This is a genomic window from Vibrio sp. 10N.261.55.A10 (assembly GCF_041470825.1).
In the GTDB taxonomy this organism is placed as follows: Bacteria; Pseudomonadota; Gammaproteobacteria; order Enterobacterales; family Vibrionaceae; genus Vibrio; species Vibrio crassostreae_C.
Window position 1 is genome coordinate 1 of record NZ_JBFRNC010000038.1, and the last position, 50072, is coordinate 50072.

The 50072-nt window shown below is 44.9% G+C and carries 40 protein-coding genes and 2 pseudogenes; 17 read left to right on the plus strand and 25 right to left on the minus strand.

Annotated elements, in window-relative coordinates; genetic code table 11:
- Positions 1-60 precede the first annotated feature (60 nt).
- Positions 61-600 (minus strand): disulfide bond formation protein B, encoded by a 540-nt coding sequence (locus tag AB4274_RS12650; RefSeq protein ID WP_372112179.1) that lies wholly within the window; start codon positions 598-600, stop codon positions 61-63.
- 9 nt (positions 601-609) lie between these two features.
- A complete protein-coding gene (locus tag AB4274_RS12655) occupies positions 610-765 on the minus strand; it encodes a DUF5993 family protein (protein WP_017072479.1) in 156 nt (51 codons plus the stop codon).
- Between the two features lie 331 nt (positions 766-1096).
- Between AB4274_RS12655 and AB4274_RS12660 the strand changes: the two genes are divergently transcribed.
- The gene (locus tag AB4274_RS12660) at positions 1097-3334 is read left to right on the plus strand and encodes a hypothetical protein (protein WP_372112181.1); all 2238 of its coding nucleotides are present in this window, start codon (positions 1097-1099) and stop codon (positions 3332-3334) included.
- 90 nt (positions 3335-3424) lie between these two features.
- On the opposite strand, the gene AB4274_RS12665 is transcribed toward AB4274_RS12660, so the two are convergent.
- On the minus strand, positions 3425-3685 hold the full coding sequence (locus AB4274_RS12665) for a DUF5062 family protein (protein ID WP_372112183.1): 261 nt from the start codon (positions 3683-3685) through the stop codon (positions 3425-3427).
- Between the two features lie 447 nt (positions 3686-4132).
- Between AB4274_RS12665 and AB4274_RS12670 the strand changes: the two genes are divergently transcribed.
- Positions 4133-4348 carry a hypothetical protein gene (locus tag AB4274_RS12670; protein WP_017072476.1) on the plus strand — a complete coding sequence of 72 codons (216 nt, stop codon included), beginning with the start codon at positions 4133-4135 and terminating at the stop codon, positions 4346-4348.
- Positions 4349-4503: 155 nt separating this feature from the next.
- Here the strand turns inward: AB4274_RS12670 and AB4274_RS12675 are convergent, their stop codons facing one another.
- Positions 4504-5160, minus strand: coding sequence for a Qnr family pentapeptide repeat protein (locus tag AB4274_RS12675; protein ID WP_372112184.1), 657 nt, complete (start codon positions 5158-5160; stop codon positions 4504-4506).
- A 317-nt stretch (positions 5161-5477) separates the two neighbouring features.
- On the opposite strand from AB4274_RS12675, the gene AB4274_RS12680 reads away from it, so the two are divergent.
- Positions 5478-6068 carry a TetR/AcrR family transcriptional regulator gene (locus tag AB4274_RS12680; RefSeq protein ID WP_102556057.1) on the plus strand — a complete coding sequence of 197 codons (591 nt, stop codon included), beginning with the start codon at positions 5478-5480 and terminating at the stop codon, positions 6066-6068.
- A 129-nt stretch (positions 6069-6197) separates the two neighbouring features.
- Here the strand turns inward: AB4274_RS12680 and AB4274_RS12685 are convergent, their stop codons facing one another.
- From AB4274_RS12685 to AB4274_RS12750, 14 genes are all read right to left on the minus strand, one after another.
- Positions 6198-7445 (minus strand): anaerobic sulfatase maturase, encoded by a 1248-nt coding sequence (locus AB4274_RS12685; protein WP_372112186.1) that lies wholly within the window; start codon positions 7443-7445, stop codon positions 6198-6200.
- A gap of 118 nt (positions 7446-7563) precedes the next feature.
- Positions 7564-9309 carry an arylsulfatase gene (locus AB4274_RS12690; protein WP_372112188.1) on the minus strand — a complete coding sequence of 582 codons (1746 nt, stop codon included), beginning with the start codon at positions 9307-9309 and terminating at the stop codon, positions 7564-7566.
- Between the two features lie 138 nt (positions 9310-9447).
- Positions 9448-9879, minus strand: coding sequence for a tetratricopeptide repeat protein (locus AB4274_RS12695; protein WP_054542582.1), 432 nt, complete (start codon positions 9877-9879; stop codon positions 9448-9450).
- 207 nt (positions 9880-10086) lie between these two features.
- Complete coding sequence (locus tag AB4274_RS12700) at positions 10087-11292, minus strand: iron-containing alcohol dehydrogenase (RefSeq protein WP_372112190.1); 1206 nt, start codon at positions 11290-11292, stop codon at positions 10087-10089.
- Between the two features lie 216 nt (positions 11293-11508).
- On the minus strand, positions 11509-11952 hold the full coding sequence (locus tag AB4274_RS12705; protein ID WP_372110413.1) for a hypothetical protein: 444 nt from the start codon (positions 11950-11952) through the stop codon (positions 11509-11511).
- Positions 11953-12024: 72 nt separating this feature from the next.
- Positions 12025-13440: a coniferyl aldehyde dehydrogenase gene (locus AB4274_RS12710; RefSeq protein WP_372112192.1), complete on the minus strand. Its 1416-nt coding sequence runs from the start codon at positions 13438-13440 to the stop codon at positions 12025-12027.
- 276 nt (positions 13441-13716) lie between these two features.
- On the minus strand, positions 13717-14199 hold the full coding sequence (locus AB4274_RS12715; RefSeq protein WP_372112194.1) for a MarR family winged helix-turn-helix transcriptional regulator: 483 nt from the start codon (positions 14197-14199) through the stop codon (positions 13717-13719).
- Between the two features lie 362 nt (positions 14200-14561).
- On the minus strand, positions 14562-15776 hold the full coding sequence (gene choV / locus AB4274_RS12720) for a choline ABC transporter ATP-binding protein (protein WP_249633514.1): 1215 nt from the start codon (positions 15774-15776) through the stop codon (positions 14562-14564).
- 2 nt (positions 15777-15778) lie between these two features.
- A complete protein-coding gene (gene choW / locus AB4274_RS12725; RefSeq protein WP_372112196.1) occupies positions 15779-16621 on the minus strand; it encodes a choline ABC transporter permease subunit in 843 nt (280 codons plus the stop codon).
- A 107-nt stretch (positions 16622-16728) separates the two neighbouring features.
- Positions 16729-17700 carry a choline ABC transporter substrate-binding protein gene (locus AB4274_RS12730; protein WP_017070132.1) on the minus strand — a complete coding sequence of 324 codons (972 nt, stop codon included), beginning with the start codon at positions 17698-17700 and terminating at the stop codon, positions 16729-16731.
- Between the two features lie 119 nt (positions 17701-17819).
- Positions 17820-19532 carry a choline dehydrogenase gene (betA, locus tag AB4274_RS12735; protein WP_048610268.1) on the minus strand — a complete coding sequence of 571 codons (1713 nt, stop codon included), beginning with the start codon at positions 19530-19532 and terminating at the stop codon, positions 17820-17822.
- 72 nt (positions 19533-19604) lie between these two features.
- Positions 19605-21065, minus strand: coding sequence for a betaine-aldehyde dehydrogenase (betB, locus tag AB4274_RS12740; protein WP_372112198.1), 1461 nt, complete (start codon positions 21063-21065; stop codon positions 19605-19607).
- Positions 21066-21196: 131 nt separating this feature from the next.
- Positions 21197-21799 (minus strand): transcriptional regulator BetI, encoded by a 603-nt coding sequence (betI, locus tag AB4274_RS12745; RefSeq protein WP_004732441.1) that lies wholly within the window; start codon positions 21797-21799, stop codon positions 21197-21199.
- 430 nt (positions 21800-22229) lie between these two features.
- Entirely contained in the window at positions 22230-23327 is a 1098-nt protein-coding gene (locus tag AB4274_RS12750) for an alpha/beta hydrolase (RefSeq protein WP_102393797.1), read from the minus strand.
- A gap of 288 nt (positions 23328-23615) precedes the next feature.
- On the opposite strand from AB4274_RS12750, the gene AB4274_RS12755 reads away from it, so the two are divergent.
- The 5 genes from AB4274_RS12755 (at position 23616) to AB4274_RS12775 (ending at position 30737) form a co-directional block, all read left to right on the plus strand.
- Complete coding sequence (locus tag AB4274_RS12755; RefSeq protein WP_029235682.1) at positions 23616-24320, plus strand: response regulator; 705 nt, start codon at positions 23616-23618, stop codon at positions 24318-24320.
- 36 nt (positions 24321-24356) lie between these two features.
- Entirely contained in the window at positions 24357-25676 is a 1320-nt protein-coding gene (locus AB4274_RS12760) for a sensor histidine kinase (protein WP_372112200.1), read from the plus strand.
- A 135-nt stretch (positions 25677-25811) separates the two neighbouring features.
- The gene (locus tag AB4274_RS12765) at positions 25812-26087 is read left to right on the plus strand and encodes a hypothetical protein (RefSeq protein ID WP_372112202.1); all 276 of its coding nucleotides are present in this window, start codon (positions 25812-25814) and stop codon (positions 26085-26087) included.
- Between the two features lie 572 nt (positions 26088-26659).
- Positions 26660-29029: a M4 family metallopeptidase gene (locus AB4274_RS12770; protein ID WP_372112204.1), complete on the plus strand. Its 2370-nt coding sequence runs from the start codon at positions 26660-26662 to the stop codon at positions 29027-29029.
- A 151-nt stretch (positions 29030-29180) separates the two neighbouring features.
- Entirely contained in the window at positions 29181-30737 is a 1557-nt protein-coding gene (locus tag AB4274_RS12775; protein WP_372112205.1) for a M28 family metallopeptidase, read from the plus strand.
- 141 nt (positions 30738-30878) lie between these two features.
- On the opposite strand, the gene lhgO is transcribed toward AB4274_RS12775, so the two are convergent.
- From lhgO to AB4274_RS12795, 4 genes are all read right to left on the minus strand, one after another.
- Entirely contained in the window at positions 30879-32096 is a 1218-nt protein-coding gene (gene lhgO, locus AB4274_RS12780) for an L-2-hydroxyglutarate oxidase (protein WP_136978610.1), read from the minus strand.
- Positions 32097-32122: 26 nt separating this feature from the next.
- Entirely contained in the window at positions 32123-34300 is a 2178-nt protein-coding gene (locus AB4274_RS12785; RefSeq protein ID WP_017061065.1) for a TRAP transporter permease, read from the minus strand.
- A 184-nt stretch (positions 34301-34484) separates the two neighbouring features.
- The gene (locus AB4274_RS12790; protein ID WP_017061064.1) at positions 34485-35498 is read right to left on the minus strand and encodes a TAXI family TRAP transporter solute-binding subunit; all 1014 of its coding nucleotides are present in this window, start codon (positions 35496-35498) and stop codon (positions 34485-34487) included.
- Between the two features lie 317 nt (positions 35499-35815).
- A complete protein-coding gene (locus AB4274_RS12795; protein WP_102321268.1) occupies positions 35816-37156 on the minus strand; it encodes a sigma-54 dependent transcriptional regulator in 1341 nt (446 codons plus the stop codon).
- A 230-nt stretch (positions 37157-37386) separates the two neighbouring features.
- Here AB4274_RS12795 and AB4274_RS12800 point away from each other — a divergent pair, with 230 nt between their 5' ends.
- Complete coding sequence (locus AB4274_RS12800; protein WP_372112207.1) at positions 37387-39450, plus strand: ATP-binding protein; 2064 nt, start codon at positions 37387-37389, stop codon at positions 39448-39450.
- Positions 39451-39562: 112 nt separating this feature from the next.
- Positions 39563-39727: a hypothetical protein gene (locus AB4274_RS12805; RefSeq protein WP_016785428.1), complete on the plus strand. Its 165-nt coding sequence runs from the start codon at positions 39563-39565 to the stop codon at positions 39725-39727.
- A gap of 20 nt (positions 39728-39747) precedes the next feature.
- On the opposite strand, the gene AB4274_RS12810 is transcribed toward AB4274_RS12805, so the two are convergent.
- Both AB4274_RS12810 and AB4274_RS12815 read right to left on the minus strand, forming a co-directional pair.
- Positions 39748-40281 (minus strand): AAA family ATPase, encoded by a 534-nt coding sequence (locus tag AB4274_RS12810; RefSeq protein ID WP_016785429.1) that lies wholly within the window; start codon positions 40279-40281, stop codon positions 39748-39750.
- A 53-nt stretch (positions 40282-40334) separates the two neighbouring features.
- A pseudogene (locus tag AB4274_RS12815) lies at positions 40335-40872 on the minus strand (hydrolase).
- A 190-nt stretch (positions 40873-41062) separates the two neighbouring features.
- Between AB4274_RS12815 and AB4274_RS12820 the strand changes: the two are divergent.
- The 6 genes and pseudogenes from AB4274_RS12820 to AB4274_RS12845 all read left to right on the plus strand — a co-directional run bounded on the left by AB4274_RS12820 (position 41063) and on the right by AB4274_RS12845 (position 46310).
- Complete coding sequence (locus tag AB4274_RS12820) at positions 41063-41632, plus strand: porin family protein (RefSeq protein WP_017070155.1); 570 nt, start codon at positions 41063-41065, stop codon at positions 41630-41632.
- Between the two features lie 233 nt (positions 41633-41865).
- Positions 41866-43488, plus strand: coding sequence for a phosphoethanolamine transferase (locus AB4274_RS12825; protein WP_372112210.1), 1623 nt, complete (start codon positions 41866-41868; stop codon positions 43486-43488).
- A 326-nt stretch (positions 43489-43814) separates the two neighbouring features.
- Positions 43815-44750 carry a CorA family divalent cation transporter gene (locus AB4274_RS12830; RefSeq protein ID WP_017062015.1) on the plus strand — a complete coding sequence of 312 codons (936 nt, stop codon included), beginning with the start codon at positions 43815-43817 and terminating at the stop codon, positions 44748-44750.
- The gene (locus AB4274_RS12835; RefSeq protein WP_017070158.1) at positions 44750-45325 is read left to right on the plus strand and encodes a mechanosensitive ion channel family protein; all 576 of its coding nucleotides are present in this window, start codon (positions 44750-44752) and stop codon (positions 45323-45325) included. Before AB4274_RS12830 ends, AB4274_RS12835 begins: the two co-directional genes overlap by 1 nt.
- Positions 45326-45343: 18 nt before the next feature.
- Positions 45344-45543: pseudogene (locus AB4274_RS12840) on the plus strand (AraC family transcriptional regulator); the annotation flags it as partial.
- Between the two features lie 134 nt (positions 45544-45677).
- A complete protein-coding gene (locus tag AB4274_RS12845) occupies positions 45678-46310 on the plus strand; it encodes an esterase/lipase family protein (RefSeq protein ID WP_372112212.1) in 633 nt (210 codons plus the stop codon).
- Positions 46311-46461: 151 nt separating this feature from the next.
- Here AB4274_RS12845 and AB4274_RS12850 read toward each other — a convergent pair whose 3' ends face one another.
- On the minus strand, positions 46462-47436 hold the full coding sequence (locus tag AB4274_RS12850) for an arginine deiminase-related protein (RefSeq protein WP_017061193.1): 975 nt from the start codon (positions 47434-47436) through the stop codon (positions 46462-46464).
- Between the two features lie 586 nt (positions 47437-48022).
- Between AB4274_RS12850 and AB4274_RS12855 the strand changes: the two genes are divergently transcribed.
- Positions 48023-49873 carry an ABC transporter ATP-binding protein gene (locus AB4274_RS12855; RefSeq protein WP_372112214.1) on the plus strand — a complete coding sequence of 617 codons (1851 nt, stop codon included), beginning with the start codon at positions 48023-48025 and terminating at the stop codon, positions 49871-49873.
- The last annotated feature ends 199 nt before the right edge of the window (positions 49874-50072 follow it).

The following is a 50072-nucleotide window of genomic DNA, read 5'->3' on the forward strand; positions in this document are numbered from 1 at the left end:
TATTGGGGGTCAGTTCAAAACGCTGTGGCTTTCTCTTTTTGCTGATAACTGCCATGTGAGTTAGTTGAGTAACCAATAGCTCACTGGGTTATCTGGACACTGATAAGGACCACACTCAACAAAGGTAGCGATAGCATTGAGTGCAACCACGACGATGGCTAATAAGCACGCCACACGCCCCAAATTACTCATCTTATACGCTTCTTGCAATGGCTCTTTATTAGTCAATATTAGAATGACAGCAACCGCTAATATGGTCGCAGTAAATAACACGAAAGCCCAAGTGTAATAGTGCATTCCAAAGATAGGACTCCCATAGCCAGGCGTGCCTGGAATCACGTGCAATGAGACCTGCCGTAGTGAGGTGGCGACACCATACAAGGCCCCGATCAAAACAATGCCATAGTGACGAGGTTGAGGCCCATAAACCACATTCAACATGAAGCCAAACGCAACCATCACAAAACCGATACGTTGCAACAAACACAGCGGGCAAGGCAACTCATGAAGCACAAACTGAAGGATAAAGCCTATCAACAGCACTACGGTCATGCCGAGTAGGCCAAGCGTATTTAGGAGCGTTAACTGATTTCGATTCATGTGAGCTCCTTACAATAGGATAGGTAACGAGTCGGTCGCATGGTGATTAAACCAATACAACCCAAGAATCACAGAGCCCGCAAAAAAACCATAAGCCGCGGTCTTCTTGTCGAAAAAGGCGCATAGCATCGCCACAAGTAACAACAAAAATAATAAATACATCATAAGAGGTATTTCCTCGCTATTTATCAAGTTCGGTCATATTGAACGTCAAAATGAATATCCACACCTACGCCCTCAATCATTCAATTTCGGAAAACCTATGGATTACGGATTTAAAATCATCAACTTAATACTTGTTAGCAAGCTCTAACCTGTCAAGTTACTGTTACTAACAGAGTGCTTCCCCTACCCAAAGATGCAAGTAACACGCCGATATAAGCAAAGTGAGCACCGCTCAGCATTAGACATAACCGGAAACAGAACATAGATATTACGATTGGCTACACTTACCAAACAGGGATAACACTTAAAGAGTGAATGGCAAGGAAACATAATGAAAACAACACGATTAGTCTCAGCCATTTTTCTTACCAGCCTTACCTTTCCCAATATCATTTGGGCCAACTACACGATCGTTCTACCCGGTCAACATGAGCAAGGGATCGACTTACAAGGCAATGAAATATCAGCCCACGATGTGGTTGATTGGGAGCTCAACAATAGTGATTTGATGTTTGGAGCGAATGCAGAGCCGAGCCTCAACAACAAAGTCCAGGCCGTTGGCTACATGTACAACCAAAAGTTAGAGTTAAATTCAGGCCCGTTCGAAAACGAAATTAGAGACATCGCTGAACGATACGACATCGATTACGAAGATTTTTTTCTACACTTTTCAGAAGACACCATCCTTGCAGAGCCTGACCCGACTCATGGTGAGAACACTCTATTAAACCGCAAGCCTATGCTCGTTGGTTATACCGAAGACGAAATGCACGCAGGTTTTGCCCTTTACCAACCCACACCTTGGGATACCGATGTCTTTGAACATTTCCAACAAGGGGGTGCGCTCTACATTTATCACTCTGAAAAGTTTGACCATTTAGAATTTGAATTTTCACGCTTTGCACAAGGAGGAAAATTTCGGATTGAATATCCATCTTCGATGAATGCTGAGAATCATGTGACCGATTGGTCTCAAATCGAAATAACGGAAGATGGCACCAAGAACATGACTCAGAACCAAGCGGTAAACTGGCTCTTACCCGCAGATTGGGTAAGAGCAAGCACTCATGATGGCAGTGGCCAAAGTTATGGTGGCGGCCAATTTTTTGGCTCATCTTTTGTCCGTGATGGTGGGCGTTTATACGTTGTTAGAGTGCGCTGGCAAGGCCGCGCAAATGATATTCGACCTCGTTTAAACCGTGTTCAACTCGGGGATAGCTTTCCGAACGTCGCTCCAAAAGACTTGTCATCAGCAGCAGTAAATAACCGCTCTCCCGATAAAACAACGCATTGGAGAAAAATTCTTGGTTTCGACCAGTCGGCCGATCTCAACAACGACAACTATTTATCTCCTGCTGAATACCAAAACCGAAGCAACAAGTCTGCCACAGCTCGATTTCGTTGGCAGTCCCGTGTTATTCCTTTTGGTCGAATGTGGGACCAAAATTCGTCATGGTCGCTAACCAATCTGGCTAATCCCGGGCTATTGATGGCAATGGGCAGTTATTATGGTCAACACTGGACAAAACTAGGACTCCGTGGCGCCTACAACGATGACACCAATAAGCTCTTAGGTAGCAATCAATTTGATATTTACTCTGGGGGAAACATCGCTGAGCTTGATGCTATCGCAGGCTCAACTGAAGCGGATGAACGCTATAAGCAAGAGTTCACCGCCTTTCTCAAACGATTGACTGCCGTTAATGACAAACCATTAATCGGGCTAAACATTGGAACGGCTAACCTCTATGGTCGAAATGGGCAAGCGCACCTTATCGATGCAGGAAACCTGTATTTCAGGGAGCACTATATATTTCCGTCAACGGGATTTAGCGGCTATGGCGGGCTATCGAAGTTTTGGGATAACTCAGCACTCGGCTATTCAGGGTCGAAGGTTATTCAACAAGCCACTACGCGCTATGGACGAGTGCAGTTCTTTGGAAACAACCAAGAGAATTGGCAACAAGACCAGTACTCAACTCTCGCTGTCTATTACCTCAACTACCACCCTGAACACAGCTATTTCAATCAATGGAACAACAGTTACGTGTATGGGAGCAACAACACCACAACAGATAACTTCTGGAAACCGGGCGTACCCAAAAACATGGCTTATAAGCCCACAGCATTGCTCGATATCCCTCTTGGAAAACCTTCAGGTGTGATTCCTTCGGGGTTTGAACCTACCTCATTGATGCTCTCAACTCGTACTCCACAATCTGAGGATTACACGATTGTTGGCAACACTTCGCAATCCCAGGTCACTCATCAAGACTTACCTAATGGCAAGGTTTCACTGCTACCGACTCATACCTATTTCCTTTATCAATCAGATAAGCAGGTTGTAGAAGGCGGCCCAGAAGACATGGTGATAGCCAGAGAGTTTGAGCATGGACGAGTTCTCTATCGCACCGATTTTTATGGGAAAAATGCTGACTTTTATGCTGCAGAGAAAATCTCGATTCGATTAGACCGACCAATGAAGCCCGTAAGTGCTGACGGCAGAGTGGGAGAGTATGTCGATGAAGTACAGATCGGTGGCTACCAAGGTTTGCTATTACTTTACTGACTCGGTTTAAACTCGAAATAGCAATCATAAAACAAAAAAACCTAGCGAGTGACCGCTAGGTTTCACACATAAAAACGAGTTAGTCTCTGCTTACTTCAGAGGATCATTATCAGGCAAAGCGTTGTGTATCCATAACGCTAGGCGCTTCTTAATATTTGCACCATCCAACTTACTGTCTGGTAACGGAGTGATTTGATTTACTTCAACAAGAAATAGATAAACAGCCTTAACCTTGATTGGTTGAGATGAGTTCGGCAAATCGAAACCTTGCAACTTTGCCATTTTAAAACCGACTTCTAGAGCCTTCTTAACCAGCTTATCTTCATTAATGATCTTCGCGGTTTTCGACATATCATCTCCATCATCTTCGTAGATTGAACCTTGAGTATACCAAACTGAATCTAAGACAAGATTACCGCGCTCTCAATTCGAACACTCTCTTTGATAAATGACATTAAACGAATTCAGCCCCTAAATAGATACCTGCCTAATTGACATGTACAGGGCGGAAATCAATACGCAAACGGTATCTTAACAAAACACTCAATAAGTGAGACCTTAAGCCCAGAAATCAAAACGGAGCGAATTTTAGCTTAATATCCAACAAAATACCGAATACTATATTTTCTTATAAAAATGATAAGCACTCTCTTTTCTATAGATAAACCACTGTTATTTAACTGATTTTATATAATGATGACTTAGTTCATATTTACAGTCACCTATAACGAAAACTTATTTACAAAACACTCATTAAGAAAATAGAATAAATCCACTAATTTTATACTGGTGTTAAAAATGCGTTACCTATGGGCTTCATTCTGTCATAAAAACCCTGTTCCCGGACGAATCGTTCATATCCTTGTTATGTTGATAGCGTTAGCTTCTATCGTCGTGCCACTGATTTCCAAAGATGCAACAACCATCATCGCCTCACTGTGTGTCGCGCTTGTATGCTTTGTACTGTTTGTGTTCTTTGCGCTAGCCGACAAAATGCGTTCAGGTATGCATTAATCAACCCTATATTCGCCAAGCATTCTCTTTTCTAAACATCATTATAAAATGCATGCGACCAAATACGGAAAAGCCCAAAGTTATTAGCTTTGGGCTTTTCTTCTATAGCGAAATCTTACATATTCCAAATAGCCTGTAGTTAGAAATTACAGCTATCAATCAGGCATCACCACAATACCCATGCTTTCAAGCAGTTGTTCTTGTTGCCACGCGACAATTTTGATTCCTGTTGTATCTACTTTGCGAGGATCTAACCCTTCTAATTCAGCATGGCATAAATTAGCACCTTGCATACTGAATTGCCCCCATACATCTTCCGAGAACACACCTCGGCTAAGATCAGACTCTTTCAGTGACGCGCCGTCAAGGTAAGTGCCTATCCAACGGTTCTCAAACAGCTCACACTTCTCTAAACAAGCTTGTTCAAAATTGGCGTATGACAGATTACAGCCCGTAATATACGCAGAGCAAAAATACATTCTATTGCTTACCTGGTTGGCAAAATTCGCACGAGTAAAGTTCGCCCCTTTCAGGTCACAATCACGTAACTCAATACCGTAGCAATTCGCGTTGCTAAAATTCGCCATCGCCAACTGACAGTTCTGAAAACTTGCATCACGCAAATCTGCAACATCGAAGTGGCATCCCTCAATATCGCCTTGTTCGATAAACTTACAGTTAATAAACGTTGCATCACGTAAGTTCGAACGTCTGAAATCACAACGGATAAACGTACAGGCTGTAAATGTAAGCTCTGATAAGTCTTGCTGAGCAAAATTGTGGTGATGATAAGTGCTGTTATTGGTGTCCATTTAGCCCCCTAAAGAAATTAAGCTAAGACTACCATTGCGATCTCAAGAAAACACCAAATTAAAAACCAACAAAAACAGCAACTAAAACACCCCGATTTGGTCATTTTAAGGCACCAAACAAGCTCTTTAAGGTTGTTATTTTCGTTTTATAGCATGCGCTTATCTTGAAAAAAGTTTTGTCGCTTAGAAGGGGTCATAGAGAAAAATCACTTTGACGAAACGAGTCAATTATTGACCGTGCCCTAACGCGCTAGACTGGACGGTTGGTATGTTGCTGGTTACACTGTTCCTCATTCTCAGCATAAAGAGTAAGAACAATGAAAGACATGCGACAAGCTATGCTCGATGCAGGGTTTAGCCTTATTAATGAACACGGTTTTGCTGGTGTTGGCCTGATGAAGATCATCAACCAAGCGGAAGGCACGAAGGGTTCTTTTTACCACTACTTTAAATCCAAAGAGCACTTTGGTGAGATCCTTCTTACTAACTACTTTGATGAGCATCTCGCTAAGCTAGACGACTTTTTAAGTGATGAGTCGCTTTCTCTTCGTGACCGCGTAAAAGCCTATTTCGAGTTTTGGTGTGCATCGAAACTGACTGAAGACTTCAATATCCAATGTCTTGTCGTAAAACTGGCGGGAGAAGTATCTGGGTCTGCTAACCCGTTGCAATCGACCATGGCAGAAGGCGCTGAAAAGATCATCCTGCGTATGGCAAAACTGTTTGAAGAAGGTAATGAGGCCGGTGATTTCACTATCGCAGAGCCCGAATCGCTGTCTCGAATGCTTTATGGCCTATGGCTAGGCTCAACGCTCATGGCCGCCATGCAGCGTAACCGTTCGATTCTAAACAACGCCATGGATGAAACTATTCTTGCCATGAGCTCGGCACAAGAATCGGCTGACTAGATATACCCGTTACCAAATACCAAATACCAAATATCAAATATCAAATATCAAATACCAAGAGGCTCGCACAATTTAGCGAGCCTTTTATCTAACTTTAAATCTAGATTGAATCCATTCACGCCTACTCCGTCACCCCAGACGAGACGGAATATTATTGACTTTGAGTAAGCCCTTAATAACCGGGTCGACATGCTTGAAGAAGCTTAGCCATCCTTCACAGAGATAATTTAACCCCGCCTCACCATCTTGGCTTTTGATGATGCGGTTTTTAGGGCACTCGCCATGGCATGCAAATTTAAACTCACAGGCTTGGCATTGTTTCGGCAGAGACTTTTGTTTGGCGAACCCAAAACGCTGCTGCTTTGGCGAGAAGGCTAAAGTTGAAAGTGCTTGTCCCTGAATATTACCCAGCTGAAATTCAGGAAAGACATAATGGTCACATGAATACACATCGCCATTGGGCTCAACCGCTAACCCTTTGCCGCAGATCTCACTCAAGGTACACATGGTGCTTTCTCTGCCCATCCATACGCCGACAAAATTTTCAAAGTACGGCACTAATACCCGACCAAAATCGTGCTCAAACCACTCATCAAAAATGGTAGTGAGGAATTGTCCCCATTGCGCAGAGTTAACACTCCAAGCTTCAACCTCGCCTGATACGGGAATGATCGCTTGTTGGTTGCTCAACCATTTATTGTTGGTGTGAGCTTCGCGCTTATCGACCACAGGAATAAACTGCAATTGCTTCGAACCCACTTCATCGCGTAGAAAGCGATAGACCTCTAGTGGATATTTACCTGTCACATCATTCACGCAGCTTAGGGTCGCGAACTCGACGTTATGTTGCTTCAAGTAGCGAATGCCACGCATTGTTTGAGAAAAAGTGCCTTTGCCTGCACGGTTAGTTCGGTAGTGATTATGTAAGTGCTCTGGGCCATCAATACTGACGCCAATGATAAAGTCATTCTTTTTGAAGAACTCACACCACGCATCATTCAGTAACGTGCCGTTGGTTTGAAGGTCATTGCTGATCTTACTGTAGCTAGGACAATATTTTTTCTGCAGCTCGACGACCTTTTGAAAGTACTCAATCCCCAACAAGGTAGGCTCTCCACCATGCCAAGAAAAGATGATTTCAGGCGTATTCTGCCCTTCTATATATTGCTTGATATAACGCTCTAACAGAACTTCATCCATCGTATATTGAGAGCCTTTTGGGTAATCAAGCAGCTGTTGTTTTTCTAAATAATAACAGTAGGTGCAACTGATATTACACACCGCCCCAATTGGTTTTGCTAACGCCTGAAGTTTGCTGTGTGCTTTGCCATTGAACTGCGGAACTGAACTCAAATTTGATAGCGATAATGTCGTCATGAAGAGTGCCTCGATGTAAAAGTTATTGTATTAGTTAAAACAATTCGTAATTCCTTTACACGGTGTTCATCGGCCAACCAAGCTTGATGGCATTAGGTTGGCCGAGTGGTTTTTTCCTCTATTTCACGTTTTCAAACGGGTTCCACGCTTCGTCAACCGGGACGATATTTTGCGCTTTTTCGTATTCTTGATATTCAGCGACCATTTCAAGGAACAGATCTGGCATTTCATTTCTCAAGTCATGTTGCTCAGCTGGATCTTTCTTGGTGTTGTATAAGTGCCACTCACTGTCACCGCCCATTCCCGTAGAAATTCGGATGATCTTATGATCACCTTTAAGCAGAATTCCGCTACCAAACAATTCAAATGGAATCGCATTGTTGGCACTGTGCACGTCTGCCGTTTCCCCTTTGAAGTAAGGCAACAAGCTCACACCACTCATCGGCGCTACTTCTCGACCTTGATATTCCGTTCCTGGATGCTCTACCTCTGCAATCTCAAGAATCGTGGCTGCAATGTCTTTCACTTGTGATAAGTCATCTGTTTGAGTTCCCGGCTGTAACGCATCTTCACCTTCTAGAAGCGCTTTGGCTGGCTTAACGATAAACGGCACACGGATACCGCCCTCTGCTGTGTAAGCTTTGTACCAAGATAGGCCACCGGTTGAAGCGCTTGCCCACTCAGGGCCAAGTGACACACTGGAGTTCGCCTTGCCCAAGTTTTCAGTCGAATTATCAAAATGATGAGCAGTCCACGTTCGGATCAAATCACTGATATTTTCACCGGTAATATCCGCCGCTTCTGGGCCGTTATCCGCTAGGTACATGATGTAAGTATTATCGTATTCCCCGATTTCTTTCAGGTGATCGACTATCTGACCGACTTGTTGGTCCTGCATTTCCATCATGCCCATCGCGACAGCCATTTTCTTTCCGTACCACTTTTGTTCTTTCTCAGAGAGCGAGTCCCAAGGTCGGCTTAATGCGTTACGATCTGAAATATCGGCGTCTTTTGGAATCACACCCATCTCTTTCATGCGTTGGAAACGATCTTCTCGAACCGAGTCCCAACCATGTTCAACGTAGTAATCGACTTTATCTTGATAGGCAGACTCAGGCGCTTGCAGTGGCAGGTGAATACCGGTGAATGGGACGTAAGCGAAGAAAGGCTTACCGTCGTCTTTTTTGCTGTCGATCATCTTGATGATCTCGTTGGTGTAAACTTGGTCTGAATACTCGCCTTTGTACTTGTCCTCAACCACTTCACCGTTGCGGTAAGTTGGCTCAACCTCAACACCGGGAATATCGCCTTTTTGCAGCGCATCCGCTGTCGCAGCGTTTTTGGCTGGGAACATCATATCTCGGTTAAAGTGATTCGAACCGCCCGCTAAAATACCGTAACTCTCACCAAAACCTCGATCATCAGGTAGGAAGCCATCCTCGTGCCCCAAATGCCATTTACCAGAGAGGTAAGTGTTATAGCCGCTCTCTTCAAGCAACGTGGCGACCGTAACCCCTTTCTTGGTGAGGTAACCTTCATAACCCGGCTTGCCAATCGCACCCGGATAGACAGCATAGTCGAAGGTGCCTAGCCCAACCTCGTGGCTATTTGCTCCGGTTAACATCATAGAGCGCGTTACCGATGAAGTTGGTGACGCGTGAAAATTAGTAAACTTAACCCCCTCTTCAGCCAGCGCCATCAGGTTTGGGGTATCCGCTTCTGATCCATAAGGCTGTGTATCGGCAAAGCCCACATCATCGCCAACAATAACAACAATATTCGGTTTTTCTGATTCAGCCGCAAGAGCAGCACTGCTTGCCGCGGTCATTGCAGTGAAGACTAAAGATTTCTTGAATGTCTGCATAAGACGTTCTCCAATTTCTGTGATTAACTTTTCAGTAATTAACTTTTCTGCGAGTAACTTTTTCTGTGATTAACTTTTTCTGAGGTTAACTTTTTCTGAGGTTAACCTTTCTGTGATTAACCTGAGTTAGGATTTGAATTAATGCGCGGCTTGCGACATCCAATGTAATAAGTCGAGCGCAGGGTCATACTCTTGAGCTGCTGCCATGCCAATCCAGGTGACAGCTTCCGCTTGGCTGGCTTGAACGCCACTTCCAGAGATATACATCAACCCAAGCTGTGTTTGAGCTTCAGGGCTACCGTTATTGGCTGCGGTGACAAACCACTCCGCGGCTTTTTCGTCATCCTGTTCTACGCCCTCTCCACTCAGATATAAGTAAGCGACAGAGAGCTGGGCTTCCAATTGCCCTTGATAAGCCTCATCCAACAGTTGCACGACGTCTTGATGCTGCTGCGATTGATCCATGGTGGCTTCATTCTCAAAGCTCTCGCTTCCAAAGCTTGCCTTGGCAAAAAACAGAACAACCAAAACACCCGCCCAAATCACGGTAGTTAAACGTTTATTGAGCATTTATTTCCTCCTCGGGAATAAAGGTCTCGACGTCCCTGTTGAATGAATTAGGTGAAAAGTAGGAATGGCGCGATGATGCACAAGCTTGATAGCAATACGTTTTCGATTTTCATAATTGGCTCTCGAGTAATGATTGTTGAATGAATCAGGGACTGAATCATCGACTGAATTAAATGGTCATAACATTCAGTCGATTAAGACAGAGACTTAAATCGCTTTCTCTATGATGGTTTCAATCGTCTGTTTCGAGATTGGGTAGAACTGAAAACAGATGTCTTTTTCAATCGCTTCTGCAATGTTGCTCTTCTCTTGCTCATCAAACTTCCAGCTGCTGAAACGCTTCATCGCACCGACACCGGTTTGGAAGTTATTTAAGAAATCCAACACGCGTAGGTAAATCATTTCATCGGTTCCCGTGCTGTCGACAGAGAATGCTTGAGCTAACTTCGCCGCATTCGGCATATAGAATTCCGGCAACGCTTCAATCACAACCGGCATCAGTACCGTGTTGGCATCACCATGTGGAATGTGGCTAATCGCACCAAAAGCGTGAGCACAGTTATGAATCGGAATGCCGCCCAAAGACGAATAGAAAGCAGAGATCGCTATGGTACTTGCTTGAAGAAGGTTGCCACGTGCCGTTAGGTTTTCTGGCTCTTTAAGTGCCAAGGGTAAGTTTTCAACAATCAGTTTTGCAGCCTGAGTGCCATAAGCATCGGTGAACGCATTACTCATTGGAGAAACAATCGCTTCAACAGCGTGTGTTAGCGCATCCATGGCGGTAGAACGAGTCAGGTGAGCAGGCAGCTTAGTGGTCACCGTTGGATCAAGGATTGCGATATCGGCTTCCAATCCCGATGCGACTAGGCTTGCCTTAATGTTTTCATGTTCGTTGTAAAAAACAGCAATCGGAGAGGCTTCTGCGCCCGTGCCAGCCGTTGTCGGAACCGCAATGTGTGGCACTCGAATGTCTTCATTGTTTGGCCACACATCCATATGACCGCCGCCCGCAATCACCGTACGGATATCATCTATCTGCTTATGGAATGCGTATTTCACACCTTTAGAAGTATCAATCACGCTGCCGCCGCCAACAGACAAAATCGCATCAGCATTGACGCTGTTTGCAAACTCAATGGCAGCGTTGATGTTGTCGCAAGTCGCGTCTGGCGCGATATCGGTGTACACACCAACAAGCTGAACCGCTTGTTCATTGCCTGGCTGGTTCACCTTTTCGTTTACAAACAACGCCGAGAACTGCTCAACAAAACCAAGAGACTCCAAGCCTTTATCAGAAAAGAGCACGACTCTTTGCGCACCTAAGCGACCAAAAAGAGAAGGGATATTTTCAATGCCATTCTCTTGAGCATGAACAATGGTTTTAAGTTGAAAGTTAAAATTATTGGTTGTCATGGTATTTACCTCATTTCTAGTTGATGACTAAACAATAACCAATACAAACCGGTCGGTCTAGAGCGTTAATGTCAAAGATATGTCAATTAAGATCTTTATGGATCATTGCCCCAAAACGAAAAAAGCCCGCAAATGCGGGCTGTAATCATAAGTAAGCTATTGATCATTAAAGAAGTGTCATTGACTCACCCTGAGCAACTCACAAACGGTTAACGATTAACGAAGGTGAGCTGGGACCTTACTCTTATCTCTAGTGAGGTAGTAGTACAGATAAACCAAAGAATAAACGGTCACAAATCCATCGAGCGCAAACACGCCGCTCCAGCCATAGAACCACTCATAATCGTTGATACACACGTTGTATAAGAAGATGCCAACAAACATCGACTTCTCAAATGCGCTGTAAATCATGGTTGAGGTACGCAGCGATTTGTACTTCGCCGAGAACATCAACAACACACCAATACAGCCAACCACCACACCCCAGTGTTGATAAGTACCGAGCAAATACTCTTTGTTTTCCATCATGGTATCGTTGTACGAGAACAGCGTCTGCATACTCCAATCTGGCGCTAGGAAAGTGGAAAAAGCCGTCGCCGTTAAGAAACCTGTAATCATCAAATACGATTTGATCGTACGTTCAAAAAAACGTTCCAACATAAAAGTAACCTCTTAAAATAATTTCGTGAAAATAACTTTTTGAAAAATAAACAGTGTCATACCAACAGTGATTTACTGGCCAAGCATGCCCATCACTGCTGTTTTTAATTCGTTGTCTTCTTTTGAAAACAGATGCTTAACTCGATGATCTAAACCCGTTTCCAAGACTGTTTTGGCGTGGGAGAAAGTCAGGAAACCTTCTTTACCGTGATAGTTGCCTTGACCTGATTCACCAATGCCACCAAACGGCGCGTCATCAACCGCTAAATGAAAAACACAGTCATTAATACACATACCACCGGAGTGAACTTGGTGCTTAACCTGAGCCTGTAAACTCAAATCAAAGCTCATCAGGTAGAGTGCTAACGGCCTTGGTTTGCTATTGATGACTTGGAACGCCTCTTCGACATTGCGATACGTAATCAAAGGTAATAATGGGCCGAAAATTTCTTCGTTCATCACTTTGGATGACAGGCTTGGTTCAACGATCAAATGTGTCACCAATCGATGAGTATCTAAGTCCATCGCTTCGTCATGGCAAGCAACGATTCGTGTCCCAGCTTGCTGCTCTTCATTCAACAGACCAACAATACGATCACATTGGCGAGGGTTAATGAGCGAGGTTAAACCCTCAGAGTAGATCCCTTCATCAAACAGCTGTTGGTATTGTTTTTTGTACTCCAGAATGAAGGCTTCGAGCTTATCTTCAGGGAGTAGCACGTAATCTGGAGCGACACATACTTGGCCGTTGTTTAAGCTTTTACCATAAATAATTCGCTCTACCGCAATATCGATCGGCATGTCTTCTGCCACGATAACCGGCGACTTTCCACCCAGCTCTAGCGTGACTGGGGTTAGCGTATCAGCCGCTGACTTCATCACTTGGCGACCCACTTGGGTTGACCCTGTAAACAGAAGATGATCAAACGGCAACGCCGAAAATGCGGCTGCGATTTCTACCTCACCTTCAACCAAGCACACCTCATCGGCATGGAAAACTTCCGCCAATAGCGCTGTTAATACTTGGTTCGTCGCTGGGGTAAATTCGCTCATCTTGATCATGGCGCGGTTGCCCGCAGCCAACGCTGAAATAAGCGGGCCGACGGATAACATGATCGGAAAGTTCCACGGAGCAATGATCCCGACAACGCCTTTGGGTTGATAAACCACTTCAACACGAGAGGTTGAAAGCAAAGGGCCGGAATGACGAATCGAAGATGTCGACCAATGAGGTAAACACTCAATGCTGTGATCAATATTGCCGATGCAAGGCAATATGTCAGCCATCAAAGTGTCTTGTCGACTGCGGTGACCATAGTCCTCACTCACGGCTGAACACAAACGATCTGTGTAATCGATAAGCGCAGATTTAAGTGCAAGCAACTGCTCAATTCTCACCGATACCGCTGGCATCGGGTTCTGTGCAAAAGCTCCCTGCATGTTGTTCAACGTCATGGTCATTTGTGTTGGCGTCAATTCGTATTTCATACATCACCTCGTGGTTAAGATGAGCACACAATAATACAAAGCAGACCGGTCGGTCTATACTTTTATTGTCAGAGAATCGTCAATGCATTTTTGAATACAAATAAATAGGGTGGTTACAACGTAGGGTTAAAACCCAGGGCGATTTAAAATAGGAGGGTGTAACGAACAGGCGGTATAACGAGAAATCTCACATGGTGAGATCAAAAATGGCCGCTTAATGCGACCATTTAATAACTCTTTAAGTTTTTGTTTTAAATAGACAATTTAAAACAAACGTTAGCTTTTGGCTACGTTTGCAATGCCTTCAAGCTGAAGCACTGGAGCAGCGTCGATGTCTTCTGCGTTCATCATTGCTGATACACGCTGCATCGAAGAAAGCAGTAAGCTTTGCTCCCACGTCTCTAGATTTTGGAATTTTTTAACGAAGTTATCTTGCAGCGGCGGTGGCGCATTGTTTAGCAACTCTTGACCTTTTTCAGTCAGGTTCGCGTGTACTTTACGGCGGTCCGATGAACTGCGTATTCGTTGTACATAGCCATTTAACTCAAGACGGTCGATGATCGTCGTCGTCGTTGCTTGGCTTACATTGGTCTGATTAGACAATTCTTTGATTGTCACATTACCCATTTCTTGGATTGCTCTCATTAAGATTAATTGAGGGCCAGTCAAACCATACTCTTTACTCAGCTTCTTCGAGTGTAAATCGATAGCGCGAATAATTTGGCGAATAGCGACCAGGATTTCGTCATGTTTGTCCAAGATGCAGACCTTTGTACTAATATACTGTGAATGGTTTTACAGCGTCGAAGCGATGAAATGTCTCGAGTGATTACGTCACGCGCGCTCGAATTACACTGTAAATTGATAAATTACTTCATTGATTTTTCCGCATTGTACTGATGTTCATACTATTCTCAATCTTTTCTATACCACTAAACTTGCGTGGTACGGCACTTTTGCTTAATGAAGAGGGAATGAAAGCTTCAATGAAGACAAAAATAATGAACCAGAGAATACAAACTCAAAGAATAATATATTTTAATAATCATAGAGGTAGAGAGATTTAATCCTCTCCACCCAATAAAAAACCAGCCTCAATAGCTAAGCTGAAAAACGAAATTTTACGCAGCGGTATTCATCTGAAAGTTACCCGTTAGCGCGTTGTAAAACTCGCTGTTATCCAAAATCCCTACCAATTGATTATTTTCAACCAACAGAATTGGGTGGTTACTGATCTGCTTAAGCTTAATCGCATCACGCATACCAATCTCCGGGCTTGTCACTACCACACTCGACGCGTTAATCGCGGTTAGGTCGTCAGACTCGCTCCACTCAACAAGCGCCAAAGTAGATTCACCTTTCACTGATAAAGCACCTTCACTCTGTTCAATCCAAAGATCTTTAGAATCGCAGATCTTCCAGCTTTCATTCTCTTGCGTCAGTGAATCAAGAGGCTGCATTAAAGAGCGACCTTTAAGCACATTCAATGGATTGGTGTGAGCAACGAAGTCTTTTACGTATTCGGTTTTTGGCGTCAGTACGATCTCTTCAGGCTTACCGTGTTGAATCAGTTTTCCTGACTCCATGATCGCAATGTTATTACCAATCTTCAGTGCTTCATCTAGGTCGTGACTCACGAACAGAATCGTTTTGTTGAGTTTGTTTTGCAGCGTGATCAGTTCATCTTGCAGCTGAGCACGAATCAGTGGATCAAGCGCCGAAAACGGTTCATCCATCAACAGAATGTCGGTGTCCATTGCAAACGCACGCGCCAAACCAACACGTTGCTGCATACCGCCAGAAAGCTCATGCGGATACTTGGTTTCCCACTCTGCCAAACCCACCATTTCAAGTTGTTCACGCGCTTTAGCACGACGAACATCTTTGGCTACGCCTTGCATTTCTAGACCAAACGCCACGTTATCTAACACGTTTAACCAAGGCATTAGGGCAAATTTTTGGAACACCATAGAAACGCGGTGAGTACGAAGATGACGCAAGGTCGCTTCGTCGCACTGTTCACCTAAATCAACCTGCTTGTCTCCATCTTTGATCGCCAATGAGCCACGGCTGATCTCATTCAGGCCGTTAACTGCGCGAAGCAAAGATGATTTACCAGAACCAGACAAACCCATCAACACACAGATCTCGCCTTCTTCAACCGTCAGCGACACATTATCTACGCCAACCACTTGACCAGTTTCATCAATGATCTCTTGGCGAGTTTTACCTTGGTCGAGTAGCTCAAGCGCTTGTTTCGATTTATTACCAAACACAACATCGAGATTCTTAATGGTAATCGCGTCCATTGTCTTTTTTTCCTGAGAGTTAGACATGATTAAGCTTCCTTCTGGTTTGGTGTTTTGCACAAGCGATCAAGAATGATAGCGACTAATACAATCGCCAACCCGGCTTCAAAACCTTGTGAGATGTTCACTGTATTCAATGCACGAACAACAGGTTTACCAAGTCCGTCTGCACCGACAAGAGCGGCGATAACCACCATCGAAAGCGACAACATAATACATTGGGTTACACCCGCCATGATGCTTGGTAAAGCCGCCGGTAATTCGACCTTCATCAGCAATTTCAGACGGCTGGCACCAAACGCTTTACCCGCTTCAATCAACTCTTCAGGCACTTTCGTTACCCCTAAGTAGGTTAAACGAATCGGTGCAGCTATCGCGAAAATAATGGTCGAGATTAAGCCAGGAACAATACCCAAGCCGAATAGAACCAGAGTTGGAATCAGATAAACGAAAGTTGGGACTGTCTGCATCAAATCAAGGATTGGACGCAAAACTGTATAGAGCCAAGGACGGTGAGCAGCCATGATGCCAACCGGTACGCCAATTAATACGGAAATCGTTGTCGCCGCAAAGACGAGAACAAAGGTTTCCAGCATTTCTTGCCAATAGCCGAGGTTAAGAATAGTCAGCAGCGCTGCGACCACAAAGATCACTAGCGAAGGTTTACGGTGTAAGTACCATGCAATCGCAGCAGTCATCACGATTGGCAGTGCAGGCGGCATCCACTTAAATACATCGACTAAAAACATAATGATAGTTTCTAGAAAAATCGAAATAGCGTCAAAGAGTCCTGCTGCATTGATTGTTAGCCAATCAACACCCGCTTCCATCCATTGACCAACAGGGATTTTGTTTTCCGTAATAAAATTCACAATATTGCCTTTTATTATGGGTGGGCTACTTCAAACCAATAGACAATTGGCAAGCCCACCTTTTTTATTTATAGAGCTTTGATAAATAGAACGATAGGTAGGTAAAACTAAGCTTTAACTTGTTTTAGGTATTCAGTAACCGCTTGAGTCGCTGATTCACCTTTATGCGTTTTTACGTTGTCTAACCAAGCTTCAACTTGTTGAGGGTTATTGTTCAACCATTGTTGAGCCGCTTTTTCTGGCTTCACTTTTTGGTTAAGAATCTCTTCCATCAACTGGTTTTCCATCTCTAGTGTGAACTCTAGGTTTTGCAGAAGTTGACCGACGTTTGCACATTCAGACAGGTAGTTTGAACGAACATTGGTGTAAACATTCGCGCCGCCGTAGTTAGGGCCGAAGAAGTCGTCACCACCTGATAGGTATTCCATCTCAACATTGCTGTTCATTGGGTGCGGCGCCCAACCTAGATAAACGATCCACTGGCTACGACGAGCAGCGCGAGATACTTGCGACACCATGCCCGCTTCGCTTGATTCCACTAGGCTGAAATCTTTCAAGCCAAACGCGTCTGAATCAATCATTGATTGTATTAGGCGGTTACCGTCGTTACCCGGCTCGATGCCATAGATGCGGTCTTTAAATTTGTCGGCATGTTTTGCTAGGTCGGCGAAGCTTTTTACACCTGAGTCGTACACGTATTTTGGTACGGCTAGCGTGTATTTTGCGCCTTCAAGGTTGGCACGAACGGTTTCAACCGTGCCCTCTTCACGGTACTTAGCAATATCGCCTTCCATGGTTGGCATCCAGTTGCCTAGGAATACGTCAATATCGCCGTTCGCCATTGAAGAGTATGTCACCGGTACTGAAAGTAGGTCGGTTTTGGTTTTGTAACCAAGGCCTTTTAATAGTTCAGAAGTAACGGCGGTTGTTGCGGTAATGTCAGTCCAGCCTACATCAGCGAAGCGGACGTTTTCACATTGCTGTGGTTCAATAGAAGCGTTAGCACCAAATGCAAATGAACTGATGGCTAATGTTGCTAATACCTTTTTTGTAGCGGTTTGTTTATGTTGAGTCGTCATAATGATTCCTTTTTATCTTTCCTTTTTCTGCCCTAACTCATACTAATCAGGGCAGTTTTGCTGACTTTTGACTAATTTTGGTTGTTACTTTTTATTATTTTTATCTCAATAACAGAGGCTTACGCTTCTCTTACTGGTTTATTGATTCTTTGCTTCTCTTGCCATTCAGGTGCAATCCACACTGGAACGTCCTGCTCTTTGAGCATTGGCTTACCCAAAATCAAATCGGAAGCACGCTCAGCCACCATAATGGTCGGGGCGTTCAAGTTTCCGTTCGGAATAACAGGGAAAACAGATGAGTCAACAACGCGCAGATTATCAATGCCGCGAACGCGACACTCTTCATCAAGCACTGCCATTGGATCATCATCAGCGCCCATTTTGCAGCCACATGAAGGGTGGTACGCACTTTCCACGTTCTGTTTAACCCATTCGTCGATTGCTTCATCGGAAGTCACACTTAGACCCGGCTGAATCTCTTCACCTCGGTAAGCATCCATTGCTGGTTGAGACAAAATCTCACGCGTTAGACGAATACAATCGCGCCAATCTTGGCGGTCTTGCTCAGTCGAGATGTAGTTGAAAATGATCTCTGGCTTGGCATGCGGATCAGCAGAAGTGATCGCAACCGTACCGCGACTTTCTGGCTTATTAGGCCCAACGTGTACTTGGAAACCGTGACCATCAAAGGCCGCTTGTCCGTCGTAACGCATCGCTGCTGGCAGGAAGTGATATTGAATGTTTGGCCACTTCAATCCTTTACGAGAGCGAATGAACGCACACGATTCAAAGTGGTTAGTAGCACCCAGACCTTTGCGAGTCAGAATCCATTCCGCGCCAATCATGCCTTTGCTCACCAAGCCAAGCTTGCTGTTGAGTGTGATCGGTTCGTTGCAGTGATATTGGAAGTACACTTCTAGGTGATCTTGAAGGTTTTCACCGACACCGCTTAGTTCGTGTTTAACTTCAACGCCGGCCTTTTCAAGCACGGCTTTCGGGCCGATACCAGAAAGCTGCAGCAGTTGAACCGAGCCAATAGAACCCGCAGAAGAGATCACTTCTTTGTTCGCCACAGCCACCTGGGTATTGCCTGACTTTTCAAACTCGACACCAACCGCTTTCAAGCCCGATTGGCCATTTGAGTCTTGTGCTTCAAGTAGGAAACGACGCGCCACGATGCCTTTCTTTAAGGTCAGGTTTGAACGCTTCAATGCACGGCGTAGATAAGCGTTAGAGGTTGAGGCTCTAACACCCTTGTCTACCGTCATGTGCATGGTGCCGAAGCCTTCTTGCTGGTAGCCGTTATAATCGTTGGTTTCTGGATAACCGGCGTCTTTACCTGCATCGATGAACGCTTGGTAAAGCGGGTTGAGCTCCATATCGTTACCGTTACAAGTGCCGACAGGGCCATTGTCGCCACGGTATTCATCACCGCCTTTGTTCCATGATTCAGCACGGCGGAAATAAGGTAAGCATGCTTGGTAGTTCCAACCCGCTGCGCCCTCTTCTTCCCATTGGTCAAAATCACACGCGTGGCCACGAACATAAACCATGCCGTTAATTGATGAGCTGCCGCCTAACACTTTGCCACGTGGGCAGTGCAGTTCGCGTCCATCAAGGCCCGGTTCTTGCTCTGTTTCAAATTGCCAAGCGTACTTTTCAGTATTCATTGGGTAAGAAAGCGCGGTTGGCATCTGGATAAAAATACTCTTATCCGTGCCACCAGCTTCCAGTAATAAAACGCTATGTTCACCGCTTTCCGTTAGCCTATCCGCTAACACACAGCCGGCCGAACCCGCGCCGACGATAATATAATCGTAGCGTTGTTCCATGTTTTGATTTCCCTGAGATGAGTCAGTAGGGCTAGCTCTGTTAAGCTAACCCATAAAATTGAGTGTTACGCGTTAGGCATAAGGGCAGGCGTAGTCGCCAAGTTCAATAAGAATGCTCTTAGTCTGCGTATAGTGAAGTAGGGTTTCTGGTCCATTTTCACGGCCAACACCCGAAAGCTTGTAACCCCCAACTGGCATTTCTGCTGGTGAGTCGCCCCACGTATTAACCCAACAAATACCTGCCTGCATTTGATGAATAACACGGTGCGCACGAGAAAGGTTTTGCGTGAACACACCAGCCGCAAGGCCATATTTGGTGTCGTTAGCGCGGCGAATCACATCGTCTTCGTCCGTAAACTTCAACACTGACATCACAGGGCCGAAAATTTCTTGCTGAACGTGAGGCATGTTGTCTTCGCAATCCACAAACACGGTTGGGATAACAAAGTTGCCGTTTTCGAGGCCGTTATCTGTCACTTGATAGCCGCCCGTCAGCAGGGTTGCACCCGACTGTTTTGCTAGCTCAATTGCTTCAAGGACTTTTGAAAGGTGTTCTTTAGAAATCAACGCGCCGATCTGAGTCTCCATGTCCATTGGGTTACCAATGATCAGCTTCTCAGTGCGTGTTTTAAGTTGATCGATGAATGCGTTGTAGATATTTTTGTGTACATAAACACGGGTACCGTTAGTACACACTTCGCCTTGAGTGTAGAAGTTTGCGACCATCGAAGCCGAAACTGCATCATCCAATTTCGCATCATCAAACACGATCATTGGTGACTTGCCGCCAAGTTCCATGGTGACTGATTTCAGTGTCTTAGCGCTATCCGACATTACCGCTTTACCGGTACCGGTTTCGCCCGTGAACGATACTTTCGCGATATCTGGGTGCGCCGTTAGCATTTGACCTACTCGGTAATCGCCCTGAACCACGTTAAACACGCCATCAGGAAGACCAGCTTCAGTAAAGATCTCTGCAAGCTTTAGAGCTGTGAGCGGCGTCTCTTCTGAAGGCTTGAAAATCATCGCATTACCCGCAGCGAGTGCTGGAGCCGATTTCCACATCGCAATTTGGATAGGGTAGTTCCACGCGCCGATGCCCGCACAGATACCTAGCGGTTCGCGGCGTGTGTAGAAAAATTGAGATTCACTCAGCGGCTGTTGGTCGCCTTGTAGCGTTGGTGCCAAGCCAGCAAAGTATTCAATAACATCAGCACCAGACGCCACATCCACTTCAATTGCTTCTTGCAGCGGCTTGCCCGTATCAACAACCTCAAGGTTTGCAAGGTCATTATTTCGAGCTCTAAGTATTTCCACTGCCTTCAAAAGAATGCGGCTGCGTTCCACAGCGGTCATTGCAGACCATACCGCAAATCCGCGTTTCGCAGATTCAATAGCACTGTCGACATCCGCTGAAGATGCTTGGCCTAGCGTCGCGATAGGTTCACCGTTGGCAGGGTTAATGCTATCAAAGGTTTCACCAGAGGTTGCTTTAACCGCTGCGCCATCGATGTATAACGAGTTCATTTCCATTTGAGATTCTGACTTAATTATTGTTATTAGACTCTACTGGTCTATATGTGAGTATTGGGTGCGAATAGTGGTCGTTCTAGCTCTTGCTCTTGCTCTAGGTCTAGCTCAAGGTCTAACGCTACCACTGCGATCTATTTGCTGTGACACGAATAGAACGTAAGTTGTTTATCTAGATAATCATTGATAATGGCACGCGCCTTTTGAGCATCGATACCATCTGGGTTTAGTGTGCCTCTCAGCCATAAACCATCAATCAGAGACGCAATCCCGTGAGCAACGAGATCCGCTTGTTCATGATTCAAAATACCTTTCAACTCAAGACGTAAGTGTGAAATCAAACGTTTTTCATTCACACGCTGCAGTCTTTTCAGCTGTTCGTCATGCATTGAATATGACCAAAATGCCAACCACGCCTTCGCGACCTTATTTTCTGCTTGGTAACCTTCGAAGTTACCATCGATGATCGCGTTGATTCTCTGTTGGTGAGCATCAACAGGAAGCGCTTTTAGTGAAGTCGTGATGGTATTAGAAAGTTGGCGAAGGATTTCACGCATGGTCTCTTCGAGCAGCCCATGCTTCCCGCCAAAATAGTGATTAATAATGCCAGTGGAGACTCCCGCTTCTTTGCTGATCAACGCAATACTCGCGGCATGCAAACCCACTCGATCAATCACCGTCATGGTGGCTTGAACAAGCTGTGGTTTACGTATATCAGGCATCCCAACCTTCGGCATTTCTCAGTCCTTTTATTTTATATTGAACGTTCAGTTAAATATAAAATGACAGAAATTTAGTTAGGGTTCAAATGATTATTTAAAACAAACTCGTAACAACACAACATTCAAAACAACAAAAATCATTATGGAACAACAACTTAAATATCATTTAGAGCACTAACGAAAACAATTAAAGATTTGAGGTGTGATAGTTATTGGTCAAATGTTTTTGCTTAGAAAGTTCAAGAATCAATCAGTGAGAGTCCTTGTAGAAACTTTTTGGGGAGGGAGTGGAAAGGAAGTATCAAGGAATTTTCATACTGAAATTTAAGACAAGGAAATCCACAATCAACACAGGTAACGAATCAAAAAATGAACAAAAAAGGTTGGCGACAACAGCGTCATCACCAACCTTCTCAGTCGTTTCTAATGTTATTGCAAGCCTAAGCTACTCAATGCGTGTGATGAAACCGTATTTATCTGACTCAGCCTTAGTCACCCAGTGTTCGCCAGAAGCCGGAGCAGAATCCAACGTGAAGATATAGAAGTCGATTCCTTTGTCTCCCATTACCTTTTTAAAGTAGGTCGCTTGCTTGCGATGGCTTTCGTTCGTGTATGGGAAGTCTTTGGCTGTTTTATCATCCTCAGCCCAACTGTGCACACCAACCTGCTTATTAAGCTCAATGGCTTTAGTGGTATCTGCTCGTTGCAAAACTCGTGGGTTACCCGCAGCGAAAAGATCCGTGCCGCCAGAGAACACCGACCCCGTAGGCGTTACGATCGTCGTCATGTTGTTACTGTGGATCATGCGACCGGTGTACATATTGATATCATCGTCGGCACTTCCACCAATATGGTTGGTAAACTTCAACGTCATCTCACTGCCTTGATACAATTTCACGATATCAAAAAGCTGAGAATAGGTTGATGCGCCTAGAGTGGAAGTAATGCGATCAACAGCGCCAGTCTCGTTGAGCACATCACGGTAAAAAGCGTTGAAAGCAAACGAGGTGGTTATCGTTACCTTGTTCCCACTTTTAGTGTTACTCAGAATGGTAGACCCAAGGCTAGTCACGTATTGAACCAGTTCATTGTGATACTCAAGCTCGACGGGCTTATGAGTATTCGTCGTCGTGTTAATTAACGTGGTGTCATTGCCGATTGAGCGTTGAGCCGCACCACAATCAAACACGTCCAAACCCTTGCTCTCTGTGTAGATACCGCAGCTATCAAATCCTGCATCAGGGAGGTACAGATCCACACTTTGACCTAAACTATCCGCAAGCCTAACCACTTTTTGCTTATCACTAATATCTTCCGCAAACAGAACGATTTCATACTGCACACCGTTGTAATCAAGTTTTATGGATTCTTGGACCTCTTGTCGCTCTTTATACAACTCACCCAGTTTCGCTGATGAAAATACGTAATCCGCTTGAGGTTTTGCTTGCACTTTGGTGGCAGCTTTACCTGAGTTAGAGCTTGAATTACAGCCCGCTAACAGAATCAAAGGTAACGCCAGTAATGCATTTCTATAGTCGTTCATACCGTTATTCCCAAAATGTTTGATGAGAAAATTCTATTGTTTAGCGCTGAATTTATCTGTCGTGGAAATGTATGAGAATGTCGAGCCTATTTGAACGATGTTTTTTATTTTCCTATAAATGCCAATTCATCATTGAACTAACTTATAAAGTGTTTAATCATTCGCTTTAGGTATTTGGCGAAGCATCTGAACTTATATGCAATAGCGTATAATCGTAATGGTTCATCACGACGAAGACTCGCTCACCTAATCTCAATAAGTGAAACGCACGACAAGGCTGATAATGGAATGACAAAACCTAAAATGATCATCGTGGAAGACGATTTGAAACTTCAGAAAATGTTGCAGGACTACTTCGTCGCGCAAGATTTTGATGTCACGGTGTTGGACGATGGCAGTGATGCCGCACACACCATCCTCACGGAGCAACCTGACATCGTACTGCTGGATTTGATGCTTCCTGTAACTGATGGACTTACAATCTGCCGACAGACGCGTACGCACTATAAAGGTAAAATCTTGATGCTCACTGCTAGCGATGACGACTTTGACCACGTCGCTGGTTTAGAGACAGGGGCTGATGACTATGTCACCAAGCCAATCAAACCAAGAGTTCTGCTGGCCAGAGTTCGTTCGCTATTACGCCGCCAAGACACCAATACCGCTTCAGTCGATGACTCAGACACCCTTCAGTTCGATCAACTCGTTCTGAAAAACACTTATAAGAAGTGTGAACTTTCAGGTGCGGTTTTATCACTCACTGACAGCGAGTTTGACCTACTTTGGTTATTGGCAAGCAACCCAGACACGCCGTTATCTCGTGACTACTTGACGCAAACATTGCGCGGGATTGAGTACGACGGAATAGACCGGACGATTGACAACAAGGTTGTACGTCTAAGAAAGATTTTGGGCGACGACCACACACCAGCAGAGAAAATTCAGACCATTCGCGGGAAGGGTTACTTATTTGTTTCGACCGCCTGGCGTTAACCTCGCTCAATACGAGCGTAATAAAAGAGAGCGATTATGCGACGTATCTTTTTGGAGTCCTTAATAGGGCTGTTAGTTTGCTTTATGGCCGGCCTTGTCGCCTACGAGATTAGCGTCTATCAGCTCAATACCGACTACGAATACGTACTGGAAGATTACGAAGCGGCTGCCCACCAGCAATTGATCGAGAACATCGCTAAAAATCAAGGCCTTGAAGCGGCTCATCAAGCGATAAACCAGTTTGTAGAAACCACACGAAATAAATTGGTTACATTCAGCCCAGACGATGAAATACCCAGCCCCGTTTCAGAGTTCTTCAGCACGAATCCGAATACCTTTGTTTTTCACGATGATGAACGGGACCTATGGTTTCGCTTAGCAAGCAGTGACAATACCTATCACTACCTCCCCAACAGTGAAGCGTTCGTTAGGCAAAAAATAGAGTTGGAGGATGACCTCATTTGGTTGTTCTTTTTAGCGAGCTTTATCTTATATGGCTTATGTCATCTATTTATTATCTTCCGCCGAGTTAAAAAGCTTGAGGCTGCCACTCTGCGTTTTGCTGAAGGGGATCTCTCGACACGAGCCGAGACTTCAAGTGGTATTGCGATTGGTTCATTGAACAAATCCTTCAACCTAATGGCCGATCGAATTCATCGCTTAGTAGAAAGTAATCGCTCACTCACTAATGCTGTCGCTCATGAACTGCGCACGCCAATATTCCGTATTCAGTGGCAAGCTGAAATGTTGAAAGACACCCAACTAAACGCAGAGCAAGAGAGCACGATTGAGAGCATTGTCGAAGACACGGAAGAGATGGAAAAGATGGTCGATGAACTATTGTATTACGCCAAACTCGGTAGCACTGACCTAGAAAACTTACAACAACCATTAGAGATACGAGACTTTCTCGACCACGCAATGACGCGCTGGAACAAAGACACTCAGCTCAGCATCGACCTATCACTGCCAGAGCAACCTAGCTCGATAATGGCGGATGAAACGCTACTCAACCGAGCACTAGATAACCTCGTTCGTAACGCAATGAAGTTCGCACGTTCGCAAGTGTCAATTGAAGCAAGCGTGCATCAAGATAAGCTACAGATCGCGGTGCATGATGATGGTGATGGCGTGGCAAAGGAGCATCAAGCTCACCTGTTTGAACCGTTTTACGTTGGCGACAAAGCGCGTAACAAAGCCAAGAGCGGCCATGGTTTAGGGCTTTCTATCGTCGAAAAGATCTGTGCTCAACATAGCGCTACCGTGGAGGTAGGTCAGAGCCAAGCCTTAAAGGGTGCGGTATTCACCATTACCATTCAGCTGTGTAATGATTCAGCTGACAAACCCATACAGTAACTACAAAACACCTCTGGAATAATGTTCAACATCGGTCGGGAGATGCTGTCTCCCATGAACTTATTGAATCTTGATAATCACGACACTGCTTTTGTGGCTTGCCATCTCGGTTCCAATCATTCTTAAGGTATTTTTATGAAAAAGTTATTAGTTGTTTTAGGCATTGTTTCTCTAGCAGGTTGTTCAGGTATTAACCACAATGAAGAAGTTTACACAGCGCACGCTGAGAGCTTCAACATTGTCGGTTTCCAAGTGCCAGGTAACACTCAAGACCGCGCAATGGAATTAGTACCTGAAGGTGCAACGCTTGATACGATTCGCTCAACAAACTCTGATACGAGCTCTGTTCTGGGTATCATCAACCGTATTATCGGTATCGACTACGTACAAGTTGGCGGTAAAAAGCAGTAATTCGCTATAGTGACGTTAGCCACGTACCATAATTAAGTGTCGCAGTTGCCTACCTATATTCAGTAGCCTGCACAAACTAAGTTAATCTAAGCCAGTGACCCGTCGCTGGCTTTTTTCATCCAGCAGATTTTGTGCTCTGTGCCAAACAAGTGCCCGATTCCCCTTCCCTCTTTTAACTAACAATTCGAAAAATAAGCCGAAAAGTCTTCGATTTCTTATCAAAATTGCCCCTAAATTCGCTAAATGGCCTTCTGTTTAAAGTGACACTTTCAAATCGTTGATCCTTCTATCAACCCAGAATCCGTTAATTGAGGCACAGATCAATTTACTCGAAAATCTTAATTTCCAAGAGAAATAAACACTTAATAAAAGTGTCATGATTTTATAAATAAACATATAGGTGCGTTCAAAAATAAACAGAAATGATAACTATCTGTAAATACGAGAAATATAAGTTTCATGAATAAAAGAGATCATTGCCATGCTACTAATTAATCAGATCGAATGATGTAAATTCGCTGTGATTAATTTGTTACGTTTTCTTGGATTTTACATGGAAAGAGAAAACAACAATGAAAATAAGAAAACGTTTAGTTGCCGTTGCTATAGCCAGTGCTATGTCTTTGTCAGTGCATGCAAGTGAATCCGTTCAAATCGATCAACCGATCAACTTTACTAGCTTCTCTGGGTTAAACGCTCAGTTAGGAGTCAGTAACGCCTCTAGCTTCAAGATGGTGAAAGAAGTAAACCTGAAAAAGCGTGGTATCTATAAAGTTAAGATCCAGCAGAACATCTGGGGAACACCGGTATGGGGACATTACCTAAATGCCACCCAAAGTGTCCAAGGTGGCGCACTTAAGTCCGTTCAAGGTCGCTACCTTAAAACAACGACCCTAGAGCGATCTTTTGTTAAGCCATCAATCAACAGCGCTCAAGCGGTTGAACTCGCAAGTAAAGATCTAAAGACTCAAGGCTTAACCAGCAAATCTCTAGACAACGTTCAACATCAGCTATTTATCTATCAAGGCTCTGTGAAGCAAGGCATCGGACAGCAAAGCGTAGATAAAACACGACTAGTGTACGTTGTCTCTTACCTAGTAGAAGGCAGTGAACAGCCGACTCGACCGTTCACCATGCTAGACGCGCACACAGGCGAAGTCATCGACCGCTGGGAAGGTATTGCCCATGCTCAGATCGGCACTGGCCCTGGCGGCAACGAAAAAACCGGCATGTACGAATACGGCACCGACTACCACTACCTTGATGTTCAAGAAGTGGGCACAGAGTGTGTAATGGAGTCTGAAAATGTCGTTACCGTTGACCTTAATGGCGCGACCGACGGCGACACCACTTACAGCTATGAATGTCCTCGTAACGAATATAAAGCCGTGAACGGCGCATTCTCACCACTCAACGATGCCCATTACTTTGGCAACATCGTGTTCGATATGTATAAAAACTGGTTCGACACAGCGCCACTCTCCTTCAAGCTCATGATGCGTGTTCACTACGGTGAAAACTACGAGAATGCATTTTGGGACGGCAGAGCCATGACCTTTGGTGATGGGGAGAGCTTCTTTTACCCGCTTGTTAGCCTAGATGTATCAGCCCATGAAGTGAGCCACGGTTTCACTGAGCAAAACTCAGGTTTGATATACGCAAACCAATCCGGCGGTATGAACGAAGCCTTCTCGGACATGGCGGGTGAAGCGGCTGAATACTACATGAAAGGCACCAACGACTGGATGGTCGGACGCAATATCTTTAAAGGCGAAGGTGCACTGCGTTACATGGACGATCCATCACGCGATGGCTCTTCAATCAACAATGCATCCGAGTACTACGATGGCTTAAACGTGCACTACAGCTCCGGCGTGTTCAACAAGGCGTTCTACCATCTTGCAACCACACAAGGTTGGGATACCAAGAAAGCGTTCGAACTGTTCGTGTTAGCCAACCAGATCTACTGGTCTGAAAACAGCGACTTCTGGCAGGGTGCTTGTGGCGTGAAAAACTCAGCAACCGACCTTGGCTACAGTGCCGATGATGTTGTTTCTGCGTTCGGTCTGGTGGGTGTTACCCCATGTGCAGAGCCACCACTGCCGCCAGAACCGGAATATCAACGCCTTGAAAACGGTGTTGAAGCCGCAGTTGCTGGTGAAACCGGCTCAAAAACTTACTTCGATATCGAAGTACCAGAAGGCCAAGACAAGCTAACGATTGATCTTGCTGTCTCTACTGGTGATCCGGATATGTATGTCGGTCTAGATTATGCGCCAAGCTCTCAAGAGAATATCTGTAAGAGTGAAAGTGTAACCGATGAAGTGTGTGTGATTGAAAACCCAACAGCCGGTCGCTACACGGTGAACATTCTGGGTTACTCAGATTACGCAGGTGCAAATCTGAAAGCATCATACGAATCAGGCAATGCTAACGTACCGCCAGTCTCTTCTTTCGAACACACCATTGTCGGCAAAGAGGTCGAGCTACGCAGTACAAGTTCGGACAGCGATGGCCAGATCGTCTCTTACCAATGGAACCTTGGAGATGGCAACACACAAACAGGTGAAGTGACTCATTATACCTACGCTGAAGCTGGCGACTACTTGGTGACTCTAACCGTGACTGACGATGCAGGTGTTGCAACATCAACAAGCAAATCGATCACGATTGAAGGTGATTCGGCAGAAGGCTTCCCACTAAAACTGAAGTTTGGTAACAAAAACCCGAATGGCAAAGCTCGCGTTAAGCTGGCATGGGATTACGACACCAATGACTACTTCGTTATTAAGCGTAATGGCAAGAATGTTGGTGCTACAGACTTCAACTCATACGTCGACAAGTTCCGTCACAACGGCACAGTGGATGTGGAGTACCAAGTGTGTACCTCAAGCGATATCTGTTCAGAAACCAAGCATTACCGCTTCATTAAAACTCAATAATCGAAAGTAGATTCAGGGCTCCTTATAGGAGCCCTTTTCGCTATTTGGCAATGAGCTATTTAGCGAATGAAACGTCTACATGAAAAACCTACGCATTACACAAAAATCGAACCCATCAACATAACAATACTCACGATAAAAAGGACGACAAATGGCTATTCAAAAAAGCATGCTAGCTTTAGCTGTGCTCGGGGGATCGTTAACCCTAATCAACAGTACTGCGGCTTACGCATCCCTAGGTATCACACCACCAGCGAACGAAGAGGTTTGGATCACCACCGATGCGGACGCACAACATATTATGACTCAACATGGCGCAACGGTTTACCCAGGCGTGACAGGAAACAAGCATTCCATCGTCGCGAAAATCAACCAGAAAGAGCTGGCGAAACTATCTAGCCACATGCACGAAGAAACCCACCGTTGTGGTGGCTACATGGTGCACGAAGACAAAGCAAGCGCACTCAAAGCGGCAGCTATGCCACTGACCATGAGCAACTTCGAAAAGCCAGTTATCAGCCATCAAGATACGGTGAACGACCTACTCGCTCAGGTCGAGCCGAACAACATGGTCACGACCATCGAAAATCTAACCAACTTCACCAACCGTTTTTATACTACTTCTACTGGTGTCGCTGCTTCAGATTGGCTTTTAGAACGTTGGGAGACGGAAATTAAAGATGTGCCTTATGCGTCTGCACGCCAGATCACGCATGCCGAATATCCGCAAAAATCCGTTGAAGTGACACTGCTTGGCGCTAAATATCCTGAAGAGATCGTCGTTGTTGGTGGGCACCTTGATTCGACCGTTGGATCTTGGACAAGCGAAGGCACCATCTCACCCGGAGCCGATGATGATGCGTCTGGTATTGCGACCGTAACTGAGTCGCTTCGCCTGATGATCGCCAGTGGCATTCAGCCAGACAAGACCATTAAGTTCTATGGTTATGCTGCAGAAGAAGTCGGGCTACGCGGCTCACAAGATGTCGCCAACGCTTTAAGAGATGAGCAAGCAAACGTTGTATCGGTACTGCAATTAGACATGACCAACTACAACGGTTCAGCGCACGATATCACCTTCATCACGGACTATACCGACAGTAACTTAACCGCCTACTTAAGCGAGCTGATCGACACTTACGCTAGTGAGATCAGTTACGGTTTCGATGATTGTGGCTATGCCTGTTCTGACCACGCCTCTTGGCACAATGTTGGCTACCCAGCTGCCATGCCATTCGAGAGCATGTTCAATGATTACAACCCAAGTATTCATACCCAACACGACACGCTTGAGAATTCCGATCCAACCGCAACACACGCGACCAAGTTCGCTAAGTTGGCGATTGCTTACCTTGTCGAAACCAGCCTTGATTCACCGGTTGCTGGCCCTAAAGAGCTGCAAAATGACGTCCCCGTTGAAGGGCTTTCTGCAGGATATGGTGAAGAGCAATTCTTCACATTTACGACGGAAAGTGCAGGTCAGTTAACGGTAACATTAACAGGCCCTCGTAGTGGCGATGCCGACCTTTATGTGAAACACAATGGCACCGTATCAAAAGCAAGCTACGACTGTCGCCCATACCAGAACAGCAGCAACGAACAGTGTGTGTTAGATATGCCTGCGGGTGAGTTCAACATCATGGTGCGTGGCTATCGCAACTTCAGAGACGTATCTATCGTTGCTAATTTCGTTCCTGATTGGCTGTAAGGTTAATTGACTGACTAACTAACGTTAATCCGAACAAACATGGCGAAAACTAAAAACCCGCGAGTTCGATCCCTTAATAGAATTGAGCTCGCGGATTTTTTATTCTCTTTGGAGAAAAGTTCGATCAATGATCTTCAGTTTTCATCTAGTCGTCTTTTTCATCACCTTAGTACAAATATACTCACCAATCGGCATCGCCGAAGTCGCTGCAGGCGATGGTGCATTACACACATGCAAGCTTCTTGGACTTTCAGCAAACAGGAAATCATGAACCAAGGTGCCATCTTTCAGCACCGCTTGAGCACGAATCCCAGCAGGATAAGGCTTAAAATCATCAACCGTAATACTCGGGCAGTATTTGTTCACTAGCTTTAGATATCCCGGTTTCCACCACGAGTTCTTAAACTCGACCAAACCCGTTTTCAAGTGATTCGCAGTCACTTTCCAAAAACCCGCAAAGCTCAGCATCTGCCAAGTGTCTTTGAAGCTAAAGTTAAGCTTGCCATAACCTTCTCGCTTCCAGCCTTGAACTGCATTTGGCCCTACTGTTACGGAGCCATCAATCATGCGTGTTAAATGCACGCCCAAGAAAGGCAGTTCTGGGTCAGGGATCGGATAGATAAGATGATTCACCACTTGGTTGTGCTTAGCGTCTAACTGATAATACTCACCGCGATAAGGCACGATTTGGAAGTCGGTTTCAATGCCAAGCATGCTGGTCATTCTGTCGGCCATCAAACCAGAACAAGTGATCAAGAATCGGCTATTGAGTTGAAGAGTCTGACCATCTACTTTGCACGTTAACTGCACCTCATCTTCTTGCTCATCGGCCAAGATCACTTCAGTACCAAGGCTAAGTTTGCCACCTGCTTCAACAAACTCTTGAGCCATCACTTCGGTGACTTTTTTGTAGTCGACAATACTGGTGGTTTTGACATAAATCGCACCCAAACCCGTGATATTTGGCTCGGCAAGTTTGAGCTGAGCTTGATCCAACAAATCAACATCAATATCGTTATCGTGGCAACGCTTATAGAGCGCATTCATTCGCTCCACTTCTTGCTCATTGGTCGCGACCAACAACTTACCGCAGTTTTCGACGGGGATATCGTGTTGGCTACAAAAGGCGATGGTGCGCTCTACGCCGCGTTTACAAAAATCCGCCTTTAAACTGCCCGGAGCGTAGTAAACACCAGCATGAATCACCCCGCTATTATGGCCAGTTTGGTGCTGCGCGAAACCACGTTCCTTCTCGACTAAAAGGATACTTTTATCAGGGTGAGCTTGCTGTAATTGCCAAGCCGTAGACACGCCAACAATGCCGCCACCAACGATAATATAGTCGTATATTGAGTTCATAATATTCCTACATTCAATCCTTTTAATTATAGGGAAGACGCGACAGTGTTAGACCCGGTTTGAGGTAACTTTTTTTCCTCACTTTCTGATTCCATTTTCACTTGATTAGCATCGTATTTACGACCGCTGTAGATAAAGATGCCAACAAAAATGGCAACACATACCAAACGGATCACGACTGAAACATCAGGCCATACTAGAGCTATACCTACCGCAACCAACGCTACTCGAGTAATAATATTAACTTCGCTCTCTAGATAACCTTCAATCGCCGCGATAAACGCGTAAGTACCAATAACAGCAAAGCCACCCGTGACTAACACGGAGATCACATCCCAACTTACCAAGTTAGTGTAGGCAATCAACAATGGTACTAAATACAAGCCTTTGGCTATCTTCCATGCCATTAATCCCGTTCTCATCGGGGGTGTTTTAGCAATGGTTGCAGCCGCAAATGCAGTTAAACAAACAGGCGGAGTCACGTTGCTGTCTTGCGATAGCCAGAAAATGATCAAGTGGGCAGAAAGCAGTGCAAGGCTGATCGCTTCTAAGCCAAGGCTCTGTTCAAGCAGAGTTTCCACAAAATCAGCAGGGACTAACGCAATCATCTCTTTGGCTGTTTCAAGTGCCATTGGCGCGTTCAGCAAATCAAGCTTATCTGGCGCAGCCAACATGAAGATAGCTTTCGCCTGTTCCGGTAACTGTCCCGAAACCAACAGGTCGAGCAACTGACTTTCAGCAATCAGTTTATACAAAGCTGGTGCAGACAGAGTACCCAACACGATATAAGCCGCGGTTACTGGTAACCCCATGCCCAGAATCAAAGACGCCAGTGCAATTAAGGCGATCATCACCAACAAATCGCCGTTCGCCCAGCTGTTGATCATCAACGAGAAGGTGTTACCAATACCAGTCGTGCTGATCACGTTGATCACCAGACCAATGCCCACTAGCAACACAGCCGTGGTCGCCATGTTTTTTGCGCCTTGAGAAAGCGCTTCGATGATCGCCTTTGGACCCATTTTGTGATTTTTAGAGAACCATGAAGCCACCACGACAGACAGAATCGAGATGCCCGCAGCGTAAGTCGGCGTAAAGCCCTTCACCAACAGAGTCACTAACACCGCTAATGGGATCAGGTTGTGCCAACCCGACAGCAATACTTTCAATAGAGGCTCACAGCCAGAAGTCACCTTTTGCACACCACTGCGTTTTGCTTCGATGCGCACGAAGAATGCCACAGACAAAAAGTAGATAAGCGCAGGAACGAAGGAAACCGCAATAATATCGACATAAGGAATTTGCGTGTAAGAGGCCATGATGAACGCGCCCGCACCCATCACAGGTGGCATCAGCTGCCCGCCAGTAGATGCAGCCGCTTCAACACCTGCCGCGAAGCGCGAAGGGAAACCTGCCTTTTGCATCAAGGGAATACTGATCACGCCCGTCGATACTGTGTTTGCTACGCTCGACCCGGAGACTGAGCCCATCAAGCCGGAGCCAATAACGGCAATGAAACCAGGGCCACCAATCACTTTGCCCGCCGCGGCACGGGATACATCAATAATGTAGTCGCCGACACCAGATCGAACTAAAAATGCGCCAAACAGGATGAACATGAACACGAAGGTCCAACTGATTCTTGAGATCGAACCAAACATCCCTTCTGATGAATAAAAGCTTCGATAAAGTAACGTCTCAAGGCTTAAACCCGGAAAATGAAAAATACCGCTGGTCCATTGTCCCCAAAGCACTACATAGCTTAAACACACTAAGATAAGCACTGGAATGAACCAGCCCATAGTGCGTCTAATCAGCTCGATGACGATGGCAATCGCCAAGATAGAGAAAAACCAATCACTGGCGATAAATTTTACGCCTCGGTCATAAAGGGCGTCTTCTGCGAAGGGGATATAGATAAGACAAGCCAGAGCCGCCAAGGCAATTCCGATGTCGACAGCCAGCGCTATCTTGCTATTTTTCAGCGAGATATGAGCGGGATACCAGAGTGCACAAATGATCGCAAAGCCAGCGAAGTGGGTCGCCGAGATCCAAAGCTCAGGCAAGGTAGATAAGGTGTTAAACCAAATGTGTAACAACGAGAGGAGCACTCCCATTGTCGTTATTGCTTTGCCCACCCACGGAAAATCCGTTCGGGTCGGCAGTTCAAATTTTTTCAGTTCCTGCTGCAGCGAATCGCTCATAGAAAACTCCTGCTCTCCGCAGCAAACACGAAGAGAAAATCCATAAAGTGAGGAGGTGCACGAACACATTCTTGAGCGAACGTGCACCAAGCAATTAAGTCACGAAGGGGTTAGTTGATGACAAACAGCTAGTTCGCGACAAATCATTAGCTCACGAACCAATAGTTACCTGACAAAAGATAAGCTAGTTAACGATCAACTCAGAAGGGATCTCGATGCCCATCTCTCGATAATAACGTGCAGCGCCTGGGTGAAGAGGAACAGGCAGACCTGCGATCCCTTTCTCAAGTGCCATTGCTTTGGTTGCTTTATGGATACCTTGTAGGAAAGGTAGGTTTTCATAGATAGCTTTGGTCAGTTGATACACATCGTCTTCAGAAATGTCTTCGCGAACTGCTAGGAAGTTAGGTTGGGCAATCGTAGTAATTGGTTTGTCGACACCTGGATAAGTGTTTGCTGGGATCTCGTACTTGGTCCAGATATTGTAATCGCCATTCGCTTGTTTGATCTGCGCATCGGTAAACGACAGGATTTGAATATCTTCACCCAAGGCAGCAAAGGCTTGTGTTACCGCACCAACAGGCACACCAGCAGGCGTATTCATGCCATCAATCGTGCCGTTTTGTAGTGCACTAGCACTGCCACCGTAACCCATAAAGGCGAGTTTAAATTGTTCTGGGTTAACCGATAGGCCCTGCATGATCTGGCGTCCTGAATTCTCAGTGCCTGAGTTCTTCTTACCGATAGAGAATTTCTTACCGTTTAGGTTCTCTAGATCGCTTACCGTACCTGTTTTTGCTAGATCTGAACGCACAATAAAGTGTTCTACATTTTGCCATAACATGGAAACTGAACGCAGTTGAGTTTGTCTGCCAGATTTCTCATATGGCCCCAAACCCTGCCAAGCCCAAGCACCATATAAACCTTGTAGAATTGCGAACTGAGCTTCGTTCTCGTTCAACAACTTTACGTTCTCACCCGAGCCCGCAGAGCTGATAGCCGCTAAAGAAAAATGCTGCTTAGGCGCAAGCTTAACTTTACTCAATGTTGCTAAGGCCACACCCACTGGATAATAGGTACCACCCGTTGAAGCCGTCGCTAAAATATAGCTGCGATCTTCTTCAGCTGACGCATTACTGATAAGGCCAAGAGAAGCCATTGCTAGCGCTAAAGTTTTAACCAGCTTGTTGTATTTCATTGTTACTCTCCATGTAGGGTTATTCACGTTATATTTTTGTTAACAACAATAGATAGCAAGCGTAATGCCAATTTTTAACTATTTGTTTTAATTTACTTTTATTTTAAAACCTATTCAAAATAAGCCGTTTTTTGCTTATTCCCCTGTTATTAAGTAAGCCATTTTTGGCTTATCGGCTACCGGAATTAACACCTGTAGATCGGGAAGCAAGTCACACCATGTTGCAGTTGTGTGATCAATGTATGTAAATTGATAAATATGCAATGAGCCATTTATTGCTCATTAAAAATCAACAAGCACTGCGATGAAGCCGCTCTCTAAGGGTCAACATAGTCACTTCGATTTAACCCATAACGCACCATCTTTTGGTTCAATGTTCGACGAGGTAAATCCAAATCTTGCATCACGTCATTGATACGCCCTTTATAACGAACTAAGGCATCATGAATCACTTTCCTTTCAAAGCTCTGTACTTGAACCGCCAAAGGGATGCCCGCCGTTGTGGACTCTGTGACAGAATTGGGACGACACGCCAAAATATCCCCAACGGTCAAGCTTTCATCCAATGCAAAACGAATCGCAACATTACGCAGTTCACGCACATTGCCCGGCCACGCATACGAGAGCAGTGCATAGCGATCAGCCTCACTGGCTATACGTGTTTCGGAATTGGCTTCTTGGGTGAAGTGTTCAAACAAAAGTAAGGCATCTTCTTCACGCTCACTGAGTGGAGGCAAATGCAGCTGGGCAACATTCAAACGATAGAATAGATCTTGGCGAAAGTCGGGGTGATTCAGTAGATCGCTTTTCGAGGCAGAGACCACTCGTAGATCAACATGTTGTTGCTGATTCCCCCCCACGCGTTCGACGACATTATCTTGCAAGGTACGCAGCACTTTTACCTGCATCGACAGCGGCATACTCTCTATTTCATCAAGGAACACTGTGCCTTTGTCGGCAAATTCCAGCTTACCAATGCGTCGTTTGGCCGCACCAGTAAACGCTCCGGCTTCGTGTCCAAACAGCTCGCTTTCAAAGAGATTTTCTGGGATTGCGCCACAGTTGAGCGGAACAAACGGATGGGTTTTACGTTGGCTGAATTCATGTAAGCAAGAGGCGACCAGCTCTTTACCACAACCCGTTTCACCATAGATGATCACGTTGGTGTCTATGGAAGCGACTTTCTGGATTTGCTCGCGCAGTTCACACATCACTTTACTGCGACCGATCAGCACCTGTTCAATGCCCTTAAGGTTATCCAGATAGTTCTGACGACTGTTTCTGTCTTGGCCACTTTGATGTTTATCTACCGCTTCCGATACCGTTTGAGACAGACGCTCTGGGTCGAATGGCTTCTCAATGAAGTCATAGGCACCTTGCTGTAAGGCTTTCACCGCCATATCGACATCACCATGCCCAGTAATCAAAATAACAGGCACATCTGGCACAAGACCTTTGAAACGCCCTAGCAGATCAACACCATCAATATCAGGTAAACGAACATCGGTGATAATGGTTTGAAAATCACCCTGCTCTACGGCGTTTAACGCATCTTGTCCTACTTCAAATGCGGTGACATCGAAGCCCGCCAGCTGCAACCATTGGCTGGTTGCTTGACGCACAATCGCGTCATCTTCAATTAAAGCAATACGCTGCATAGTTTGGTTCCGCCACTCTACATCTGATTAATATCGTCCACGGTATGTAAAAAAACCTCAGACGAAAAGGAGCTAGCTCCCACTTTGAATAACACTCCTTTAACAGTTTAATAATGTTTGTTAGCTTCGATTTGTCTCACACTCCACCTTCCAAGCAATAAAACAGTGAAGCTTCGTATCTCATTAACTTGAATAGGTAAATCACTAATTTTAAAAGGATTTAATCAAGCATGGTTAACAACAATCGATATTGGTTATTCCTATGTGCCTGTTTATTGATTGGATTGGTGCAGGTTACCACCAAGAATGGCATCAGCCAGTGGAAACTCGAGCAAGCCCAACGCTACGCCGAACAACGCTTCCTTGGTTACATTGCAGAAGCGAGGCGAACCCTTAAGCGTTTCTATTATCTGCCCTACCTGGTAACCAATGATGAAACCACGGTTCGTTTTATCGATGGTGAAGACCGCCTTGAAAAACGCATCAAGAAACAGCTGATTCAATTGGATAAAGCCGCCAATACCAAGGGCTGGTATCTGCTTTCTGGCGAAGGTGACTTGTTGGTATCGAGTGTCGAAAGAAGCAAACTGAGCAATAAGAACGCCAGCATGATTGTTTCTAAAATCCACCAGCAAGGTGGTGCGATTTCAGTGGTAACAAAAAACAAAGGCGTGACGCCCGATTACTTCATTGCCGCACCCGTTTATCGAGCGTCAGATATAGTAGGTATTGTGGCGGTACAAATCGACTTGTCGTTACTGACCGATCAATGGTTCGCCGATGGTGAAGCGATACTGTTCCAGAACCCTAGAGATCAGTTCTTCCTCTCCAGCGACAACAAGCTGAGTGCCGATTGGTTCAATGACACCTTCAATTCCCAGCCAACAGCTACAAAACGCGAGTTGTACGACCAAACCCATATTCGCGTTTGGCGACTGCAAGGTAAGGATTACCTGATTCAGTCAATCAAGTTAGACGACCTCAATTGGCGCTTAACCTACCTCACCCCATTAACTAGCCTCAACCAGACCACGAGTTGGATCAGTTGGAGCGTAGCGGTGGCCTGTCTCTTCGTCATGTTATTGCTAGTGATTCTTTACCAAAGACGCCAGAAGAAACTCAGTAACCTGCGAATCCAAAAGCTTATCGAAGAGTCGGAAAAGCGCCTATCCGGAATGATAAACAAGACCCACGTTGGGCTGGTACTGATCGATAAACACGGCCACATCCACGACATTAACCTGATGGCGAAGAACTACTTCTGCCTGTCCGATTCGATGATCAACAACATTAAGGCGTGGCAGTTATTTGAAGCGGGCAACCCAAACTCAACCACGCTACAGCTGCTAAAAAATCTAGACCAACACCAAGAACTGGCCGAGATCACCAGCGTCGAAACCATGGCAAGGCGCAGCGATGGTAGCTACTTTCCGGTACTGTTCTCTATAAGTGCCTTTCCTTGGCATGCGACCACTTATTATCTGTGTACCGTGATCGATATTAGTAAGCGTAAAAAAGCAGAAATTGCAGTGCAAAATGCCAATAAAACGCTGCAACTGCGAGTAGAAGAGCGAACGCAAGACCTAAAAGATGCACAGCAAGAGTTGGTCGAATCAAGCAAACTTGCCGCATTGGGTCGCATGTCGAGTGCGATTACTCATGAACTCAATCAGCCGCTTACTGGCCTAAAAACGCTACTTTCAAGTAACCAGCTATTGATGGAAAGAGGCGAGACCAAGATGTTGAAAGCGAATATGGACTTAGTCATGAGCCTGATCGACAGAATGGCTAACATGACCAGCCAATTGAAGTCGTTCGCCTTCCAAAGACTTGAAAAGCCTTACCCAGTTTCACTGACAGACGCACTGCAAGAAACCCTGCGAATTCATCAAGCCGAACTGGAAAACGTCGATATTCGCGTGCGTGTCGCTTCCAATATTTCGATGGTAATGGGAGAAGAGGCGCGACTTCGTCAAGTGCTTGGTAACCTGCTTAGAAACGCTGTCGATGCCACGCAGAATCAGAAACCAGCAACCATTGTGATCAGCGCTCATACCGAGCAACAACGCGTGATCATCAAGGTTCAAGATAACGGTTGTGGTGTGTCTGAAGATCAACTCGAAACCATTTTCGAACCGTTTCATACCAACAAAAAAATGGGCGAAGGTTTGGGGCTGGGGTTAGCTATTACAGCCAACAATGTACGGGATATGCAAGGCACCTTGATAGCAAAGAACAACCCAGACCAAGGCATGACATTCACATTAACGCTGAAGAATATAGATAGTGAGTAGTTACTAATAAGACTCAAAAATTACGATAATTGACTCGTATATATTTTAGCTTATTAAGAGAGTACATCTTGGTAGGTATTCGTGTCTGACGCATGAACCGGTTGAGCAAACAGTGACTAAAGTATCAACGAAACAATCAAGCAAGAACCTAGACATCAACCGCACTCTGTTCAAAGGGCAAGACGTTGAAACCGCAGCCAGCTGGCTACATAACACCAGACAAATCATTGCTGTCGGTATCGGTGGCGGTTCGACAATCGCCTCTCAAGAGCCGTAACACCGACTGTTTCGATTAATCTAACCAACCGAGGCTAAGATAAACTCGACTCGTACCTCAACAGATAGCTTAGGCACTTCCACCAGCTGATAACCAAACTGATTATAGGCTGTCACCATCTTTTCATAGGTGGCGATCGCTTCATCAAAATCTTGCTTGCGCTCTTGGTCATTGATGAAAATCGAATCCCATGGCGGGAAGATAAATACCTTGCTGTTGTATTCCAGTTCATTACAGTTATTCAGCAAAGACTCTGAAATAGGCAACGTTTCTAACAAGCTGTAACCGTATGAATCTACGATGCTTCTATCAAAGAAAACGAGTTGCTCACTTTCCTCAAACGCTTGGTAATTCGCTAACTCCTCTCGCACCATTTCGTCACGAAAAGTCACTTTATCTAACCACGGCAAGGCTCTACCTTGTTGCTCGACTTGTTGCTGAATCACTTTACGTCCAACTTCTGGTGCGCAGCGATAGCCCAGACTTTTCAAAGCATCGATGACTGAGGTTTTTCCAGATCCCGGCCCTCCGGTAAATACGATTAGATTGTTCAAATAAACCTCTTCAAAATGGAAAGTTAACGAATCGGACCTAAACGAAACCCAAGTTAACGAGTCAAGGATAGAATGAGCTTAAATTCTGGTGCGCGGCAATCTTTCACTAGCTCGTATAAGCTCATTTCTAATCCCGTAATTTGGACACCAGCGTCCTGTAATCGGCTGATAGCCAACTTCTTATTCAATGCTGTCCGTGAACCAATACAGTCGCCAACTACCTGAACCCTGTACCCAAGCTCCAACAAACCCAATGCGGTTTGATAAACACAAATATGAGCCTCAATCCCACACCAACCAAGTCTCTACATCCTTGGTTTGAACCGCCTCAACAAACTTGGGCTCATCACACGCGTTAAACGTGAATTTAGGTATTGGTTTAGCATCACTCAAAAGGTCATTGAGTTCATCAACCGTCGCACCTAGCTTCTCTGGATTCTGCTCCAAACGAATAATTGGCAGACCCAAAACCTGTGCGCCCTTAATCAACTTTCCACAGTTAGAAATAAGTGTCTCACTCTCATCAACAAGGCGTGCAAGCTTACCTTGCACGTCCACAACCACCAAACATGTATTTTGTTTCATTAGCATGTGTATTCCTTGTTTTTGGCAGCCTAACTCACTAAGCAACCGGATGAGCATTTTATCTACTATGTAACGATTTAGCTTACAAAGCCATACAGTAATACGTATAAGACTACGGAATAATGCTCACCAACGGTCGAAAGGCCGACAACAAAAATAATTGATACTGCATGACATTAAAGAGTGAGTAAGAACAATGAACAAATTCGCGAAATCAGCATTAGCACTGGGTTTAATCGGCGCGGTTTCTCTTCCTGCATTAGCAGCAGGCACTGACGGTGGTGCGTACATCGGTGGCGGTCTTGGTGTGTACCAAGATTCTGATACAGACGGTCAAGGCAACCTAGACTCAGACGGCATGGGTTACAACCTATACGGCGGCTACCAGTTCAACCGTATCGTAGGTGTTGAGCTTGGCTACAACGACTACGCAGACTACAAAAAAGGTACAGAAAAAATGTCTCCAACGTCTGTTTCTGTATCAGCAAACCTAGGTTACACGTTCGACAACACGATTCGTCCGTTCGTATTGGCTGGTTTAAGCTCTGTTGACCTACACGCAAATAAGAGCGCTGGTTACGATGATGACAGCGGTACCGGTTTCCACTTTGGTGTTGGTGTTGAATACACGCCAATCGAACATCTAACACTACGCCTAATCTCACAAGCAGACGCAGTGAGTGTTGAGAACGACTACGGCTTTAAGAAAGAAGACAAAACACTTGCCTTCAACAGCATTAGCTTCGGTGGTTCTTACAACTTCTAATGTGATTGAACCACATAGAATAAGCTGAACATACTAATTCACTTTGCTGTTCCACCTTGTCATGAAGGTCACTCAGTAAAGTGAATTTTTTGTTTCTACACGCACTATCGCGTCATTTCACTTTAGCCGGTTTATCGCTCACCATTACTTACTGAGCTTTATGCGTTGATATTAGAGCTTTCTTGGTAGCGAGACTAAAATAAAGGGATAAGAGACGCAGGAAAACAAGACCTATGAATCTACCAAGCTTTAACATGTCGATAAACAAGCTGCCTTTTGTGTTGGCCGTGTATTATCTGCTTGTCGTCAATCTACCTCTCTCCCAAGAACTGTTTAGTATTGTTCAGGCATCGAAGTCTGAAAGCGTTGCGTTTCTTATCTCCATTCCTATCTTCTTCCTTGCTGCCTTTAATTTAATCTTCCAAGTCTTCAACTGGCCTATTTTCTCTAAGCCGTTTTTCATCTTATTGCTGATCACCTCAACCTTAGTCAGCTACAGCATGTTCAACTACGGCATTTTTGTAGACTATGGAATGATAGAAAACGTCTTCGAAACCAACAGCGGTGAAGCAGCCAGCTATATCAGTGGTCACTCGATCTTATGGCTACTGGCTATGGGTGGTATTCCATCTCTCATCCTGTTGTTTACCAAACTTGAAAAAGAGTCTTGGAAGGATTTCTTTGTCTGGAAATCGATTGGCTTGCTCTCTTCCTTGATCGTCATTGCGATTATTGCCGGGCTTTTCTACAAAGATTACGTATCGATTGGTCGCAATAACTCGCACATCAAAAAGATGATCATTCCGACCGAGTATGTAGCATCAACAGTCAAATATATCAATAACACCTACATCAAACAGCCCATCCCCTATCAAGAATTGGGATTAGATGCTCAACTCAAGCCACAAGCAAAAGCGGCAACCAAACCGACCTTATTGGTGTTTGTGCTTGGCGAAACCGCTCGCGTGTATAACTACCAATATTATGGCTATGAGAGAGAAACCAACGCTCATACCAAGCCTTATAACCCGATATTTTTCTCTGATGTTCAGTCGTGCGGTACAGCCACCGCAGTTTCAGTACCCTGCATGTTCTCGAACATGAATCGCAGCAACTATGATCGCGACAAAGCCTACAACCAAGATAACGTGGTCGACATTATGAACCGCGCGGGCATTCACTCTATTTGGAGAGAACATGATGGTGGGGATAAGGCGGTCGCACATCGAATCAAAGAGATGACGCTCATCGCCAAAGACAGCGACCCATTGTGTAATAACGACGTATGCTACGACACAGCGATGCTAGAGAACTTCGAACAAGATACGCAAGATCTCAAGCAAGATAGCATCATTTTCTACCATATTTCTGGTTCTCATGGCCCGACTTACTTTGAACGCTATCCAGAAGAACATAAGAAATTCACCCCAGACTGTGCTCGCGCCGATATTGAAAACTGTACCAAAGAAGAAGTGGTCAATACCTACGACAACACCATCTTGTACACGGATTTCTTCCTCTCACAGGCGATGCAAAAACTAGAGAAACTGACCGACAAATACAACGTGGCGTTGATGTACGTGTCCGATCACGGAGAGTCATTAGGCGAAAATGGTGTCTACTTACACGGCATGCCTTATTCATTAGCACCGAAAGAGCAAACCCATGTGCCTATGATCATGTGGATGTCTGATGGCTTCGCCGAGCAGAAAGGGATAAACCAAACCTGCTTAAGAAAGGCGGGGAAAGAGCAGAGCTTTTCTCACGATAACCTGTTCGACTCCTTGCTTGGCCTAATGGACGTGCAAACCAAAGAATACCGAGAGAACCAAGACATTTTTGCTTCTTGTCGCTAGTGCTTTTGCTTATGTAAACCATCGGAAAACTCGAGTTGCCTGAGCAAGCTCTCCGCAACCTCCCCTAAAAAGAAAAGACCTCGGTCTTTTCTTTTTTTCGTCGCTAACATGGAGCCAGAGTGCTAATTTATAACGACGAAACAATGAGCTACATTTAATAGAGACAATAATGGAAGAGTCCGTCGTACTCCAAAGACCAACATGTCTTATTAGACTTCATCTCACTCACATCGCTCATTGAACTTACCACGATTAAGCTCAGTTCAATACCGCGCCTGAATGGCGCATAATATCAATGTTTACGTCATATCATTAAGGACAAATGAATGGACGCTTTCATAATTTCAAGCTGGCAATTTTCTGAGGGGGTGGCACATGAACACACCACCAGCCCAGCCTCATTCGAGCAATCAACTTGGTATCACTGCCAAAGAGATGCTGACGGTTTGAGAGAATGGCTCCACAGTAATACGGTTCCAAATGCCATCATCGATTCATTACTCACCGATGACACCCGCCCTCGGTTCGAACAATTTGGCCACGACTGTTTTTTGATGATTCTGCGAGGCATTAATCTAAACGAAGGTGCTAACCCTGACGACATGCTTAGCCTACGCATCTTATGGTACAAAGGCACTTTAATATCGACACGTAAAGTTCCTTCAAAAGCGGTCAGTAATCTGATATCTGATCTCAAACAAAACCAAGGCCCTACATCATTACCTGATGTGTTGTTGGGCATGATCCGTGGAATCAACCACAGTATTTCAACCTTCCTAGCACCCGTCGAACTATTAATTGACGAGTTAGAATCTACATCCAATATCGACATAAGATCCATTAACGCTCTACATTCAAGGCTACTCAGACTAAGGCGTTATTTGAAGCCACAGAAATACGTTTTTGAAGATTTAATGAGTGACCTACCTGCGCCATTGAGTAAGCACAACAGTCATATAAAGAACAGCCTTGATACCATCCTGAGAATTAACGAGTCTGTTGAGTTTTACATCGAACAAATTAATGTATTTTTAGCGAGCCTAAGTCAGCAACAAGCTGAAAAAATGAATAGAAATACGTACCTATTTTCTATCATTGCAGGTATTTTCCTCCCTGCTGGGTTTTTCACCGGTTTACTGGGTGTCAATATCGCTGGGATACCCGGAACAGATAACCCGATAGCATTTCCACTATTTTGCGTTGGGCTGCTCGTGGTCATAGCGGCAGAGGTCGTTATTTTGAAAAAATTGAGGTTTATTTAATGGTTGAGTTTTTGCAATCCAATATGTGGCTTAGACAAGTAGTTTTAGGTTTACTTCTTATCACTGTGTATTGGGTGATCAAACGCTTAGGTAAGAACTGGATAGAAACATTAGCGGAAAATAAACGTGTCGAATTGAAGCGAAAGCAGTTCGTGATTAAGTGTTTCAATATTGTTCTGTTTCTACTCTTCATCGCTGTGTTTACGATTGTTCTTAACTTGGGTTTTGGTGATATTTCTCTGTTCTTGTCTTCGATATTTGCGGTGCTGGGTGTCGCTTTATTCGCGCAATGGTCGATTCTAAGTAACCTCACAGCCAGCGTACTAATATTTTTCGTCTTCCCTTATCGCATTGGCGACAGAGTAAGAGTCGCGGAGAAAGACGAAGACATCAGCGGTGTGATCATCGATATCACCATGTTCCATGTTATTCTTCGACACAGTTCGGGCAACATTATCACCTACCCTAATAACCTGATCCTACAAAAAGGCGTAATCAAAGTTTTGGTTGAACCGGAAGCAAAAAGTGAAGCAGGTGATACTGAGCTAACCAAAACTGAAAATTCAGAATCATAAGATTTACTGGTGCCTTAGATATCGGCAAGTCAAACAGATAGACACAGCGAACTGATTCGTAAGATATTAAAAGAGCTTAGTTCGACATGGATTGCAAAACTTGGCGATAAAGGACATTAGAGAGAAGCTTCAATAAGGTAAAAAGTCTAACACCCAATACTTACGCCAAACAAGGCGGATTAACCATAGATGTGTATGGTGGAGTGAGATCGGACTAACCCAACCTTGCTCTATAACGAACGCTCTGTTTATAACTTACACCTCTGCCTTTTGTGTCTCATTCGTAGCAAGTTTTATTGAGTTTAGAATTGCGACTCCATATACTGGAAATACCATCAGACGGAGGGCAATAATGAATAATAAAAACAAACACATAGTTTTAATTCATGGTCTGTATATGCCTGCGTTGATCATGCAATATCTAGATAGAAATTTTAAGAAACGCGGCTTCACCACCCATAAGTTCGCCTACAACTCACTGCGCTTTCCTTCCGCAGCAAAACGCCTAAATCGCTTCGTGAATGCGCGCTTTGATGAACACGATAAGGTCTATTTCTTTGGTCACTCACTCGGTGGCTTACTCATTCGTCACTACTTTAAGTTTTATCAGCCCAATTTTGCCGACACCTGCATTATTACCGCAGGGACGCCGCACAATGGGGCAACTATCGCCAAAACACTGTCGAATCATGGGCTTGGTTTTATATTTGGTTCGAGCAAAATGATCTTAAGCGATGGCCTGGGTGACTACGATATTGATGTGCCGATTGGCGTGATTACAGGTACCTACGACGCCGGAGTCGGACGTATTGTTCTGGGAAGAAACCCGGGCGATGGCACAGTCACACTCGAAGACGCCAACCTGAGAGGAGCAACGGATACTTACGCCCTCAAACTCAACCACACGGCGCTCGTCTACTCCAAAGAAGTCGTAACACTGTCGGCTCAGTTCATCGAACACAGAGCTTTTAAGGACGCTTCATAGCTTATTTCCATTAGCTTTTGCGCGTTGACTCCTGTATCGAGCTCTGTTCTCTTATATGTGAAAGACAAAAACAAAAATACCACTCTGCGATAAGAGTGGTATTCAAAGATTCATTACTGAAAGTGAGTGCTTGTTATACTTTCTATACTTGTTACAAGCGATTAACTCGTGTTGGTAGGAACACCTCACCCAACATGCATCGCACCGAACCACCACCAATGTCTTCAATCGTTTTCACGTTAAATGGCAGCAGTTTTCCATGCGTCGAAAGCTGAGCTAACTGGGCTGGAGAAAACGCATCGTAAGCCGATTGAGACATCGCGATCACCTTGTCGCCATTCACGGTTTCAAGCTGCAGGATGTTGCCACAGAAACGGTTCATCTGATCAATTGAGATAGAGATAACCTGCTTATCTTTAGCAAGCGACTTCACCACAAAGCGGCGTTCAAACTCAGGAATCACTTCATCACAGATCACGCAGAAGTTATCGCCAATCGCCATCATCACATTGGTATGGTAAATCGGTTGGCCAGACGGTAATGCCGTTTGGAACGAGACCACGCGAGAATAACCAATGCGCTTCGCATAATCTTCTAACACTTCGCGGTCACAACGCTGAGAAAGCGCAGCGTAGATGGTCTTGTTGATATGGTCGATCACCATCACGCCCGTGCTCTCTAGATAAGAACCTTGCGCGATGTAAGACTCTAGAGACTCGCTATGGTTAACAATGCGACCCGACGCTTCTAACGCTTCAATAAGAGCATTTGGCTTAACTTCATTCTGACGGTTTTCACACGCCATAGGGAACGTGAATAAGCTTCCATCACTACAGGTACTGAACCAGTTGTTTGGGAAAACAGCATCCGGAGTTTCAACGCCCAATTCTGGGTAATCAAACTCTACAACTTGCACACCTTCTTTACGCAACGAAGCGACCATAGCTTTAAATTCGGCCATCGTTTCTACTTTCACCTCAGCTTCGGTCAGATTAACTCTGTGCTGAAATTCGTTATCACGTGCTGTTTCTTCGTTAAATTTAAACTCTTTTGGTGGCACCATAACAACGCAATTGGCGTTTTGAACATTAGTGATATGAAGTGATTTTTTGTGTAGGTTTAACATTTCAACCGTCCCTATCTTTTATTTACTTCAGAATTGTAAACAACTTGTTACGACAAGATTCACTGAAAAGAATATTGATTTGAATATTTATCCCAAACAATTACTGCAGATCTTAGATTAATCGGTAATTTTTACTGCAAGATAACAGCACATCAGAAAGAACCAACTGTATGCATATTCGTTAAGTCACTTTATGGATAAATATTCTGATTCCATTTTCTCGCCCATCACGAGTTTTGATTACAATTCAATCCATTTAACGTTAGGATTATCACCGTTGCATAACAATCAATTACGTTTGAAATCAGCTTAACTTTTCCTGTCTAATTCAATCTAAAATAAGCGTCATGAAAGACACTCTTTGGACCTTTCCTGCATCGCTTAGACAAAGTTTTAGTGTTTTAAAGCCAAGTGCCTAAATAGGCGCTAGAACAAAATCCATCGAATGATTTAATACTGATAAGAACCCATGGGCGCTTATATAATTTCAAACTAAGACAGTTAAATTTCAAATCAAGACTATAAAAACAAAGCTGCACCAACGATGCAGTCGCTTATAGATGCACTAGTTTATAAAGGGAAATCTATGTACAAGAAATTTGAAGGCTTTACTGAAGCCTTTCCAAAGGGAGAGCCGATACAAACTCCTACTGGCATACTGGCATTCTGCCGCCATTACACTCGAGGTTTCGAAAAACCATTGATTTTGCTCGGGTTGATGAGCATGACCATCGCGATCATCGAAGTCGCGCTGTTCGGTTACATGGGGCAATTGGTCGACTGGCTATCAACAAGCAACCCAGACACTTTCTTAGCAGACAACGAATCGACATTGATGGGGCTCGGTATTCTGCTGTTGGTTGTGATGCCAATCTTGATCAGTGTTTACTCGCTATTGCTTCACCAAACTTTGCTGGGCAACTACCCAATGTCGATTCGTTGGTTAGCACACCGCTACCTTTTGAAGCAAAGCCTGTCCTTCTATCAAGATGACTTCGCCGGACGTGTCGCGACCAAAGTGATGCAAACCTCGCTTGCAGTGCGCGAAACTGTGACCAAGATGGTCGATGTGTTTGTCTACGTGACGGTTTACTTCACGGCGATGCTGTTCATGCTTGCTGAATCAGATTGGCGCTTGATGGCTCCGATGCTGATTTGGCTATTCGTTTACATCGGTATTCAACTGCACTTCGTGCCAAAGCTAAAAGACGTGTCTTCAGAGCAAGCGGATGCTCGTTCACTGATGACAGGTCGTATTGTTGATAGCTACACCAATATTGCGACAGTAAAACTGTTTTCACACAGTAAACGTGAAACCGAATACGCTGAAGAAGGCATGGAAGGTTTCCTAGATACCGTGTATCGACAAATGCGCCTTGTTACTGGCTTCAACATCTGTGTTGAATTCGCTAACTACCTACTGGTATTCAGCATCGCGGGTATCTCTATCTACCTATGGCTCGATAGCGCAATCACTGTGGGTGCCATTGCGATTGCGGTGAGTTTGGCTCTACGTATTAACGGCATGTCGAAATGGATCATGTGGGAGATCGGTGGCCTGTTTGAAAACCTAGGTACCGTGATTGATGGCATTAAGACCATATCGAAGCCCATCGCTATCGAAGATAAGAAAGATGCGCAGCCACTTAAGGTTCCACAAGGCGGCATCAACTTCGAAAACGTGAGCTTCAACTACGGTGAAAACAAAGGGGTTATCAATAAGCTAAACCTAAACATCAAACCAGGTGAAAAAGTAGGCTTGGTTGGACGCTCTGGCGCAGGTAAATCGACATTGGTTAACTTGTTACTGCGTTTCCACGATGTAGAAAGTGGTCGCATCCTGATTGATGACCAAGAGATCTCGAGCGTTACTCAAGATTCTCTGCGTAGCAACATAGGTATGGTGACCCAAGATACCTCACTGCTGCACCGTTCGATCAAAGACAACATTCTTTACGGTCGACCAGAGGCATCAGACGAAGAAGTATACGCGGCAACTAAACAAGCACACGCGCATGAGTTTATCGAAACGCTAACCGACCCGTTTGGCAACATTGGTTACGATGCTCAAGTAGGTGAACGTGGCGTTAAGCTTTCTGGTGGTCAGCGTCAACGTGTCGCTATCTCACGTGTTCTTTTGAAAAATGCACCACTATTGGTTCTCGATGAAGCAACTTCTGCACTCGATTCTGAGGTAGAAGCGGCCATCCAAGAGAGCTTAATTGAGCTAATGGAAGGCAAAACGGTTATTGCGATTGCACACCGCCTATCCACCATTGCAGCAATGGATCGCCTGATCGTTTTGGATGAAGGGAATATCGTTGAAGAAGGCACGCACCAAGATCTGATTAACCAAAATGGTATCTATGCGCAGTTGTGGAATCACCAAACCGGTGGCTTCATTGCCGATGACCTTGAGCAAGCTACAAACGCTTAATTTTTGTGCTATTTTAAAAGTGCGATGTGATTCACAGCAATTTGTTTATTAGCGGTAAATTACACATGGCAGAATGTTATGTCGTAATTATATAATGACATTAACACCAAAGACGCCTCGCTTGCGCGTTCTGGAATAAGGCTAGACTTCGGGGGGAGGCTAGCCTTTTTTATGCCTGCTGTCCCGTCCTGAAATGTGT

Bases quoted from the DNA above. Each gene is read 5' to 3' on its own strand.
- AB4274_RS12755 (WP_029235682.1), top strand. From the start codon at position 23,616: ATGACAAAACCTAAAATGATCATCGTGGAAGACGATTTGAAACTTCAG.
- AB4274_RS12855 (WP_372112214.1), top strand. From the start codon at position 48,023: ATGTACAAGAAATTTGAAGGCTTTACTGAAGCCTTTCCAAAGGGAGAG.
- AB4274_RS12795 (WP_102321268.1), bottom strand. From the start codon at position 37,156: ATGCAGCGTATTGCTTTAATTGAAGATGACGCGATTGTGCGTCAAGCA.
- AB4274_RS12680 (WP_102556057.1), top strand. From the start codon at position 5,478: ATGAAAGACATGCGACAAGCTATGCTCGATGCAGGGTTTAGCCTTATT.
- AB4274_RS12850 (WP_017061193.1), bottom strand. From the start codon at position 47,436: ATGTTAAACCTACACAAAAAATCACTTCATATCACTAATGTTCAAAAC.
- betI (WP_004732441.1), bottom strand. From the start codon at position 21,799: ATGCCGAAGGTTGGGATGCCTGATATACGTAAACCACAGCTTGTTCAA.
- AB4274_RS12650 (WP_372112179.1), bottom strand. From the start codon at position 600: ATGAATCGAAATCAGTTAACGCTCCTAAATACGCTTGGCCTACTCGGC.
- AB4274_RS12670 (WP_017072476.1), top strand. From the start codon at position 4,133: ATGCGTTACCTATGGGCTTCATTCTGTCATAAAAACCCTGTTCCCGGA.
- choV (WP_249633514.1), bottom strand. From the start codon at position 15,776: ATGTCTAACTCTCAGGAAAAAAAGACAATGGACGCGATTACCATTAAG.
- AB4274_RS12690 (WP_372112188.1), bottom strand. From the start codon at position 9,309: ATGCAGACATTCAAGAAATCTTTAGTCTTCACTGCAATGACCGCGGCA.
- AB4274_RS12710 (WP_372112192.1), bottom strand. From the start codon at position 13,440: ATGAAATACGAATTGACGCCAACACAAATGACCATGACGTTGAACAAC.
- lhgO (WP_136978610.1), bottom strand. From the start codon at position 32,096: ATGAACTCAATATACGACTATATTATCGTTGGTGGCGGCATTGTTGGC.
- AB4274_RS12660 (WP_372112181.1), top strand. From the start codon at position 1,097: ATGAAAACAACACGATTAGTCTCAGCCATTTTTCTTACCAGCCTTACC.
- AB4274_RS12685 (WP_372112186.1), bottom strand. From the start codon at position 7,445: ATGACGACATTATCGCTATCAAATTTGAGTTCAGTTCCGCAGTTCAAT.
- AB4274_RS12700 (WP_372112190.1), bottom strand. From the start codon at position 11,292: ATGACAACCAATAATTTTAACTTTCAACTTAAAACCATTGTTCATGCT.
- AB4274_RS12800 (WP_372112207.1), top strand. From the start codon at position 37,387: ATGGTTAACAACAATCGATATTGGTTATTCCTATGTGCCTGTTTATTG.
- AB4274_RS12830 (WP_017062015.1), top strand. From the start codon at position 43,815: ATGGACGCTTTCATAATTTCAAGCTGGCAATTTTCTGAGGGGGTGGCA.
- AB4274_RS12695 (WP_054542582.1), bottom strand. From the start codon at position 9,879: ATGCTCAATAAACGTTTAACTACCGTGATTTGGGCGGGTGTTTTGGTT.
- AB4274_RS12675 (WP_372112184.1), bottom strand. From the start codon at position 5,160: ATGGACACCAATAACAGCACTTATCATCACCACAATTTTGCTCAGCAA.
- AB4274_RS12785 (WP_017061065.1), bottom strand. From the start codon at position 34,300: ATGAGCGATTCGCTGCAGCAGGAACTGAAAAAATTTGAACTGCCGACC.
- AB4274_RS12730 (WP_017070132.1), bottom strand. From the start codon at position 17,700: ATGACGACTCAACATAAACAAACCGCTACAAAAAAGGTATTAGCAACA.
- AB4274_RS12790 (WP_017061064.1), bottom strand. From the start codon at position 35,498: ATGAAATACAACAAGCTGGTTAAAACTTTAGCGCTAGCAATGGCTTCT.
- AB4274_RS12775 (WP_372112205.1), top strand. From the start codon at position 29,181: ATGGCTATTCAAAAAAGCATGCTAGCTTTAGCTGTGCTCGGGGGATCG.
- AB4274_RS12835 (WP_017070158.1), top strand. From the start codon at position 44,750: ATGGTTGAGTTTTTGCAATCCAATATGTGGCTTAGACAAGTAGTTTTA.
- AB4274_RS12765 (WP_372112202.1), top strand. From the start codon at position 25,812: ATGAAAAAGTTATTAGTTGTTTTAGGCATTGTTTCTCTAGCAGGTTGT.
- AB4274_RS12760 (WP_372112200.1), top strand. From the start codon at position 24,357: ATGCGACGTATCTTTTTGGAGTCCTTAATAGGGCTGTTAGTTTGCTTT.
- AB4274_RS12750 (WP_102393797.1), bottom strand. From the start codon at position 23,327: ATGAACGACTATAGAAATGCATTACTGGCGTTACCTTTGATTCTGTTA.
- betA (WP_048610268.1), bottom strand. From the start codon at position 19,532: ATGGAACAACGCTACGATTATATTATCGTCGGCGCGGGTTCGGCCGGC.
- AB4274_RS12655 (WP_017072479.1), bottom strand. From the start codon at position 765: ATGATGTATTTATTATTTTTGTTGTTACTTGTGGCGATGCTATGCGCC.
- AB4274_RS12845 (WP_372112212.1), top strand. From the start codon at position 45,678: ATGAATAATAAAAACAAACACATAGTTTTAATTCATGGTCTGTATATG.
- AB4274_RS12825 (WP_372112210.1), top strand. From the start codon at position 41,866: ATGAATCTACCAAGCTTTAACATGTCGATAAACAAGCTGCCTTTTGTG.
- AB4274_RS12705 (WP_372110413.1), bottom strand. From the start codon at position 11,952: ATGTTGGAACGTTTTTTTGAACGTACGATCAAATCGTATTTGATGATT.
- AB4274_RS12770 (WP_372112204.1), top strand. From the start codon at position 26,660: ATGAAAATAAGAAAACGTTTAGTTGCCGTTGCTATAGCCAGTGCTATG.
- AB4274_RS12665 (WP_372112183.1), bottom strand. From the start codon at position 3,685: ATGTCGAAAACCGCGAAGATCATTAATGAAGATAAGCTGGTTAAGAAG.
- betB (WP_372112198.1), bottom strand. From the start codon at position 21,065: ATGGAAATGAACTCGTTATACATCGATGGCGCAGCGGTTAAAGCAACC.
- AB4274_RS12820 (WP_017070155.1), top strand. From the start codon at position 41,063: ATGAACAAATTCGCGAAATCAGCATTAGCACTGGGTTTAATCGGCGCG.